Below are 57,490 nucleotides of genomic sequence, written 5' to 3'. Positions count from 1 at the left end.
GCTTCCGCAGCGACAGTCCCAGGGCGTCCACCAGTGCCTTGGTCTGGCGGTAGTCGCCCGTCCAGTGCTGTGCCGACTCCGCCAGCCGGTAGGTGTCGGGGTCCATGCCGATCAGCTGCGCCAGCCGGTCGGCGCTCAGCTGGCGGGCCATCCGGTGTTCGGCCAGGGTCCGGGGCTCGACGCCCATCAGGGCCGTGGGCGCGCACCACAGGACATCGGCCAGCGCGAAGAGCTGCGCCTCCGACGGCAGGTGGGAGCCGTACTCCCAGGCCTCGATCAGCTCGGGGCGGGCCGGGGCGCCGCACGCCGCCATGGACTGGGCGACCTGGGCGGTGGTCAGGCCGACCCGGGCCCGCGCGGAGCGGGCTTCTGACGGAGAGAACGGAGTGCTGTACACGTGCGGGACACCTCGCTGCACCCGGCGAGCGGAGGGGTGCTTGGGGGGCGGGAGATGGAGGAACATCCAGGGGCGGGCAGATTAACAGATGGTTGAGACGTACGAACCTCCAGTTCTCCTTGCATCCGAAGGTGCCGCGGGCGGTTGCGTGGGGTGGGGGAGGAGTTGTGCGTTATCGTCCGATATCGCTCATCAACTTCCTTACCGTGTATAGCCGATGCACTGGTGCGTACCGGGCGGTAGCGCTCATCGAGACCGGTAAGACGACGGGACGTGACCAGAGCGTTACGTGATGCGGGGCGTGGTCACGGCGACCGGCACCCGCGGGGTGGCGCCACCGCCAGGGCCCGGCGTGTGGATCAGGTCCTGGGCCCGCCGGGCCGGGCCCTCGCGGCGGCGCCGCGGAACTCCCCGCTCACCCGCGCCCGGCGCCGCGTTCCGGTGCGCGTCCGGGTGCGCCGCGCCCCAACGTGCCCCGCCGCGGCGCCCCGACCTCGTCGTGGTCGAGCGTCACCCCCAGCCGGGCGGCGGCCTCCCGTACCGCGGCCTCGGTGCGGCCGTAGATCTCCAGATCTGCGCATTCCCACACGTCGTGCTCGGAGGTCCACACGACGATCGCGTCCCGCGCGCCGAAGAAGTGGAACGTGTTGCCGGTCTCCGGCCACGGCAGCAGGCCCAGTTCCGGCAGCGCCGCCCGTACGGCACGCCCCTGCACCTCCTCGTCGGTGCCGAACGTCCGCACACCGCCGCGGAACGCGTACTCCGGAAGCACCCGCACCACGGTCATCTGCACCAGCCATTCGGTGACCGAGCGGCTGAGCCGGTCCCAGGGCTCGTCCGGCTCGTCCGGGAAACCGATCCACACGGCGGGGTCCGGCAGCTGTGCGTCGGCGGACCGGTAGCCCCAGACGCAGCATCCCTCGTACTCCGTCATGAACACGCGGTGCCCGCCCGCCGGTTCCGGCGGCCACTGCAGAAAGGTCTCGTACAGCCCGCGCTCGGCGAGATAGGAATTGGTCGGCGAGGCCAGCCAGCCGGCAAGCGCCTGCGGGACGCCCGCGACCGCCGCCACGGCCCGCTCCGGCGCCACCGTGCCGTCATAACCGAACTCCCGCTGCAGCTCCTCGACGAGCTGGCCCCGCCGCGGCCACGGGGCGGTCAGCCGTTCGCCGAACCGCCCATAGTCGATGATCATCAGTCCCGCCCGTCCGGTGCAGTGCGGTCGCCGCCCGTCGCGCCGCTCTGCCGGCCACCGCGTGACGCCGACCGCGTCGGTCACATCCGCGCGCCGGGCCGGGGCCCTCCGGCGGCGGCCCGGTGAAACCCAACCGAGGAGCACGCCGCCACCGCCACCGGCCCCGCCACCGACGCAGTACCGACGATCATCCACCCCACCGCCGGCCTTTCGCAGGCCAAGGCGGTATCCGGTGTGCTCCTGGGCGCGCCGCCGGAGGGACGACGGCACCGTCGAGCGGGCCCGGGCGCCCGGCGGCGGGGGCCGCGTCAGGGCCGCGTCAGGAACCGTCCACCACCCGTATCCGCGACATCAAGGACCCGGCCGCGCACCGCCCGCGGCGGCGCCGGCGCGCGACTCTGACCACAGGGGTCGCATACCAGGGCCACCCACAGGAGGTTTCCCATGACCGCCGTGCACCACCGGATGCCGCTGCTCGCACCGCCCGTCCGCCGTCTCCCCCACGGCCCGGCGCTGCCCCGGCTGCGCGCCCTGCCCCGGACGCCGCCGGTGCCCGGCCTCGCCCGCGACCTCGCCCTGCCGGTCGGCGCCGTCGGCTCGGCGCTGCTGGCGGTGGCCGTGCTGCTCCTCGGCGGCCACGCCCACACCTCCCTCGCCCTGGTCGTCTTCGCCGTGCCGACCGTGGCGGCGGCGGCACTGGCCCGGCCCCGCCCGGTGCCCGTCATCGTCCTCGTCTGCTGGATGTTCTTCGACGGCTTCGTGCTGAACGGCCAGGCCCGGCTGGGCTGGCAGCCGGCCGACCGGACAAGCCTGCTGGTGCTTGCCGCCGCCGGGCTGGCGGGCGCCGGCTGCGCGGCCGCCGTGCGCGGTGCCCGGCGCCACGCCGTGCGCGCCGCCGGGCGGCCGACGGGTGGGGGCCCGTATCCGGGCTGAGACCGGCCGGCGTACCGGGGCGGCCGGGCGCCCCCGCCCGGCCGCGGGGCCGCCCGGCACTCGCGCGGAGTGATCCGGGGCCCTCACAGAGCCGGTTCGTCCCACTGGTCCAGCAGGGTGTCGGTGAGGTCGGGGCCCGCCTCCCGGGGGCCGCCGTCCGGGGACTGTTCGGTCCAGATGATCTTGCCCTCGGCGGTGTAGCGGGTGCCCCAGCGCTGCGCGAACTGGGCGACGAGGAACAGCCCCCGGCCGCCCTCGTCGGTGGTCGCGGCGCGGCGCAGGTGCGGGGAGGCGCTGGTGCCGTCGGAGACCTCGCAGATCAGGGCGCGGTCGTACAGCAACCGGACCCGGATGGGCTGGGTGCCGTAGCGGATGGCGTTGGTGATCAGTTCGCTGAGGATCAGCTCGGTGGTGAAGGCGAGGTCCGACAGCCCCCAGTCCTCCAGCGTGCGCGCGCAGCCGGAGCGTACGGGGGCGACGGCGGCCGGATCGGAGGGGACGTCCCACTCGGCGATCCGGGACGGGTCCAGCAGTTGGGTGCGGGCCACCAACAGCGCGATGTCGTCGCTGGGATGTTCGGGCAGCAGCGCGTCGAGGACGGTCGCGCAGGTCTCCTCCGGCGTGCGGTCTCCGCCGCCGGCCAGGGCGCCGCGCAGCAGCGTCAGCCCGGTGCCGATGTCCCGGTCGCGGTTCTCGACGAGGCCGTCGGTGTACAGCACCAGCCGGGAGCCGGCGGGCAGCAGGAACTCCGCGGTCTCCACGGGCACGGAGGCGCCCAGGCCGAGGGGTGGTGAGACCGGGACGTCGAGGAAGGAGACGGCACCGTCGGGGCCGACGAGCGCGGGCCCGGGGTGCCCGGCCCGCGCCATGGTGACCCGGCCGTCGGTCGGGTCGTAGATGGCGTACAGGCAGGTGGCGCCGGTGATGCCGGCCCCGTTGGCCTCGCGCGCCTCCTCGGTGTCGATATGGGCGACCAGTTCGTCCAGGTGGCCGAGGAGTTCGTCGGGCGGCACGTCGAGGGCGGAGAAGTTGTGGACGGCGGTGCGCAGCCGGCCCATGGTGGCGGCGGCGTGCAGCCCGTGCCCGACGACGTCCCCGACGACGAGGGCGACCCGGGCCCCGGGCAGCGGGATGAGGTCGAACCAGTCCCCGCCGACCCCGGCCTGCGCGGGCAGATAGCGGAACGCCGCGTCCAGGGCGGACTGCTCGGGCAACGTCTGCGGCAGCAGGCGGCGTTGCAGGGCGACGGCGGTGGCGTGCTCGCGGGTGTAGCGGCGGGCGTTGTCGATGGAGACCGCGGCCCGCGCGGCCAGCTCCTCGGCGAAGGAGAGGTCCTCCTCCTCGAACGGGCCGGACGCCTCGCCGCGCCAGAACCGGGCCACGCCGAGGACGACGCCCCGCGCCCGCAGCGGGACGGAGACCAGGGAGCGGATGCCGTGGTCCAGGATCCGCTGGGTGCGCTCGGGATCCTGTGCCCGCCAGCCGTCCGCGGTGCGCAGATCGCGTTCCAGGACCGAGCGGTGCAGGTCGGCGAGCGTGTCGTCGGTGACGGGCGGTGGGCCGCCGGTACCGGGGAGCGCGGCATCGCCCGCCCCGGACTCCGCGGACGCGGCCGGCAGCGAGGTGAGCAGCTCGGTCGCCGGGTGCGGCGGCGTGTCCGCCCTGGCGTGTCCGCTGACGGCCATCCGGCGCAGCGGGGCGGGGCCCCACGGCGGCTCCGCGCCGCGCAGTACCGGCTCCAGCAGCTCGACCGTCACCAGATCGGCGAACCGCGGCACCGCGACGTCGGCCAGTTCCTCGGCGGTACCGGTCACGTCCAGGGTGGCCCCGATCCGCATCCCGGTGTCGTAGAGCAGCTTGAGCCGCTCCTGGGCCACTTCCGCCCTGCCCGCGAGCGCCCGCAGTTCGGTGGAGTCGCGCAGGGTGACGGCGGTTCCGGCCGGTCCGCCGAAGGGGGCGGTCGCGCGGACGTTGATCGCCAGCAGCCGGTCGCCCTCCCGGTGCACCTCGTCGGTGGCGGTGCGCCCGGACCGCAGCAGCGCGAACATCTGCGGCTCCAGGCCCAGATCGGCGATGTGGCGCCCCTCGGCGTCCGCCGGCAGGTCCAGCAGCCGCCGCGCCTCGTCGTTGCACAGCAGCAGCCGGCCGTCGCCCCCGAGGATGAGCACTCCCTCGCGTACCGCGTGCAGCACCGCGTCGTGGTGGTCGTACATCCGCGTCATCTCGGCCGGGTCCAGGCCGTGTGTCTGGCGCCGCAGCCGGCGGCTGACCAGTGCGACCCCGCCCGCCCCCAGCAGCAGTACGCCGGCCGCGGAACCGAGGAGCAGCGGCAGCTGGTGCAGTACCCGCTGGTTGGTCTGCTGGACGGTGATTCCGACGGACACCAGCCCGACGACCCGGCCGCCGGCGTCCTTGACGGGGACGGTGGTGTTCACGGCCGGGCCGAGGGCCGAGGTGAAGGTGCTGGTGTACGTCCGGCCCGCGAGCCCCGGGGCGAAGGAGCCGCCGACGACGGACTTGCCGATCAGGCGCGGGTCGGGGTGTGTCCAGCGGATGCCGCGCCGGTCGAACGCGACGATGTAGTCGACGCCGGACCCTTTGCGGGCCGCCTCCGCCTGCGGTTGCAGCAGCGCGGTGGGGTGGGCGGACGTCATGGCGGGGAGGGTGCCGGGGGCGTGGGCGAAGGTCTCGGCCCCGACGAGCGAGCGCTGCCGTGCCTCCTGCATACCCGTGCCGCGGGCCTGGACGACGAGGGCGGCGACGGCCGCGATGACGAGCAGCACGACCAGTGCGAGCTGCAGCACGAACATCTGGCCCGCGACGGTGTGCACGTTCAGCAGGGACCGCAGGTGCCGGGCGGAGGCGCGGAGCGGCCCGCCCGGGGAGGTGGGTGGCGCGGCCTGGGCCCCGGCGCCGTCCCGCGTGGCGCCCGGTTGCCCAAAATGTCCCCTCATGCCCCATGTCTAGCACTGCCCGCCACTCCGAGGCGACCACCGACGTGGGGGAGGGGGCACGGGGGGCGCCATGGAGCACCCGGGGGGTGGCATAAGTGCCGCTTTAGCAATGTCAAAGCGGCCTTATGAGGGTAAATCAGGTCGCCTGCGGAGTGCGGCGAGACGTCTGCGGGGTGTCCCGCGCCCGAGGTTCGGATGCTTCCCCGCGTGGTCGCGGACGTGCCACGCGCAGCAGTCGCACGCATATGCGGAACGGCATATTCACCGATGCGGGGATTTCCGGCCGCCGGCCCGCCGACGACTGCTTGCGGGCGGCATCGTCCGCCCACACGCTCGGGACTGTTCTCCCGTGCCTGCCCCGCGATCGGCCGTGTGCCGGTCCGTCCGGCATGCCTGTCTCCAAGGAGGTCCCGTGAACGATCGGATGAGTCTCGCCCCGGATGCCGCGCGGCAGCTCGCGACCACCACCAAGACAACTCCCCAGATGCGCGGCATCACCCCGCGCTACCTGCTGCGCGCCCTGCCCTGGGTGGACGTCGCCTCGGGCGTCTTCCGCGTCAACCGACGTCGCACCTACGTCCTGGGCGACGACCGCATCAGCACCCACACCGACAGCGGATCGCCCCGCATCATCCCCGGAGACCTGCGCGAGCTGCCGTATCTGCGCGAGGCCGACGACGACCTGCTCGCCGAACTCGCGGGCGCCTTCACGGAGGTCGGCTTCGAGGCCGGCCAGCTGCTGGCCCAGGACGGCGAGGCGCACGACCGGCTGTGGGTCCTCGTCCAGGGCCGCGCCGAGAAGCGGGTCAACGGCCGGTACGGCGAGGACGCGGTACTCGAAGTCATCGGCGACGGCCAGTTCTTCGACCTCGACGCCTGGACCCGCGAGGAGCCCATGCCCTATCGCGTCCGGGCGCTCACCCCGGGCACGGCGCTGTGCGTCGACCGCAGTGTGCTGTCCGGGCTGTGCGACCGCGACCCGGGCGTCCGGGGCGCGATGGACAACTACCTCGCCACGGACGGCGTGCTGCCCGGAGCCGAGGTCCCGGTGGACCTCAGCGCCGGACACGTCGGCGAACCCGATCTCCCCGGCACCTTCGTGGACTTCGAGGACGCCCCCCGCGAGTACCACATGACCCTCGCCCAGACCGTGCTGCGGGTGCACACCAGGGTCTCCGACCTCTACAACGGACCCATCGACCAGACCCGGGCCCAGTCCCAGCTCACCGTCCAGGCCCTGCGCGAGCGGCAGGAGTCCTCGCTGCTCAACCACCCGGAATGCGGCCTCTTCCACAACGTCTCCCCGGGGCAGCGGGTGCAGTCGCGCACCGGCTCGCCGACCCCCGACGACCTCGACGAGCTGTTGACGCGCGTCTGGAAGCAGCCCGGCTACTTCGTCGCCCATCCCCGGACCATCGCCGCGTTCGGCCGGGAATGTACCCGCCGGGGCGTGCCCCCGGTGATCGACACCCGGTTCGGCAGTCCGCTGCTGAGCTGGCGCGGTGTCCCGCTGCTCCCCTCCGACAAGGTGCGCTTCTCCGGCGGTGCGGGCATCGGCACGACCGAGATCCTGCTGATGCGCGTCGGTGAGGCGGAACAGGGCGTGGTGGGGCTGCGCCCGGAGAAGATCGCGGACGAGGTCGAACCGGGCCTGGCGATGCGGAACATGGGCGTCGACCAGAAGGGCATCACCTCGTACCTGATGACGGCGTACTTCAATACCGCGGTGCTGGTGGAGGACGCGCTGGCGGTGCTCAAGAACGTCGAGGTGTCCAACTACCATGACTATTCCTGACGTTGACCGCGCGCTGCGGCCGGTGACGGCCGGGTACCCGTCACCGGCGGGCACGGCCGTCCCGAACGGCACGGCTCTTCCGGCGGGCACGGCCCTCCCGGGAAGCGCGGCGGACCCGGCGGGCGGCGGCACCACGGCCCCGCCCCACCCGCAGTCCGCCCCACAGTCCGCCCCGCAGTCCCCCTCGGATCCTGCCGCTCCGCCCGGCGGCTTCTCGCCCGAACTGGCGCGGCGGGACGTCCCGATCCTGCACCGCACCGTGAACGGACACCCCCTGGTCTGGCTGGACAACGGGGCCACCACACAAAAGCCCCGCCAGGTCATCGAGGCACTCTCCGGCTTCTACGGCGCGGCCAACTCCAACATCCACCGCGGCGCGCACACCATGGCCCGCGAGGCCACCGAGATGTACGAGGCGGGCCGGGCGGCGGTCGCGCGGTTCCTGGGCGCCGCGTCCCCCGACGACATCGTCTTCGTCCGCGGCACCACCGAGGCGATCAACCTCGTCGCCCAGAGCTGGGGACGCAGCCACCTCGGCCCCGGGGACGACATCCTGGTGCCGGTCCTCGAACACCACTCCAACATCGTCCCCTGGCAGCTGCTCGCCAAGGAGACTCGGGCCCGGGTGGTACCCGTACCGCTCGGCCCGGACGGCGGGATCGACCTCGACGCCTACGCCGACCTGCTCTCCGTGCGCACCCGGCTCGTGGCCGTCAGCCAGGCGTCCAACGTGCTCGGCACCGTCCCACCGGTGCGGGAGATGACCGCGCTCGCGCACCGCTACGGAGCGAAGGTACTGGTCGACGGGGCACAGGCGGTGGCGCACTTCCCCGTCGACGTGCAGGCCCTGGACGCCGACTTCTACGTGTTCTCCGGCCACAAGCTGTTCGCCCCCACGGGCATCGGCGCCCTGTACGCCAAGCCGGAGATCCTCGGGGACATGGCGCCGTGGCAGGGCGGCGGCAACATGATCGAGTCGGTGGACTTCTCCCACACCACCTACGCCCCCGTCCCCCACCGACTGGAGGCCGGCACCGGGCACATCGCCGGCGTGGTCGGCCTGTTGGCCGCGCTCAACTGGCTGACCTCCTTCGACCGGCAGGCCGTCGCCGCGTACGAGACCTCCCTGATGGCCTACGCACAGCACACCCTCGCCGCAGTACCGGGACTTGAGCTCCTGGGCTCCGCACCCGACCGGATCGCCGTCCTCACCTTCACCCTCGCGGGCCACGATCCGGCGGCGATCGCGGAGTGGCTGGACCGCGACGGCATCGCCGTCCGTGCCGGCCACCACTGCGCCCAGCCGGCCCTCGCCCACTACGGCCTGACGAGCGCGGCCCGTGCCTCGCTCGCCCTGTACAACACCCCGGAGGAGGTGGACCAACTGGCCGCGTCCCTGCTGAGGTTGCAGCAGGACACCTGATCCCACCCGGCGCGCGTCCCTCCGGGAGGGACGCGCGACCGAAGCCTCCCGGGGGACGCGGTCGGGCTATCCTGGTCGGCGCCGAGGAATGTGCCGAGAAACCGGGGGAAATCTTGCTGTCCGACGTGCGTGTGGTCCTGTTCGACACTTTCGGAACGGTCGTCGACTGGCGGTCCGGCCTGCTGGAGACGGCGCACCGCCTCGAGCGGCACCGCGGCGTCCACGCCGACTGGGCCGCACTGGCGGACGCCTGGCGCGCCGAGTACATGCCGTCCATGGACCGGGTGCGCCGAGGGGAACTGCCCTGGACCGCCCTGGACGACCTGCACCGCGCGAGCCTGCCCGGGGTGGTCGACAAGCTGGCGATCGAGGGCCTGACCGACGAGGACCTGGCGGAACTGACCCTGGGGTGGCATCACTTGCCGCCCTGGCCCGATGCCGTGGCGGGCCTGGAGTCCCTCAAGCGCCGCTACATCATCGGCCCGCTCTCCAACGGCGACGTGGCCATGCTGACCGACATCGCCAAACACGCCGGGCTGCCCTGGGACCTCGTCATCGGCGCGGACCTGTTCCGCCACTACAAGCCGGACCCGGAGATCTACCTGGGTGCGTGCTCCCTCCTGCGGCGCGCCCCCGAGGAGGTCCTGCTCTGCGCCGCGCACAACGAGGACCTCGTGCACGCCCGCGCCGCCGGCCTGCGGACCGCCTTCGTGCGGCGGCCCACCGAACACGGCCCGGACCAGCGCATCGATCTCCACCCCGAGCAGGACTGGGACCTGACCGCCGACAGCATCACGGAGCTCGCCGCCCTGCTGGGCTGCTGAGGGTGGACGCGCACCCGGGCAGCGCTACCGGGGCTGGTGCGTTCCCGGGGTGTGGCCGAAGGCGCGACGGAAGACGTCGATGAACGCACTGGCCGACGACCAGCCGCACAGGTGCGCCACCGCGGTCACCGGGGTGCCCTCGGCCAGGAGGAACAGGGCGTGGTAGAGCCGTAGTTGGGTGCGCCACTGCGGGAAGGTCATGCCGAGGTCGGCCTTGAAGAGCCGGGACAGGGTGCGGTCACTGGCGCCGACCTGCCGGCCCAGTGCGGCCAGGGTGCGGTTGTCGGCCGGATCGGCGCGCAGGATCTCGCACACCGCCTGCAGTCGGGGGGCGGTGGGAGCGGGCAGGTGCACGGGCTGCTGGGGGGAGGCCCGCAACTGGTCGCACAGCACGGCCCTCAGCCGCCCGTGTTCGGGCCCCTCGTCGAGCGGGGTGCGGGTGTGGGCGAGGATCAGCTCCCGCAGCAGGGGGCCGACGGCGAGCACCGTCGGCTCGTCCAGTCGGAGCGGGTTCTCGGTGGCGGGCAGGCCGACCAGATGCAGTTCGAGTTCGCCGTGCGCCTGGTGGGCGTGCACGGTCCCGGCCGGTACCCAGATGGCCCGGGTGGCCGGAGCGATCCACGAGCCCGCGTCGGTGGTGATGGCCAGCACCCCGCGGGCGGCGTAGACGATCTGGTGGTCGTCGTGCCGGTGGGCATCGATGGCCGCTCCGGGCGCCAGCCACTGCGTCCGGGTCGGTGCGACCGGCTCGTGGCGGATCTTCGTCATTGATTGGCAGTTTATCGGAAGCGCGACACGGTGCCGAACGATGACCATGGCGAGGTGCCAAGAAACAAGACGATCGTCCTGCTGTCGGTCGGACACGCCTGCGTGGATGTCTACCAGGGCGCGGTGGCGTCGCTCGTGCCGTTCTTCGTCGCCGAGCGCGCCTACACCTACGCCGCCGTGTCGGGCGTCGTGCTGGCCGCCTCGCTCCTGTCCTCGGTGGCGCAGCCGCTCTTCGGCGTGCTCACCGACCGGTGGACGATGCCCTGGCTGCTGCCGCTGAGCACGGTCCTCGGCGGACTGGGGATCGCCCTGAGCGGCCTGAGTGGTGCGTACGCACCGACGCTGGCGTTCGTGGCCGTGTCCGGCGTCGGGGTCGCCGCCTATCACCCCGAATCGGCCCGTCTCGCGCGCATCGCGAGCAAGGGGAGCCACGCCGCGATGGGCTGGTTCTCCCTCGGCGGCAACCTCGGCTTCGCCCTCGCGCCCGTCATGGTCACCGCCGTGATCGCCGGCGGTGGTCTGCGGCTCACGCCGCTGCTCGTGGTGCCGGCCCTCGCCGGCAGCGTCCTGTGCCTGCCCGTCCTGCGCGCACTGAGCGGCGCCACGCGCGCCGGCTCCGGCGCCGCGGCCCGCACGGGGACCGACGACAGGGTCTCGTTCGTGAAGCTGTCACTGGCCGTGGTCTGCCGGTCGATCGCCTTCGTCGGCCTGAGCACCTTCCTCCCGTTCCACGTCCAGCAGCGGACGGGCGGCGGTACGGCGGCGGGCACCGCGGCGCTGCTCGTGCTCTACCTCGGCGGTGCGGTCGGCACCGTGGTGGGCGGCGATCTGGCCGGCCGCTGGGACCGGGTCACCGTCGTGCGCGGCTCCTACCTGGTCTCCGTAGCCGCCGTCGCCGGGGTCGTGTTCGTCCCCGGCCCGGCCGTCCATCTGTTCGTGGCGCTGACCTCCGCGGGCCTCTACATCCCGTTCTCGCTCCAGGTCACCCTGGGCCAGGACTACCTCCCCACGCGCGTCGGCACCGCCGGCGGCATCACCCTCGGCCTGACGGTCAGCATCGGCGGCCTGGTCAGCCCGCTCATCGGAAAGGTCGCCGACGCCACCTCCCTGCAAACGGCCCTGGCCCCGCTGATCCTGATGCCCGCCCTGAGCTGGCTGCTGTTCCGGACGCTGCCCGAGCCCCCCGCGCCCGAGCCCCCCGCGCCCGGGCCCGCGGAGCCGGACCGGCAGGCCGGGGACGACTCGACGAACGCCCTCTCCGCCGCCCCGCAGCAGCACCGCTGACGCCCGACAACACGGAGCCGGGCGGCGGCGGAAGTCCGCCGCCGCCCGGCCGCCCGCCGTCGCACAGGCGGCCGTCCCTACGCCTGACGGAGTCGGGCGACGATGCCGTCGAGGTCGCGGATGGCCAACTCGGGGCGGACGAAGTGCCCCCCGGGCTCCTCGTGCCACTCGTGCCGGATGCCTGCGTCGTCCAGGCGGGCTCGGAACTCCCGCTGACCGGCGAGCACCTCGGTCTCGTTGAGCAGGTCGAAGGGATCGACCGGGTTGGGACTGGTACCGGCGCCCAGGAAGATCCGCTTGTTGCGGTAGGTCTCGACGTGCTCGATCGGGTTGTCGGCGCTGACCTTGGCCTCGTCCCACGGCTCGCCGTAGATCGTGCCGCCGGCCAGGTCGAGGGCCGCGGAGGACACGTTGGCCCAATGGGCGACCGCGCCGAGGTCGCGGCGCAGGCTGGGCGGGCCGGAGTGGGCGCTCACCGAGGCGAAGCGGTCGGGATACTTGACCGCGTACTTCAGCGCGCCGAAGCCGCCCATCGAGAACCCGGCCACGGCGCGGCCGTCGTACTCGGCGTACGTCCGGAAGTTCGCCTCGACCCACGGCAGCAGCTGGGCCATGTGGAAGGTCTCCCAGTTCCGGGGGCCGGAGAGGGAGTTGACCGGGTTGGAGTACCAGCCCGCGTGGCCGCCGTCGGGCATCACGACGATGACCGGCTTTCCGGCGGTCCAGGCGCGGATGCCTCCGTTCGGCAGCCGGTCCCAGGTCATGAAGTCCTGGTCGGTACCGCCGCCGTGGAACAGGTAGAGGACCGGGTAGGTGCGCCCGCTGGTGTGGTAGTCGTCCGGCAGCAGGACGTTGACGGCGGGGTCCCAGCCGATCGCGTCGGTCCGGAACCGGTAGTAGCGCATGCGGGGGTCGTCCTCGCGTCGGTCCACGATGCGCAGCCCGGAGCCGTCGTCGGCCGCGCTGGCCGTCGACGCCGACGCAAGGACGCCTGCGCCGCCGAGGGCCATCGCCGCGGAGACTCCGCCGACGGCTTTCAGGACACTCCTGCGGGTGGAGCGGTGCTCGCTCAACATGACCTCCTGGTCGGGACGTGGCACGAACGGTTCGGTTGCCGCAGAACTCTCGGGTGGGTCATCGGCGCCCGCTCGCGTCCCGGCATCTCCGCAGGGGACATGCCGCGACGGTCGGGAAGGCTCCCCGGAGCGCCGGAGCGCCGGAGCGCCGGAGCGGTACCGGCGGCGGGGATTCCCCGTCGCCGACGGCTGCCGCCCCGTGTGGCGAGTCCTCCTGGGGATCCGCCGCGGAACCGGCCGCGACGGACCGCGCGGTGCCGGACGTGTCGGCCTCCGCCGGCGGAACCGGGCGAGGCCACGGTGCGCCATGGGGCGTCTGCCGCGCGCTGCGCCCGGTGCCTGCCATCTCTCGCCGTCCCCCTGCTTCCCCGCGTTCTCGGTGGTCTTGCCAACCGTTGCGTGAGGCGCTGAAATGCGAGTGAAATCTCGATGATGCCGACAGCGGTGCGGGGCGGGAGCGGATGCTTCGGGGTGGACGGGGGATTTCCGGGCGGCTTCGGATCGCTGTGCTGGGGCCGGTGCGGGCCTGGTGCGAGGGCCGCCGCTGGACGTGGGGCCGGTGCGACGGCAGGCGGTGCCGGCCGCGCTGGCGCTGCGTCCGGGCACACTGGTCAGCCATGAGCAGCTGCTCGACGACGTGTGGGGCGCACAGCCGCCGGGCTCGGGTCGCCGGGTACTGCCGAGCTACGTCTACCCGCTGCGGAAGGCGCCGGACGCGGAAGGCGCCGGACCGGCGGGGTCGCTGATCCGTAGCGGCCGGGGCGGGTATCCGATCGACGGGTCACCCTGGAGGTTTGGAGACCGGCGATGCCTGGGCATCACCGACATCCACCAGGGCCGCTACCGCACAGCGCGCGCCTGGTTCTCCGAGGCGCTGCACCTCAGCCGTCACCGCGCGGACCGGCACGAGGAGGCCCGGGCCCGGTGCGGGCTGGGAGCCGCCGAACTGAATCTGGGCCGGGGAGAACAGGCGATTCCCTCGGTCACCACGGCGATCGAGCAGGCGCAGCGGCTCGACGCCCACTGGCTCGCCGCGCTGGGGCTCGGCCTCGTCGGCATGGTCCACCACCTCCGGGGGCGGTACGACCAGGCGCCGGCCTGCTACACCCCCGCCCTCGCCCACGCCGAGACGAACGGCCGGCCCCGGCTGATCAGCAAGGCCCTGACCTGCATCGCCGACGTCCACCTCGCCCTCGGACGGTACGGTCGGGCCAAGACCCTCTACTGCCACGCGGCCGACCTGGCCCAGCGGGTCGGGGACGTCCTCCTGCACGCGATCATCCTGACCCGGCTGGGCACGGCGGAACACGGCGCGGGAAACCTGAGCGTCGCCGCGGACCTCCACCACGAGGCCCTCTCCCGACACCGGACGCTGTGCCCGCTGACCGAACCCCACCGCGACCGGCTCGAGATGGACATCCGGTACCGGCTGGGCCGCACCTACTCCGCGGCAGGCCGCGTCGCCGAGGCACGCGAGCAGTTCCACACCGCGCTCGCCCTGCCCGGAGCCGACGAGCACCCCGAGGAGCGTGCGCAGGCGCTCGCGGGACTCGAAGAGTGCACGGACTGCCGGACGGGGGCCGCCGAGCGCTCGTCGTGATCGGCGCCCCATCGGCGCCCCTTCACCAGTCGGACGGGTTCGACGAATCGACTCGCAGGAGGACCTGGGTCGCTCCGCACGGCAGGGCGCGAGCGGTCCCGGACGGCTCCAGAACCCCTCCCCGCCGGAGTGCCCTGGCCACCGACATCGAGAGTGCGCGGCGCCTTCGAGCCGAGGGGAACCGATCAGGAAAAGGGTTGGCGCTGTCGATCGGGGCCGGTCTAAGGTCGGCAGCGTCCGGACGGTGGCCTGAGGTTGTCGCCGTCGTTGGCTGTTGACGACCCGGGAGGTACGTACTGATGACTGTCATCGCGACGGGTGCTGCCCGCATCCACAAGATCATCAATCTCTCCTCCGCGGTCTCCGGCTGACTCGACTTCTCACCTCTTCTCGCGCGTGGTGCGCGGAGCCGGGACCGCTCCTTTCCGAAGGGTCATCCCGTTGTTCGACCTCGATCTTTCTGCTGCGCATCCGCTGACCGCCTATGGCTGGGACGACGGGTTCGCGGAGAGCTTCACCCCCTTTGCCGGGCAGGGGTTCGTGCCCGGCCGCATCGTCCGCGTGGACCGTGGACGGGTGGACGTGGTCGTGCCGGACGGCACGGGCATCCGGACGGTGCTCGCGGACACCGCCCTGGTGGCGACCGGCGACCCGATGCGGGTGCCGTGCACCGGCGACTGGGCCGCGATCGATCTCGAGAACGGTCGCACCGGCGACCATCTCGACGGTGTCGTGCGGGCGTTGCTGCCGCGCCGTACGACGTTCTTGCGCTCCGCCTCGTCCAAGAGGTCGGAGGGGCAGGTGCTGGCGGCGAACGTCGATCACGCGGTGATCGCCATCTCGCTGGCGGAGGAGCTCGATCTGAGCCGGATCGAGCGGTTCGTCTCCCTCGCCTGGGAGAGCGGCGCCCAGCCGCTGGTGGTGCTCACCAAGGCCGACCTGGCCGGAGACCCGGCAGGGCTGGCGCATCTCGTCGCGGACGCGCAGAGCGCCGCCCCCGGTGTGCAGGTGCTGGCGGTCAGTTCGGAGACCGGCGAGGGCGTCGAGACGCTCTCGGCGGTGCTCGCGGGCGGCACGTCCGTGCTGCTGGGCCGGTCCGGCGCGGGAAAGTCCACGCTGGCCAACGCCGTGGTCGGGGAGCACGTCCAGGAGGTGCAGGCGATCCGGGACCGTGACGGCAAGGGACGGCACACCACCACGACCCGGGACCTGCTGGCGCTGCCCCACGGCGGGGTGCTGATCGACACCCCCGGGCTGCGCGGCGTCGGGATGTGGGACGCGGAGTCCGGGCTGGCGCGGACGTTCTCGGACGTCGAGGCGTTGGCCGGGGACTGCCGGTTCCACGACTGCGGGCACGGCGCGGAACCGGGCTGCGCGGTGCTGGCGGCCGTCGAGAGCGGAACACTGTCCGAGCGCCGGCTGACGAGTTACCGGAAGCTGCAGCGCGAGAACCTGCACCTCGTCGCGAAGACCGACGCCCGGCTGCGGGCGGAGATCCGGCGGGACTGGAAGCAGAAGCAGGCGCTGGGCCGGCACATGGGTGAACGCAAGCGGGGGCAGCGCAGGTAGCGCGTACCCGGCTGCCGGGCCCGCCACGAACGGGCCCGGCAGCACCACCGGCGCCGGGGTGCGCCCCGGCGCGGGGACAGGGGCCGTACGCCGTTCACTTCGCAAGGACGGCCCCCACCCAGGCACCGAACACCAGCAGGCAGGCGAACAGCTCGATCAGCACGCTCAGGCCGACGGCGCGCATGGTCGTACGGGTGGAGGCCCAGGCGTCGCCGTGGCTGCCGAGCCGGACGCGCTCGAGAACGTAGAGACCGCCGACGGCACCGAGCGGGCCGCCGATCACCGGGAGCACGAAGAACCCCACGATCCCGGCCACTCCTGCCAGATACAGGGTGCGGTACGGCGCCGCGACGGAGCGCAGGTCGCGGGCCGGGAGCAGCCAGACGAGGGCCTGGGCGAGGAGCAGCACGACGGTGGCGGAGATCAGGATCGTCCAGGCGGCGCCGGTCTGCTCGGTCATCGCCCACCACAGCACGCCGGCCCAGACGATCGGCGGCCCGGGGACGCCGGGCAGCAGCACGCCGCACACCCCGAGCAGCATCACCAGGCCGACCGCGACCGGCTGCCACACACTCATGTGACGGCTCTCCCCCAGCCTTCCGCCGGGCGGAGCCCCACGCTGTGCTCTCTCATGGCCCAAGCCTGCCGGAGACGGCCCCGGCCCGCTCCCCGGGAGAGCAGGCCGCCCGGTGCCTCTTCGCGCCCTGTTTCCGCCGCGCGCATCCGGGGACAATGCGGGCCATGACGGAGCAGGGGGCACGGCGCGGCCATGAGGACCAGTGGTGGCGGCAGTTGTACGGCGAGGGAGAGCGCACGGACGGACCGGCATACGGCGGACCGCGCGACACCGGGCCCTCGGACGCGCCGGACACCCTCGACGAGCGGGTGCATTCGGCGCTGCGGGCGCTGGGCCCGCCGCGGGCGGGCCGGCCGGACCAGGCGGCCGGCCGGGCGCCGCGGACGCCGTACCCGCCCCCGCCCGCCCGGTCCGTACCCCCGGCGCGGCTGCCCGCCCCCGGCCCGCCCACGGACGCCCCCGGTCACTGCCCGGAGCCGGTGGCGCTCCCCGCCGCCGACCCGGACACGCTCGACGCCCTGGTGCCCGACACCGAACTGGACGGCGCCGCGTACGGCACGCTGACCCTGCGCGCCGCCTCGCTCCGCGGCGCCGCCGCCCGCTACCAGGGCGAACCCCGCCGCGACGCCCTGCTCACCGCGCGGTTCGGCACCGGCCGGGACACCCTGATCCTGGTTGCCGTGGCGAGCTGCCCGCCGGGCACCGAGGGCTCCCGGCGCGCCGCCCGGGAGGCGTGCGGCCGGATCGGCGCCGCCGTCGGCCGCAGCTGCACCCGATTGGCCGACGACATCCGCACGGATCGCCGCGACGCGCTCAGATCCGGCCTGCAGCGCCTGACCGGCCGTGGCTACGGCACGCTGCGCGGCCGGGCGACGGAGCCCGGCGCCGCGCCCGAGGACGACACGGCTGCGCTGCGCTGCCTGCTGCTGCCCGCCGACCCCGAATGCCGCACCCGGGTGTTCTTCGGCGCGGGTGCGGGGGGTCTCTTCCGGCTGCGCGACGGCGGCTGGCAGGACCTGGAGCCGAGCACGACGGCCGCCGCCCCGTTCCTCTTCCGGCCGGCCACCGCCCGCGCCGGGGACACCCTGCTGCTGTGCAGCGCGGGCCTGGCGGAGCCGCTGCGCGAGGACGCCGGATACGCCGCCCGACTGGCCGAGTGCTGGGGTGCCGGGCCGCCCGGCCTCGACGGATTCCTGACCGCCGCCCGGCTGCGCGTCCAGGGACATGCCAAGGACCGCACGGCCGTAGGGGTGTGGGAGTCGTAGCGCAGGCGGGCCGCCGCGCCGCGTGGGTTGATGGCAAGGACGCCGCCCGCACCGGAGGAGCCCCGCACCATGGCCAAGCAGACCGTCGCCGAGCAGTTCGTGGACATCCTGGTGCGGGCGGGGGTGCAGCGCCTCTACGGGGTCGTGGGCGACAGCCTGAACCCGGTGGTGGACGCGATCCGCCGGAACTCCGCGATCGACTGGATCCAGGTCCGGCACGAGGAGGTGGCGGCCTTCGCCGCCGGGGCGGAGGCGCAACTCACCGGTCGGCTCGCCGCATGCGCCGGCTCCTGCGGCCCCGGCAATCTGCATCTGATCAACGGCCTCTACGACGCCCACCGCTCGATGGCCCCGGTCCTCGCTCTCGCCTCCCACATCCCCTCCAGCGAGATCGGCACCAGCTTCTTCCAGGAGACCCACCCCGACCGGCTGTTCGCGGAGTGCAGCCACTACAGCGAACTGATCTCCAGCACCCGTCAGATGCCCCGAGTCCTGCAGACCGCCATCCAGCACGCCATCGGGCGAAGCGGCGTCGCCGTCGTCTCGCTCCCCGGTGACATCGCCGCCGAGCCCGCGCCCGAGCGCGCGATCGAGCACGCCCTGGTGACCGCGCGCCCGTCCGTACGGCCGGGCGACGAAGAGATCGGCAAGCTGGCCCGGATGATCGACGACGCCGGCAGGGTCACGTTGTTCTGCGGCAGCGGCACCGCGGGCGCGCACGCCGAGGTGATGGAGTTCGCGGAGCGGGTGAAGTCCCCGGTCGGGCATGCGCTGCGCGGCAAGGAGTGGATCCAGTACGACAACCCCTACGACGTCGGGATGAGCGGTCTGCTCGGCTACGGCGCGGCCTACGAGGCCACCCACGAATGCGATCTGCTGATCCTGCTCGGCACGGACTTCCCGTACAACGCGTTTCTGCCCGATGACGTCAGGATCGTCCAGGTGGACGTCCGCCCCGAGCACCTCGGCCGCCGCTCCCAGCTCTCCCTCGCGGTGTGGGGCGACGTCCGCGAGACGCTGCGCGGTCTGATCCCCAAGGTGCGGCCGAAGACCGACCGCAGGTTCCTGGACCGGATGCTGAAGAAGCACGCCGACGCGCTGGAGGGCGTGGTCAGCGCCTACACCCGCAAGGTGGAGAAGCACACCCCGATCCACCCCGAGTACGTCGCGTCCGTCCTGGACGACGAGGCCGCCGACGACGCGGTCTTCACCGTCGACACCGGCATGAACAACGTCTGGGCGGCCCGCTACCTCACCCCCAACGGCCGCCGCCGGGTGATCGGTTCGTTCAGCCACGGCTCGATGGCCAACGCCCTGCCGCAGGCGATCGGCGCACAGTTCATCGACCGCCGGCGACAGGTGGTCGCGATGTCGGGCGACGGCGGGTTCTCCATGCTGATGGGCGACTTCCTCACCCTGGTCCAGTACGACCTGCCGGTGAAGGTGGTCCTCTTCAACAACTCCTCCCTGGGCATGGTGGAGCTGGAGATGCTGGTCTCCGGTCTGCCGTCCTACGGCACCACCAACCACAACCCGGACTTCGCGGCCATCGCCCGCGCGGCCGGCGCGCACGGCGTGCGGGTGGAGAAGCCCAAACACCTGCGCGGCGCCCTGCGCGACGCCTTCCGGCACGACGGCCCGGCCCTGGTGGACATCGTCACCGACCCCAACGCCCTGTCCATCCCGCCCAAGATCAGCGCCGAGATGGTGTCCGGCTTCGCGCTGTCGGCCGGGAAGATCGTGCTGGACGGCGGGGTCGGCCGGATGCTGCAGATGGCCCGCTCCAACCTGCGGAACATCCCCCGGAGATAGGGCCTGCCGGGTGGCTCAGGCCGGGCTCCGCCGCTGGGGCCGCAGCCGCAGGGTCAGGATCTGGAACGGGCGCAGCTCGATCGTGACATCGGATGTCGGCCCCTCCTCCTCGTCCCGCAGCGGCCGCTCCAGCAGGTCGGTCACGGTGACCCGTTCGACCGCGAAGCCGGGGGAGAGCGTGGCGGTGGCGCGGCCGCCCCGGGACTCGTAGAGCCGCACCACCACGTCGCCGCTGCGGTCCTCGGCGAGCTTGACCGACTCGACGGTGACGGCCGGGTGGTCGACGCGCACCAGGGGCGGGACGGGCGGCGCGGCGGCGGTCCGGAGGGGAAGGTTGAGGGCCAGGCCCTCGGCGACCGCATCGCCCACCCCGGCACCCGGGAGCAGGGCGTAGGTGAAGCGGTGGGTGCCCTGGTCGGTCTCCGGATCCGGGCTGTGCGGGGCGCGCAGCAGGGTCAGCCGGACGGTCGTGCCCAGGCCCTCCGGATGCGGGTCACGGGTGACGTCGTGGCCGTACGTCGAGTCGTTGAGCAGCGCGACGCCGTAGCCCGACTCGGCGACCCGCAGCCAACGGTGTGCGCAGATCTCGAAACGCGCCGCGTCCCAGCTGGTGTTGGTGTGCGTAGCGCGGTGCACATGGCCGAACTGGACCTCGGCGGTGGACCGTTCGGCGTGGACGTCCAGCGGAAAGGCGGCCTTGAGCACCTTCTCCGACTCGTGCCAGTCGATGTCGGTGGTGATGTCGAGGCGGCGGGAGCCCGCACGCAGGGTGAGGTCCTGGGTGACCCGCGAGGCCCCGAAGGCCCGGGTCACCCGGACGGTCGCGACCAGCGGGTCCGCAGCCAGCAGCTCGACGGACTCGGCGGCGGTCAGGTCGGTGTGCCGGTTGCGGTAGTGCCGGTCGAGGTCCCAGGCGTCGTACCGGTTGGGGTGATCGGGGTGGAGCTGGAGGAGGTTGCCGCGCGCCCCGGGTGTCAGCACCTCGCGCCCGGCGTGCAGATCGCGTACCGAGACCAGGAGGCCGTCGGCGTCGATCCGCACGCGCAGGAGACCGTTGTCGAGGGTGCGGACGCCCCCGGCCTCGGCGGTCGGCCGGACGGGCGCTGGGGACGGCGTGGGGGAGTGCGGGCCGGGCGGCCGCACGGTCGCCGAACCCAGTGCGGGCACATGCACGGGGACGGGCGAGGGGGCCCGCCCGTCGGCCCCCGGCAGTTCCACGACCTCGTCCCGGTCGTACGGCGAGGAGTTGAACACGGTCGGCGTCCCCGCCGACCGGCCCAGCGCCCCGATCGCCCCCTCGATGATCTCCGTCAGCTCCCGCGCCACCGCCGCGTACGTCGCCCGTGCCTCCCGGTGCACCCAGGCGATGGACGAGCCCGGCAGGATGTCGTGGAACTGGTGCAGCAGGACGGTCTTCCACAGCCGGTCGAGGGCGTCGTACGGGTAGGCGTACGCCACCCGGCCGCCGCCGCGCACCGCCGCCGTGGCCGCCCACAACTCCGCCTCCCGCAGCAGGTGTTCGCTGCGTCGGTTGCCCTGCTTGGTCTTCGCCTGGGAGGTGTACGTACCCCGGTGGAACTGCAGATACAGCTCCCCCGACCAGACCGGCGCGGCCGCACCGTACTCCGCGTACGCCGCCTCGAAGAACCGGGTCGGCGGCTCGATCTCGACGCGTGGCGAGCCTTCCAGGGAACGCAGGCGGCGGGCCCTTTCGAGCATCTCGCGGGTCGGCCCGCCGCCGCCGTCCCCCCAGCCGAACGGGACCAGGGAGCGGGTGGCCCGGCCCTTCTCGGCGAAGTTGCTCTCGGCGTGCGCGAGTTCGCGGGCGTGGAACTGGGAGTTGTAGGTGTCGACGGGCGGGAAGTGGGTGAAGACACGGGTGCCGTCGATGCCCTCCCACCAGAAGGTGTGGTGCGGCATCCGGTCGGTCTGGTTCCACGACAGCTTCTGGGTCAGGAACCACTTCGCCCCGGCCAGCCGCGCCAACTGCGGGAAGGCGGCGGTGTAGCCGAAGGAGTCGGGCAGCCAGATCTCCTCGGTCTCCACCCCCAGCTCCTCCAGGAAGAAGCGCTTGCCGTGCACGATCTGCCGGGCCAGCGCCTCGCCGCCGGGCATATTGGCGTCGGACTCCACCCACATGGACCCCACCGGAGCCCAGTTTCCCTCCCGTACGGCCTTCTTGATGCGCTCCCAGATGTGCGGCTGGTGTTCCTTGACCCAGGCGTACTGCTGCGCCTGGGAGCAGGCGAAGACCAACTCCGGGTACTCCGTGGCGAGCTGGGTGACGTTGGCGAAGGTGCGGGCGGCCTTGCGCACCGTCTCGCGCAGCGGCCACAGCCAGGCCGAGTCGATATGGGCGTGCCCGGTGGCCGAGACGCGGTGGGCGCTGGCGGCGGCCGGACGGCTCAGTACGTCGGCCAGCTCGGCCCGGCCCGCCGCCGCCGTGCCCGCCACGTCGTGCAGATCCAGCGCGTCGAGCATGTCCTCCAGGGCCCGCAGGATCTCGTGCCGACGGGGACGGTCGGCGGGCAGCTCGTACATCAGCTCCGACAGCACCTCGATGTCCAGGACGAGCTGCCAGACCGTCTCGTCCAGGACGGCGAGGTCGGCGGCGGCGAAGCGGTACAGGGGGCGGTCCGGCGCGGTACGGACGTCGCCGAGGTCCGTCGGCCTGAAGTCCCGCAGCACCGCCGGGTTCGCGGCCGCTTCCAGGAGCAGCCCCACCCGCTCGCCGCCGCGCGCCGGAGCGGCCACGGGGACGTGCCGGTTGCGCGGGTGGATGCCCTTGAGCGGCACCCCGTCGGTGTCGTGGACCAGCCCCTCCGCCTGGAACCCGGGCCCGTCGCCGCTGAACCCGGGATCGATGACCGCCTCCACCCGGCGCCCGGCCCACTCCCCGGGCACCTCACCGGTCAGCCGGAACCAGCTGGTCGACCACGGCGGGCCCCAGACGTCCCCTGCCGCGAAGGGCTCGTACGTGGCCCGCAGTGCCTGAGCCACCGGTACGGGCTCCCCCGGGGTGTGCCAGACGGCCAGTTCCAGCGGCACCCGCGCGGCATACTGCGCGGGCCGGATGAACTGCCCCAGCGCCCGCTCCAGACGCCCCTCCACCAGCGGTCGGTCGTCGTGCACAGCGGCTCCTCTCGAGCGGGGGACACGTACGGGACACGTCCGGCACCTCTCCGGCCGGTTACCACAGGCATACCCACCGGAGAACGGCCCTCCGCACGCCGGGGCGAGGCGTGCGGCCAAGCATGGTGCCTGCCCCGGTGGGCATGCATGAGCGTGAGGCTGTTCGAGGGAGAGCGCCGATCGTTGGTTCGGGGCGGGGGAGAACATGCGTCAGCCTGTGCGGCGCGAGGAACGCGACGGAGGACAGGGAAGCATCGAGGGGCGCCGGGGCGGGGGGATCGCCGCGCGGGCGCCGGGGACACTGCGGCGGCGGGTGGGGCATGCCGATCTGCGGGCGGTCGGCGAGGTGCGCCGCGAGCTTCGGCAGCTGCTGAGCCGCTGGACGGAGCCGGGCACCGGCGAGGTCACGGAGGTCGCGACGCTGCTGACCAGCGAGCTGGTCACCAACGCCCTGCTGCATGCGGAAGGCGGCGCCGTCGTCACGGCCACGGTCGGCGACCGGTTACGGGTGGAGGTACGGGACTTCGTCTCCGGCCGCCCCGAGCCGCGGGCACCCACCACGGACGGGACGTCCGGCCGGGGGCTGATGCTCGTCCGCTCGCTGGCGGACGCATGGGGCATACGCTCCCACGGGGTCGGCAAGAGCGTGTGGTTCGAGCTGGGCGGCGGACCGGCCTGAGCCGGCATCGGGGGTGTGGGCCGGCGTGGTCCGCCGCCGGTCAGGCGAAGCGCTGCTCGATCGCGGCGAGTTTCTCCTCCAGCGAGTCCAGCCGCGGAAGCGACTGGGTGTCGTCCTCGGCGGTCAGGTCCACGGTCCGCCCGGGTTCGGCAGATGCGCCGGGATCAGCGCCGGTCACGGCCTTGAGAGCTGGGCGGGAGCGCACCGGCACATCGGATGAGGGCAGCGGCTCCGGTGTCTCGCCGGGTATGGCGGAGTCCCGGTCGGCCACATCCGCGGGCGCCGCGGTGGCCTGGGTGACGGTCAGCCGGCCGCCTCCCCGGCCGATGCCCCACGAGCGGTGCTGCCGGTTGATGGCCTTGATCCGGGCCCGGTCGAGCCTGCCCTGATCGCGGCGGTTCCGGCGGCGCTGTTCCTTCGCCCGGCGGTCCTCCCGGACCTCCTCGACCGCCTCGTCCAGCGACCGGACACCCTCGAGCAGCATCAGCGACCACGCCGCGAAGGTCTCACGGGGCGCCCGCAGCCAGCGGACGATACGGATCTGCGGCAGCGGACGGGGCACCAGACCCTGTTCGCGCAGCGCCGCCCGGCGGGTCTGCTTCAGCGCCCGGTCGAAGAGGACGGCCGCCGACAGCGACATCCCGGCGAAGAACTGCGGCGCGCCCGCGTGGTCCAGGCCGCGCGGTGCGTGCACCCAGTTGAACCAGGCCGCCGCACCCGCGAACGTCCACACCAGCATCCGGGAGCCGAGCGCCGCGTCGCCGTGGCTGGCCTCGCGCACCGCCAGTACCGAGCAGAACATCGCGGCACCGTCCAGCCCGAAGGGCACCAGATACTCCCAGCCCCCCGAGAGGCTGAGATTCTGGACCCCGAAGCCGACCAGACCGTGGAAGGACAGTGCGGCCGCGACCGCCGCACAGCAGAACAGCAGCAGATACGACGCCGAGGCGAACAGCGCCTCCTTGCGGCGGCGGCGCTCCTCACTCCGTTCCCACGAGTCGTCGGCCGCCCCGCCGGCCACGCGTTTGCCACGCAGGACCAGTGTCACGGCCGCTGTGATGCCCCCGAGCAGCAGAGCCGCCGGAATCAGCCAGCCCAGCGGTATGTCGGTCATTCTCATTCCGGGATTCCTTGCCTCGGCGTACGCGGTTTCGCGCGACATCCTGACGGAAGCCGCTCCCGTAACCGAGGCATTCGGAACAAGACGACGCCAAGGGGTGCGAGGAAGCGACCTTGATGTCGAACTGTCGTTCCGTGGGCGGTAATTGAGTTCGATCAAGATCGCCCCAATGGGTGGCGTTGGGGGCGGGATGCGAGGCCGAGCATCGTTTCGTGTCTGCCCACCGCGCCGCGGGACGGTCTCGTGGAGAGTGGCCGAGCGTCCCCTCCGTGACCACCTCCGGGCGTCTTCAGCAGCCCTGATCCGACCTCATGCTGCTGACGCACCTGACGGGGCATCATCAAGTACCCCGCTACCCCGCTACCCCGCTACCCCGCTACCCCGCTACCGCGGCTTCGGCGGCTTCGGCGACGACCGCAAGTACCTGCCCTACCAGCGGCTGCGGAACGTCGCCCGTGTCTGCCCGTCGCAGCAGACCGAGCTCCTCGTCTGTTCCGCCTCGGCTTCGCTGCGCCGTAGCAGCTCTCGGCCGAGCGGAGCCTTGGCGGGTTTGCGCAGTGCGGACCGGGGTCGTGGTGCTGCCTTTCGACGAGCGGTCAGGGGATGGCGGTGGACATCTACTCAATTGTTGGAAGAGGACAATCTCTCGCTTTCGAATCGGTCGGCTCCTCCTCTGATTTCCCTTCTGGGTGCTGGAATGATCCCCATGAGGGCAAGTCAGGCTCTATGTAGCATCCACACAATGCAAGGAGGCTCGTGTGACCCGTAACGGTCGTGTGCTGGTGACGGGCGTCGGTGCGATGACGACGCTGGGAGCCGATGCGCCGTCGTCGTGGTCGGGGCTCCTGGACGGTCAGTCGGGGGTGCGTTTCCTGGAGGAGGAGTGGGCCGCGGACCTGCCCGTGCACGTTGCCGCCGGGCTCGCGGTGGACCCTGCCTCCCTGCTCCGAGGGCCGAGGCCAGGAAGCTGGACCGCGGTGAGCAGGTCGCCGTCCTCAGTGCGCGCGAAGCCTGGCAGGACGCCGGCGCTCCGCAGGTCGAACCGGAACGATGCGCCGTCGTCATCGGTACGGGGACCGGTGGTGTCCTCAGCACGCTGGGGCAGGACGACGTCTTCGAACGCGCCGGCATTCGCCGGCTGTCGCCGTTCGCGGTCCCCATGCTGATGCCCAACGGGCCGGCTGCTTGGGTGAGCATGGACCTGGGCGCGAAGGGAGGCGCCAGGACTCCGGTGAGTGCCTGTGCGTCCGGGGTGGAGGCCCTCGCCCTGGGGCAGGATCTGTTCCGCAGCGGGCGGGCGGACGTGGTCGTCGCAGGTGGGGTGGAGGCATGCCTGCACCCCTTCACCATCGCGGCATTCGCCCAGATGAAGGCCCTGTCGACGCGGTCCGTGGACCCGGAGACCGTGTCCCGCCCGTTCGACGTCGGGCGGTCCGGGTTCGTCATGGGCGAGGGCGCGGGGGTGATGGTGCTCGAACGCGCCGAGTTCGGCCGGGCCCGTGGAGCACGTGCCTACGGCGCGCCGGCCGGCAGTGCCGTGAGTTCGAGCGCGAACCACATCACGGCCTCCGACGCGGAAGGCCAGGCGTTCGCCATGGAACTGGCGCTGCGCGACGCCGGCCTGGCGCCGGCGGACATCGGGATCGTGCACGCCCACGCCACCTCGACGGAGTCCGGTGACCTGGCGGAGGCCGAGGCGATCGGCCGGGTGATCGGCGGCCACGCCGCGGTGACGGTGACGAAGTCGATGACAGGTCACATGATGGGCGCGTCCGGAACGGTTGGCGCCATGGCCGCTCTGTTCGCGCTCAAGGACGGCACGGTGCCGGCCACGCGCAACCTCGACGCACTCGACCCGCGCGTGGAGCTGGATGTGGTGCGCGGTGAGCGGCGTACCGGTCGATGGTCTGCCGCGCTGGCCAACTCGTTCGGGTTCGGCGGACACAACGTCAGCCTCGTCTTCACCACGTGACGACGAGACCTTGACCGCCACGCTGGCGGCATGGGCCCCTCAGGCCCGTTGGCGGGCTCGATCAGCCCTTGCTGAATCTATCGAATTTCGATAGATTCCCATCGTGACTCGATGGAAGGGTGGACCGTGGGAAAGCTGACAGTGGGTGCGCTGCGCGCCGTGCTCGTGGTGGTGCTGTCCGGCACTGTGTGCGTACAGGCAGGGATGGTGTGGGCGTTGGCCAGCGGGAGCGACCCGGAGGACGGGTCGCTCCCGCTGACCCCGCTGCGCGTGATCACGATCCTGGGCATGGTGTCGGCCCAGGTCGCCCTGGTCTGCGTATGGCGGCTGGTGACGATGGTGCGACGCGGAACCGTGTTCTCCCACGCCGCCTTCCGGCACGTGGACGTCATGATCGGCGCGATCGTGGCGGCTGCTCTCGTATGGTTCGCCGTCACGATCATCAATGCGCCGGGCCAGCGGGCCGACCCGGGCGTCACCGTCATCATGGGCGGGATCGGCCTGGCCATCCTGGGGGTCGCGCTCATCGTGCTCGTGCTGCGGATGCTGCTCGCCCAGGCCGTCGCGCGCGACGTCGAAGCGGCGCAGATGCAGGCCGAGTTGGACGAGGTGATCTGATGCCGATCGCCGTCGACATCGACGTGATGCTGGCCAGACGGAAGATGTCCGTGGGCGAGCTCGCGGACCGCGTGGGGATCACTCCCGCCAACCTGGCGGTACTCAAGAACGGCCGCGCCAAGGCCGTGCGCTTCGCGACGCTCGCCGCGCTCTGCGAGGTGCTCAAGTGCCAGCCGGGCGACCTGCTGCGCTGGGAGGTCGAGGACGCCGCGGATGGATGACGTGCCCCGGGGCGGGCGTGAAAAAATCTGACACCATCCGCCCGTGACACGGCACGTGGACCGCATGGACGCGGTCGCCGATCACCCGCAGCGCCCTTCCCCACCCCGTTGGGTGCGCGTCGCGTCGCGCTCTGGTGGCAGGCGAAATGCCGTGGGGGTCATTCTTCCGGCGGCTCGCTGAGAGGCGCCGACAGGAAAGGCCGGTGGGGGTGCGGCATGAGGGTGCGACAGCGTCGGCGTCCTCGACTGCGGCCACGGTCGGTGGCGTTGAGTGTCGGCGTTGCGCCGGACGCCATGTCGTCATCAGGTCGTCTCCGCAAGTGACGGCGGCGCGCTGCGTGTTCCGCTCCCACGTCCGACGATCGCGGTCATCGCGCGCAAACGGGCGCCGGGGTCGGTGCCCCGGCGCCCGTTGCGTGCGGTGTGACTCAGTCCGATGACATCTGTCGGTAGCGGACCCACGACACGACCGTCAGGGACGCGGTGGTCAACATCACGACGCTGGCAGTGGCCACGGACTCGACGTACTGCTCGTAGCCGTCTGTGCGCAACTGGACCGCGAGGAAGCCCAGCGCCGTTCCGAGCGCCGCAAGCGCGGTGGACAGGGAAGCGAACGGAGGCTGTCTCATTCCATCTCCTTTGAACTGTGAGCCGGCACGGTGATCGTCGAGTCTAAAGGCGATCTCGTCACGCTGCGAGCAGACTTGGCCAAGGGTGAGGCATGGCGAGCGACGCCGTTGGTCGTCCGGAAGACACGGCACCGTCGTTCGGACGGCAGTTCCGCGGAGCCTCGTTCCGAGGGAGGTCGGGTGAGGCGTCTCTCGCACGGGTGAGGGGCGTACGGAGATCGTCAGGAACCCTTGGATGAGGGCGAGTTCTCGGGTGGTGGTGCGGGCACATGCGGGGGCTCAGCGCGGGAGTCGGCTCACGGTCCCGGTGCCGGCGGCGCGACCGTGGTGACGGAAGGGGAAGGACTGGCCCTCTTCCAGGGCGACGGGCCGTTCCAGAGTGACCGTCACCGCTGCCCGGTGAAGCGGCCGAAGCGCGTCGGTGCCCTGGGCCAACGCCACGGCACCCCACACGGCGGCAGCGCGGAGGGAGAAGTGAAGACGCTCACCGGTGAGCACTTCGGCGCCGCCCTGGTCCTCCGGCAGCACCGTGATGTCTGCCGTGAAGACGCCGTGCGCCTCGATCGAACCCGCTGTCGCGAGCACCTGCCCCCGCTCGGCCGCTCCCACATCCGTACCCCGCAGCAGCAGGCCCACGTTCATGCTCGCCCTCGCCTCCTCGACGGGCAGCCTGTTCACGTCGATGCCAGTGACGCGAGCGACCAGGTTGCTGCCGAAGCCGATGAGTTCCACCTCGTCGCCTCGGCGCACCCGCCCACGTTCGATCCGTCCCGTCGGCATGACCGGCCTGCCCGGGTGGAGAGGGAAGACATCCTCGACCGACATCAGGAACGGCTTCTCCACGACACCCACCCACCCATCGCTCCCCGATGCCTGGTACGCCGGTGACGAAACCGGCGTTCGAGCCCAGCAACGATCACCGCCGGCCGGTCCACGCCGGGTGGGTGCCCATGCCGTGATCCACGGGTTGTGCTCTCGAACTCCCCGGACGTGACGGCGAGTCGGGGGGCGGTTGTCCGGTCCGTGCGGTCGGTGTGCGGGTCAGAGGGTTGCGGTGAGGCGGGTGATGCGGTCCGCGTCGCAGGTGCGGGGGCAGGTGATGCAGGTGTCCTCGGGGCGCAGGGTGTAGAACATGCAGCAGCTGGCCCGGTCGCGGGTGGGCAGCGCCTGGCCGTCCGGAGCGGTCAGGGTGCGGAACGCCGCGCTGCCGACATACGGGGCGGTGGCCCCCGGCAGCAGCCGCCCGAGCTCGGCCATCGCGCGCGGCTCCTCGCCCAGCAGATGCCCGAGGTACCAGAGGCCCTCGACGACCTCGTCGGACACCATGCCCCACAGTGCCCGCGGGCCGCGCCGCATCCGCCCGCGGAAGCCGTGCAGGACGGGCTCCAGGTGCTCGGCCACCGCCTGCCGCACCTCGGCGCGCAGTGCCTCCTCGTCCGGGACGACCCGGGCTCCGGGCAGGGCCGCGGCCGGGTCGCCCGGAAGGCACGCGAACGAGCGGACCCGCACCGCCATTCGGCCCAGCTCCCGCTGGAAGGCGACGTCCGCCACGGGCAGCCGCGGCACCCGGCGGTGCAGGAACCAGGGGATGGTGATCAGCAGGCAGGCGGGCCAGGCGTAGCGGTGCAGGGCGAAGGAGGCGACGACGTCGGGCCGGGCGCGCCGGTCGTGGTCCCGCCGGATCTGTGCGTCGTCCCAGGCGAGGAACGTGTCCAGCGTCTCACCGCCGGCCGCGAGGCCGGCGGCTCCCACCCAGCCGTCGCCGCTCGGCGGGGCCGTTTCCCACTCGGACACCCGCAGTCCGGGGAACACCTCGGAAAGCCGGGTGTACGCGGCGGTGACCGGCCTGTTGGCGGGTGCGCCGAGCGGTGGGGCGGCGGGGGCAGAAGTCATGCGGGAGACCACCGAATCACGATCGTCAACAGGTAAGCCTTACCTTACCGAAGGTCTCTACCCTGTCCCGCTGAGGTGGGAACCGGCGCCGCGGGCGCCTATGGTGCTGGAAACGTCAGGAGGAAGCGTCATGGAGCAGGGCACAGCGGAACAGGAGCCGCACGCACGCACGCGTACGCCCGCGCGCGCCGGTTCCGCCGTGCCGCCGCCGACCGTGCCGCGGCAGCCGGTCCGCCCGCAGCGGCACTCCGTCCGCGGCCAGGTGCTGACCGCGCTGCGCGAGGCGCTGGCCGGCGGCGCGCTGGCACAGGGCGAGGTGTACTCCGCACCCGCCCTCGCCGAGCGCTACGGCGTCTCCGCGACCCCGGTCCGCGAGGCCATGCAGCAGCTCGCGGCCGAGGGCGCCGTGGAGGTGGTGCCCAACCGCGGCTTCCGGGTCTGCGAACGCAGCTCCCGCGACCTGGCCGAGCTGGCCGAGGTGCGCGCCATGCTGGAGGTCCCCGCGATCCTCCGGCTGGCCGGAGCGCTGCCGCCGGAGCGCTGGGAGGAGCTGCGTCCGCTCGCCGACGCGGGGGTGAGCGCCGCCGCACACGGCGACCGGGCCGGTTACGCCGAGGCGGACCGCGCCTTCCACCACGCGTTGATCTCCCTCACCGGAAACCGCCGGCTGACCCGGACCGCCGACGACCTGCTGCGCGGCACCCAGTGGCCGGGCGTCGGTTCACGGCTGCGCACCGCCGAGCTGCTGGCGGACGCCTCCGAGCACACGGCGCTGCTGGACGCGCTGATCGCCGGGGAGCATGCCGTGGCCGAGCGCATCGCCCGTGAGCACCTCTCGGCCGCGCGGCACCCGCACTGAGGCGCCTCAGCCGGGCAGCAGCTCCGCCAGCGGCAGCGCCGCGGCGTCGGCTGCGGGCCGGGAGAGATACAGGTCGGCGTGGTAGAAGCCGTCGGCCTCCTTGCCGGCGGTGGACAGTCCACGGGCGGCCAGCGCGGCGAATGCCGCCCGCCGCTCGTTGCCGTCGGCGAACCGGCGCTGGTGGAAGGTCCGGGTGGTGAGCTTCTCGGTCACCAGCCCGGCCCCGGCCAGGAGCGCGGAGACCGGCTCGTAGGACACCGTACGCAGCACGAACGCCGCCACCCAGGGCGGCGTGGTGACGCAGTCGAGGAGACGGCCGAAGGTGCGCTCGGAGATGTAGCCGACGCCGCCGGTGACGGTGATCAGGTCGGTGCCGGCGAGCGCCTCCCGCAACTGCGGGCTCGGGTCGGCCAGTTCGAGGTTCTCGGGGAAGCCGCGGTCGAGCAGGCCGACCGACTGGGCGTAGCCGACCGCGTGTTCCGCCGCGTCCAGGCCGATCACCCGCGCCGCTTCGGGGCGGCGCCGGGTGGCGAAGAACGTCCGGTCCTCCTCGGCGAGCCGGGGCGTCGCGGCGGCGCCCTGGCCCTGCCCGGTGTAGCGGGCGTAGAGGTCGGTGAGGGACAGCCGGTGGTTGAGCAGCGCGGCGTTGACGCCGTATGAGCAGCACAGGTCGACGACGTTCAGCGGCGGGCGGTCGCTGCGCCGCCGTTGGAGGACTTCGGTCACGGCGCGGAACGCCGCCTGGCCGTGGTGCGGTATTTGGTACTCCAGGGGTTGCAGTGTGGTGAAGTACCCACGCGGATCCGGGCAGTTGTAGATCGCCTCGAAATCCGCCTTGCCCCAGTCGGTTGAGGCGGTGTTGGTCGTTCCTGCTGCCACGTTCGGCCTCCTGAAAGGTTCTGCCAAAGGGAGCTGGTCCCGGAACAGCATTCAGGCCCGGCCGCCCCGTCGCAGTGCGACTTGCGGCCATTCTCGGGGCGCATGGGGCCGGGGCCCGGCACCGGTGTCCGCGCCCCGCACGCAGTGCCAGCCACCACACCCCGGCCGATCCACCGCGGTGACCGCTCAGTTTCAGCCAATCGGCACGGCGGGCGGCATGGCTGACGACGGGGGGTTGACGGGGCGGGTGTTCCTGCCCACGACGCCGGGTGCCGCCCGGCTCCGGAGCCGGGCGGCACCCGGCGTCGTGGTGGGGGAGCCCGAAGTCCCGTCGGCCGCCCGGAGCGGGGGCAGGCGGGACCTCGGGCCCGCTCCTCTAGGTGGCGGCCGGACGGGGCGCGAGCTGCTCCGCGAGCCACGTCGGCACGCCGCCCATGAGGCGGAGCAGCCGGGCGGCCTCGGCGCGCAGCCGGGGCGCCTCCTCCTCCGGCGCGGCGTCGGCCAACGCGGCCAGCGCGGGCGCCGTACCGACCAGGAAGCCCAACTCCTCCCGGATCCGCAGCGACTCGCCGAAACCGTGCCGGGCCTCGGCCAACTCGCCGTCGCGCAGGGCGAGTCCGGCCAGGTGGCGCCAGGTGAAGGAGAGCAGCAGGGTTTCGCCCCGGGCGGTGGCGCCGGCGTGTGCGCGGCGATAGGCCGCCCGTGCCGCGTCCGGACTGTCGGCGACATGCTCGGCCATCAGCCCCCGGCGGAAGTCCAGCAGCGGCCGGCCGGCCGCGGTCGGGGCCAGCAGCGCGGCGGCCCGGCCCAACGCCGAACGCGCCTCGTCGGCCCGGTCGCGAACCCCCAACACCGTTGCGGCGTAGGCGAGGTGGCCGCGTTCGCAGGCCGCACCGCCGCGCTCGTCGTCATCCGACGCCAGCGCCTCGGCGCTGCGCAGCGCGTCCTCCGCCGCTGCCCACCCCGTTGCGGTGAACATGCAGCCCTCCACGAGGAGCGCCGCGCGGCGCAGCGCGGTGGGGGCGTGGTCCAGGGCCCGCGCCTCCAGCAGCGCGGCCGCGTCGTCCCAGCAGCCGCGGGAGCGCAGCCGCCACACGGCGCGGTCGAGCGGATCGTCCTCCGCGCCCGTTCTGGCCGCCGGCACCACCGGTGCCCCGGCCGCTGCCGATGAGGTTTCCGGTACCGGTCCCACGGACCTGACGGAATCCGCTGAATCCGCGGATCCTGACATGGCGGTATCCGCCACATTGCCCTCCCCGAGCACGCCGTTGAGCTGGAAACTGGATGCAGTGGGCGAATCTCAGCACGAATTCCGTCGTGCGGCCAAGAGGACGGGTGAATGATTTCACAATCGCCGGGAGGGCGGCCCGGCGCCGGGTGGAGGCCCTGATCGGCTCCGCCGTGGCGTTGTCACGGCCCCCGGCGGCGGAACGCCGTTGAGGGCATGCCGCCCGTTCGGGGTACCCCGAACGGGCTACCGCCGCACGATCACCCGAAGGGGTGCCGAGGCGTCCGGGCCGGGGCACAAGAGAGCGGACCCCGTCGCCGGGCGACGGGATCCGCAGGTCGGTGCGGCAGCTCAGCTCATCCGCAGGGCCAGGAAGAAGTCGAGCTTGTCCTCCAGCCGGGACAGGTCGCGGCCGGTGAGCTGCTCGATCCGGCCGACCCGGTAGCGGAGGGTGTTCACGTGCAGATGCAGGCGGGTGGCGCACCGGGTCCAGGACCCGTCGGAGTCCAAGAACGCCTCCAGGGTCGGAATCAGCTCCGCGCGGTGCCGGCGGTCGTAGTCGCGCAGCGGGTCCAGGAGGCGGGCGGTGAAGGCGCGGCGCACGTCGTCGGGGACGAACGGCAGCAGCAGGACGTGCGAGGCCAGCTCCTCGTGTCCGGCGGCGCAGACGCGGCCGGGCCGAGCGGCGGCCACCCGGCGGGCGTGGCGGGCCTCCTCCAGGGCGCCGCGCAGGCCCTCGGCGGAATGCACGGAGGCGCTGACGCCGAGCGTCAGCCGGCCGTCCTCGGCGAGTCCGCGGCCGAGTGGCTCCTGGACGACGGTGAGCAGGGCGTCGGCATGCAGACCGTGGACGGTGTCGTCCCCGGGCTCGTCGGCGGCGGCGGGCAGCGGCACCAGCGCCACCGCCTCGTCACCGGTGTGCGCCACGGCGATCCGGTCGGAGGGCTCGGGCCCGAACGTGCCCGGGTCGACCAGCACCTCCTCCAGCAGCGTCTGGGCCACCGGGCCGCCGGGGACCTCGCCGTTCTCCCACTCGACCCGGGCCACCACGATCTGCCAGTGCGGCGCGGTCCCCAGGCCCGGCAGCAGCACCGGGGCGGCCACCCGCAGCCTGGCCGCGATCTCGGCGGGCGGAGCGCCGGTCTGGACGAGCTCCAGCACCTCCTGGGCGAGGCGGCGGCGCACGGTGCGGGCCGCGTCACGCCGGTCGCGCTCCACGGCGATCAGCTGGGTGACGCCGTTGAGCAGGTCCAGGCGCTCCTCCGACCAGTCTCCGGCGTCCGCCTCGACGGCCAGCAACCAGTCCGAGAGCACCGTCTCGCGCAGGTCGCGGCCGTCCGTACGGATCGGGAACAGCGAGTAGGTGGCGCCGCCGAGGGCGATGCGGTGCGGGCCGCGGCGCCCGCTGCGGGAGGCTGCCAGATGCTCGCCGGCGAGCCGGGCGCCGAGCTCGGCGGGCAGCTCGGGGCCGGAGTCCGCCAGCGACGAGCCGGCGATCTGGCGGCCGGTGGGGGACAGCACCCAGGCCCGCAGGTCCAGGTCCGAGCCCAGCAGGTCCAGGACCACCTCGGGGCCGCCGCCCGTGGGGCCGGAGGTCATCAGACGCCGGTGGCGGTCCACCACGGCGGCCAGATCGCCGGCCCGCTCGCTGGAGACCTGCCGTACGACGTACTCGGTGATGGACGCGAACGACACGCTCTCGACCACCGAGAACAGCGGCAGCCGGTGCCGCCGGCAGGCCTGTACGAGATCGTCGGGGACGGCGCCGAGCTCCGCCTCGCCGGCCGCGAGCCCGGCGACCCCGGCGGAGGCCAGGATCCGTACGAACCGCTCGGAGTCCGCCTGCTCCCGGCGCCAGGCCAGGCCGGTCAGGACCAGCTCGCCGCCGGAGAGGTAGCGGCTGGGGTCGCGGAGATCGGTGGTCATCACGCCCCGTACCGTCCGGTCCAGCTCGTCCTCGCCTCCGAGTAGCCGTAGGCCCAGAGTGTCGGTGTCCAGGAGTGCGCGGAGCCGCATGACCTCGCCCGCCGTTCTTTGCTGTCTTGTGTGGCCGGTGGAATGCCGCGAGGTTTCAGAGCCTCGTCTTTCGTTCGAATCTACAAGACGGGTGGCTTGGCCAGCCAACCGCTTCATGGTTTCGGTGACTGCACCGGGCGGGTCCAAGGCGCGTTCACTTGGCCCATCCCCGTTAACAAGACGTGAACAAGCTCCGTGGCGCAGAGGGCCGAAGGTCCTCACCATGAGCACCGAACGACCCGATTTCGTAGAAGAGGCCACCCATGGACTTCCTTCGCCCCGCCAGCTGGGAGGAGGCGCTCGCCGCTAAGGCCGAGCACCCCACCGCTGTGCCCATCGCGGGCGGCACGGACGTGATGGTTGAGATCAATTTCGACCACCGCCGCCCCGAGTACCTGCTCGACCTGAACCGTATCGGTGACCTGAGCGAGTGGGAGGTCGGAGAGAAGACCGTACGCCTGGGCGCCTCCGTTCCCTACACGAAGATCATGGAAAACCTCCGGACCGAACTCCCGGGTCTGGCCCTGGCCTCGCACACGGTGGCCTCCCCGCAGATCCGCAACCGGGGCGGTGTCGGCGGCAACCTCGGCACCGCCTCCCCGGCCGGTGACGCGCACCCCGCGCTGCTCGCCGCCGACTGCGAGGTCGAGGTCGAGTCCGTCCGCGGCCGCCGCATGATCCCCATCGACGACTTCTACACCGGCGTCAAGCGCAACGCCATGGAGCCCGACGAGCTGATCCGCTCGGTGCATCTGCCCAAGGCCGACGGCCCGCAGCAGTTCTCCAAGGTCGGCACCCGCAACGCCATGGTCATCGCGGTCTGCGCGTTCGGCATCGCGCTGCACCCCGAGACCCGTACGGTCCGCACCGGCATCGGCTCGGCCGCGCCCACCCCCGTCCGCGCCAAGGAGGCCGAGGACTTCCTCGCCGCGGCGCTGGAGGAGGGCGGCTTCTGGGAGTCCGGAGCGACCATCCCGCCGTCCGTGGCCAAGCAGTTCGCGCAGCTCGCCAGCGGCGCCTGCAATCCGATCGACGATGTGCGCGGAAGCGCCAAGTACCGCCGGCACGCGGTGGGAATCATGGCGCGCCGCACCCTCGGCTGGACCTGGGAGTCCTACCGCGGAAACGCCCAAGGCACCAAGGGAGGCGCACAGTGCGCGTGAACTTCACCGTCAACGGCCGTCAGCAGGAGGCCGACGACGTCTGGGAAGGCGAGAGCCTGCTGTACGTCCTCCGGGAGCGGATGGGCCTGCCGGGTTCCAAGAACGCCTGTGAGCAGGGCGAGTGCGGCTCCTGCACGGTCCGCCTGGACGGCGTGCCGGTCTGTTCCTGTCTCGTCGCCGCCGGTCAGGTCGAGGGCCGCGAGGTCGTGACCGTCGAGGGCCTGGCGGACTTCGCCAAGCAGCGCGCCGAGCACGGCGGCTGTGCCTCCGGCGCCTGCGGCACGGGCCTGGACGACGCGAAGAGGTGGGCCGCCAAGCCGGCCGACTCGCAGACCGGCGGGACCACCGAACTCTCCCCGATCCAGCAGGCGTTCATCGACGCGGGCGCGGTCCAGTGCGGATTCTGCACGCCGGGCCTGCTGGTCGCCGCCGACGAACTGCTGGAGCACAACGACTCACCGTCGGACGCCGACATCCGTGAGGCGCTGTCGGGCAACCTGTGCCGCTGCACGGGCTACGAGAAGATCCTCGACGCGGTACGGCTGGCGGCCGCCCGCGACGAATCCCGGACCGCCGGACAGGGGGCCTGATCGCCATGGCTGGTGTCACCCGCACACCCACCGACCTCACCCAGGGCGGCAAGACCAAGGCCGGCATCGGTGAGTCCACGCTGCGGCCCGACGGCACCCTCAAGGTGACCGGCGAGTTCGCCTACTCCTCGGACATGTGGCACGAGGACATGCTGTGGGGGTTCACCCTCCGCTCGACCGTGGCGCACGCCGAGATCGTCTCCATCGACATCTCCGAGGCGCTCGCGACCTCCGGTGTCTACTCCGTCCTCACCTACGACGACCTGCCCACCGAGGTGAAGAACTACGGCCTGGAGATCCAGGACACGCCGGTTCTCGCGCACGGCAAGGTGCGCCACCACGGCGAGCCGGTCGCGCTGGTCGCCGCCGACCACCCGGAGACGGCGCGCCGCGCCGCCGCCAAGATCAAGATCGAGTACGCCGAGCTGCCGATCGTCACCGACGAGGCCTCCGCCACCGCCGCGGACGCGCCCCTGATCCACGAGGGCCGCGACGACCACCACGCCGGTCACGTACCGCACCCCAACATCGTCCACCGCCAGCCGATCGTCCGCGGCAACGCCGACGAGGCCGCCAAGAAGGCCGATGTCATCGTCTCCGGCGAGTACGTCTTCGGCATGCAGGACCAGGCGTTCCTCGGCCCGGAGTCCGGCCTCGCGGTGCCCGGCGAGGACGGCGGCGTCGACCTGTACGTCGCCACCCAGTGGCTGCACTCCGACCTGCGCCAGATCGCGCCGGTCCTCGGCCTGCCCGAGGAGAAGGTCCGGATGACGCTCTCCGGCGTCGGCGGCGCCTTCGGCGGCCGCGAGGACCTGTCGATGCAGATCCACGCCTGCCTCCTGGCGCTGCGCACCGGGAAGCCCGTCAAGATCGTCTACAACCGGTTCGAGTCCTTCTTCGGGCACGTCCACCGGCACCCGGCCAAGCTCTGGTACGAGCACGGCGCCACCAAGGACGGCAAGCTCACGCACATGAAGTGCCGCATCGTGCTGGACGGCGGCGCCTACGCGTCCGCCTCCCCGGCCGTCGTCGGCAACGCCTCCTCCCTCTCGGTCGGCCCGTACGTCGTCGAGGACGTCGACGTCGAGGCGATCGCGCTCTACTCCAACAACCCTCCGTGCGGCGCGATGCGCGGTTTCGGTGCGGTCCAGGCGTGCTTCGCCTACGAGGCGCAGATGGACAAGCTCGCGGCGAAGCTGGACCTCGACCCGGTGGAGTTCCGGCAGCTCAACGCCATGGAACAGGGCACGCTGCTGCCGACCGGCCAGCCCGTGGACTCGCCGGCCCCGGTCGCCGAGCTGCTGCGCCGCATCAAGGCGATGCCGCTCCCCCCGGAGCAGCAGTGGCTGGCGGCGGGCGAGGAAGCGGACGTCCGCGCGCTGCCCGGCGGCCTGTCCAACACCACGCACGGTGAGGACGTGGTCCGCGGCATCGGCTACGCCGTCGGCATCAAGAACGTCGGCTTCTCCGAGGGCTTCGACGACTACTCCACCGCGCGGGTGCGCATGGAGGTCGTCGCCGGCGAGGCGGTCGCGACCGTGCACACCGCGATGGCGGAGGTCGGCCAGGGCGGTATCACCGTCCACGCGCAGATCGCCCGCACCGAGTTGGGCGTCGAGCAGGTCACCATCCACCCGGCCGACACCCAGGTCGGCTCGGCCGGCTCCACCTCGGCCTCCCGGCAGACGTACATGACCGGCGGCGCGGTGAAGAACACCTGCGAGGCGGTGCGCGAGAAGGTCCTGGAGATCGGCCGCCGCAAGTTCGGCACCTACCACCCGGCGTGGGCCACCGCCGAACTCCTGCTGGAGGGCGGCAAGGTCGTCACCGACGGCGGCGAGGTCCTCGCGACCCTCGCGGACGTCCTGGAGGGCGAGGCCGTCGACCTGGAGCTTGAGTTCCGGCACCGGCCCACCGAGGCGTTCGACCTGCACACCGGCCAGGGCAACGGCCACGTCCAGTACTCGTTCGCGGCCCACCGCGCGGTCGTGGAGGTGGACACCGCGCTCGGCCTGGTCAAGGTGATCGAGCTGGCCTGCGCCCAGGACGTCGGCAAGGCCCTCAACCCGCTGTCCGTCGTCGGCCAGATCCAGGGCGGCACCACCCAGGGCCTGGGTGTGGCGGTCATGGAAGAGATCATCGTCGACCCCAAGACCGCGAAGGTGCGCAACCCCTCCTTCACGGACTACCTCATCCCCACGATCCTCGACACCCCGACCATCCCGGTCGATGTGCTCGAACTCGCCGACGACGCGGCCCCGTACGGGCTGCGCGGCATCGGCGAGGCCCCCACCCTGTCATCCACCCCGGCCGTCCTCGCGGCGATCCGGAACGCGACGGGGCTGGAGCTCAACAAGACGCCGGTGCGCCCCGAGCACCTCACCGGCACCTGATCCGTCCGGGGGCCACCCCCGGACCCCGGTTCCGGGCGGTGCGCGACCAAGGGGTGTCCCTGTCCGTCCTCCTCCGCGCACCGTCCGGATCCCGTACCACCCGCATCACGCAGTCGCTGTCCCGGCCTCCCCGCCGGCCAGTACCCACAGCGTTCGTCTCGGGCCGTCCCCCGGGTCGTGCAGCCGAAGTTGTCCCAAATCTCGCACCTGTTGCGAGGGCCCCTGTGAACCTTGGGAGTCAGGCACCATGACCCAGCAGTCCACTGAGCCGAAGACGGTGGCGGAAGACGCGGGCACCGGCTCGCGCCAGCCCGCCGGCCGCTCTTGGCTCGACCGCTACTTCCACATATCGGACCGAGGCTCGACGGTCGCGCGAGAGCTGCGCGGCGGCATCACCACCTTCATGGCGATGTGCTACATCCTCCTGCTCAACCCGCTGATCCTGTCGACACCGGACGTCGAGAAGAACACCCTCGCGCACGCGGGCGTGGTCACCGCCACCGCCTTCGGCGCGGCCGTCTGCACACTGTTGATGGGCTTCATCGGCAAGGTGCCGCTGGCCCTGGCGGCCGGGCTCAACGTCTCGGCGGCCCTGACCACCCAGGTGGTCCCGAACATGACGTGGCCGCAGGCCATGGGCATGTGTGTGATGTACGGCGTCGTCATCATGCTCCTGGTGGTCACCGGCCTCCGCGAGATGATCATGAACGCCATCCCGCTGGCCCTCAAGCACGCGATCACCATGGGCATCGGCATGTTCGTCGCCCTGCTCGGACTGGTGAAGGCCGGCTTCGTGGGCAAGGGTCAGGGGGGCCCGGTCACTCTCGGCCCTACCGGTGAACTGGCCGGCTGGCCCGTCCTGTTCTTCTGCGTCACGCTGCTGCTGATCTTCGCGCTGCAGGCCCGCAAGGTCCCCGGTGCCATCCTCATCGGCATCGTCGCCGGCTCCGTCCTGTCCATCGCCGCCACCAAGCTCGGCGGACTCACGGACAAGGACTGGGGCGGGGCGTCGCCCGAGCTGCACGGCAGCGCCGTCTCGATGCCCGACTTCGGACTCTTCGGCCATGTCGAGTTCGGTGGCTGGGGCCAGATAGGCGCGCTCAGCGTCGGCATGATCGTCTTCACCCTGGTGCTGGCCGGCTTCTTCGACGCCATGGCCACCATCATCGGCGTCGGCACGGAGGCCCAGCTGGCCGACGAGAAGGGCCGGATGCCGGGCCTGTCCAAGGCGCTGTTCGTGGACGGCGCGGGTGGCGCGATCGGCGGTATCACCGGCGGCTCCGGGCAGACCGTGTTCATCGAGTCGGCGAGCGGCGTCGGAGAGGGCGCCCGGACGGGCCTGTCGTCCGTCATCACCGGCCTGTTCTTCGCGGCCTGCCTGTTCTTCACCCCGCTCACCCAGCTCGTGCCGGCCCAGGTGGCCTCGGCCGCCCTGGTCGTCATCGGTTCGATGATGATGAGCGCCGCCGCACATGTGGACTGGAGCGACCGCTCCGTGTCCATCCCGGTCTTCCTGACCGTGGTCCTGATGCCGTTCACCTACAGCATCACCGCGGGTGTCGGAGCCGGCGTCATCGCCTACGTCGTCATCAAGACGGCACAGGGCAAGTGGCGCGAGATCGGCCCCTTCATGTGGGTGCTGACCGGCATCTTCCTCGTCTACTTCTCGCTGCATCCGATCGAGCAGTGGCTGGGCGTCAAGTAAGCGCCCGCCCTCTCCCCGTCCGTTAGGAGACCGACATGCTGGACATCGCCGAAGAGCTGCACCGGTGGGTCGAGCAGGGACGCGATTTCGCGGTGGCCACCGTGGTGGCCACCAACGGAAGCGCACCCCGCCAGCCCGGGGCCGCACTCGCCGTCGACACGGACGGCACGGCGATCGGGTCGGTCTCCGGCGGATGCGTGGAGGGGGCGGTGTACGAGCTGTGCCAGGAGGCGCTCAAGACCGGCGAACCCGTTCTCGAACGCTTCGGCTACAGCGATGAGGATGCCTTCGCGGTGGGTCTGACCTGCGGCGGAATCATCGACATCCTCGTCACCCCGGTACGGGTGAGCGGCCGTGGACCCGCCGCCGACAGCGGGTCCGCCGGCACTTCGGTGGACAGCACTGCCGCGACGCTCGCCGCCGCGCTGGCCGCCGCCGCCCAAGGGGAGTCGGCGGCGGTCGCGCGGGTCATCCAGGGCCCGGCCGAACTGGTCGGCCGCGCCCTGCTGGTGCGTCCCGACGGCAGCCGCACCGGCACCCTGGGCGGCCACCCCGCCCTCGACCGTACGGCCGCCGAGGAGACCCGCGCCCTCCTGGACGCCGGGCGCACCGCGACCCTGGAGATCGGTGCGGACGGCTCGCAGTGCGGCCGGCCCGTCGTCCTCCTCGTGGAATCCTCCGTCCCCGCGCCCCGGATGATCGTCTTCGGCGCCATCGACTTCGCCTCCGCGCTGGTCAAGGTCGGCAAGTTCCTCAACTACCACGTCACCGTCTGCGACGCCCGCCCGGTCTTCGCGACCAGGACCCGCTTCCCGGACGCCGACGAGATCGTCGTCGACTGGCCGCACCGCTACCTCGACTCCCAGGAACTGGACGCCCGTTCGGTGCTGTGTGTGCTGACCCACGACGCCAAGTTCGACGTCCCGCTGCTGGAGCGGGCGCTCCGGCTGCCGGTCGCCTACGTCGGCGCCATGGGGTCGCGCCGCACGCACCTGGACCGCCAGCAGCGACTGCGCGAGGTCGGCCTGACCGAACTCGAACTCAACCGGCTGCGCTCGCCCATCGGCCTGGACCTCGGGGCCCGTACCCCCGAGGAGACCGCGCTCTCCATCGCCGCCGAGATCGTCGCCAACCGCCGTGGCGGCACCGGAAACCCGCTGACCGGCGCCCATACGCCCATCCACCACGACGCGGCCCGGCCGGTGGGCCGGATCGGGTCGGTGGCCTGAGGGCAGCCGGCCGCCCAGGACCGGCGGTCCCTTCGTCCCCCGGTCCTGGCGGCGGGTGGATCCCGGGACCGTCACGGCGCGGGCGCGGCACACCCCACCGGGTGCCGCGCCCGCGTGCGCCCTTCCGGGCGACGGCGGCAAGGGCGGTCGGCTCGACCGGCGTTGGGTCTCGGCCTCGGCCGTCGACCCGCCTCGGCCGTCGGCCGTCCCAGGCGTTGGTCCGCCTCGGGCCCTTGCGGACGGGAGCTGTCCGCAGTGCCTTCTACCCTCGGCTCCCATGACGCAGCGATCCACCGCTCCCCTCCTCACCGCCGGTGCCCTCGGCCGCGCCACCCTGGAACGTCAACTGCTGCTGAAGCGCAGCGGGTTGAGTGCCCTGGAGGCGGTGGAGCGACTGCTCGGCCTGCAGGCCCAGTCGCCGCGCCCGCCCTACTACGCGCTCGCCGCGCGCCTCGCCGCCTTCCGTCCGCAGGAGCTGTCCGGCCTTCTCGAAGACCGCCGGGCCGTACGGATCTCCGCACTGCGCTCCACCCTCCACCTGCTCAGCGCCCGCGACGCGCGCCTGCTGCGGCCGCTCACCCGGCCGGTGCACGACCGCGTGCTGCGGGGCAGTTTCGGCGCAGCGCTGTCCGGCGTCGATCGGCACCGGCTGGCCGCGGTGGCCCGAAGGCTCGTCGAGGAACGCCCGATGACGTTCCAGGAGCTGGGCGAGCGGCTGCGGGAGGAGTGGCCCGGACACGACCGCCGGCCGCTGGCCATGGCTGCCCGTCAGCTGCTGCCGCTGGTGCAGATCACCCCGCGCGGGCTGTGGGGCCGCGGCGGAGCGGCGGCGCACACCACCCTCGACGCCTGGCTCGGCGAGAGCGCCCCGGAACCGGAGGCGGAGGCGGAACCGGTGTCGGAAGCGGCGTCGGAGCCGCGGGCCGCGCTGCCCGCCGTGCTGCTGCGCTGCCTCGCGGCCTTCGGGCCGGCCTCCGTCAAGGACATGCAGACCTGGTGCGGCCTGACCCGGCTGCGCGAGGTGGTCGACCCGCTGCGCCCGCGCCTGCGCACCTTCCGCGACGAGCACGGCGTCGAGCTCATCGACCTGCCCGATGCGCCGCGCCCCGACCCCGGCACCGAGGCGCCGGTCCGCTTCCTCCCCGCATACGACAACCTCGTTCTCTCGCACGCCGACCGCACCCGGATCATCACCCCCGAACACCGGCGCCGCACCTGGCAGGGCAACGTCGCCCACCGCACCCTGCTCCTCGACGGCACCGTCCGCGGCCGGTGGCAGATCGAACAGGCCGGTGACACGGCCCGGCTGACGGTGGAGCCGTTCACCGAGCTCACCCGCGCCGAGCGCGCCGCGGTCGAGGACGAGGCGCCCTCGGTGTTGCGGATGGCGGCCCCGGGCGCCCCGCACGACGTCCGCTTCGGGCCTCTCGCCCCGGCGGGCGGCGGGGGATGATGTCCGGACGGCGGCAGTCGCCGCGGCGGACGGGAAGCGAGCGGGGACCGAGTGGTAACCGGCGGGAGCGAGGGCGGGCGTGGAGCTCAGACAGGTGCGGTATTTCGTCATGGTGGCGCAGGAGCTGCACTTCGGGCGGGCGGCGGACCGGCTGCACATCGTGCAGTCGGCGGTGAGCCAGCAGATCCGGCGGCTGGAGCGGGAGTTGCAGACCGACCTGTTCGATCGGTCGGCACGCCGGGTCCGGCTGACGCCGACGGGTGAGCGGTTCCTGCCCGAGGCGCGGGCGCTGCTCGCCGCCGAGGAACGGGCCCGCGCCGTCGTCGCCGACCTGACCACCACCCGGGCGGGCATCCTGCGTGTGGGGACGAGCACGGGCCTGGGGTCGCACCTGGACCGCGTACTGGATGCCCTCGCCGGGCTCGCCCCGGAGCTCGGCGTGGAACTGGTCGCCGCTCCGGCCCGTGAGCGCCTGGAGCGGGTCGCGGCCGGTGAGCTGGACGCGGCGTTCGTCCGCGGCGACGCGAACGACGCGGGCGCCTCGGCCGCCCTGAGCTTCGTACCGCTGTGGCAGGACCCGCTGGTCGCCGCCGTCCCGGCGCGGCACCCGCTCGCCTCCTCGCCCGGCACCGTCGCGCTGGCCGACCTGGCGGACATCCCCCTGGTCCTGACCGAACGCCGTGCCAACCGTCGCCTGGTCGACCTGGTCGTCACCGCCTGCCACCACGCCGGCTTCACCCCCGTGCCCGGTCCGCGGCCCGGCTCCCTGGACAACACCCTGACGGCCATCGGCGCCGGCGGCCCCGCCGACGCCCTCTGGACCGTCGTCTACGCCGCGCACGCCCGCCGGCTGAGCACTCCGCGGGTGGCCTACCTCCCGTTCCGCAACCCGGGGATGGAGCTGACCACCTACCTGGCGGTGCAGCGGGCGGAGCCGTCGGAAGGGGTCGCGATGCTGCTGCGGGCCTGCGCGGCCCAGAACGAGAGCGATGCTCTCGTCGTCGATCCCTGATCCCGACCGGGACCGCCGCTCACACGGCTGAGCACCGCTCAGGGAACAGCGCGCCGTTCACCGTCGCCTGCCGCGGCCCGCCGGGCCCCTCCAGGTGTCACCGCCCACCTGTGATCGCCCACCTGTGATCACCCACCCGTGAACGTCGACCCGTGATCGCCCACCCGTGACCGATCTCGATCAGCGATCGCTGTGTGCGCGATCCGCTTCTTGGTCGCGCGCCCCGCAGGCGATGGACTGTTCCCACGCCGGTGAGCCGCCCGGAAATCCCGGAAGGCCGCCGCTGACAAGGGAGTTCCGCCATGCCGATCGTCACCGTCCAGCAGGGCCCGCGCAGCGTCGAGCTCAAGCGGGAGCTGGTCAAGCAGATCACCGACGCCTTCGTGGACGCGTACAAGATCCCCGCCGAGGCCGTACAGGTGTGGATCCAGGAGGTCCCCGCCGACAGCTGGGGGGCGGCGGGCAGGCTGACCGCCGACAAGTAGCGGACCGCGGGCGGGGCCTCCTACGGCAGCGCCCCCGCCCGCCGCGCCGCGACCACCGCCTGGAGGCGGGTGTGGGCGCCCAGCTTCCGCATCGCGGACCGGAGATAGCCCTTCACCGTCTCCGGCCGCAGCCCCAGCCGCTCCGCCACCGACGCGTTGGTCGCACCCGAGGCCACGCACGCCAGCACATCCACCTCGCGCGGCGACAGCACCGGCCCCGCCCCGCCCCCGGCGCCCGCCCGGCCCGCCGGCGAGGCCGTCGCGAGCCGGCCGCACGCCGCCAGCAGCTCCTGCCGCAACAGCGGATCCTCGACCCGCTGGGCCAGCGCCCGCAGCTCGCCGTGGGCCTCGCGCACCTCTTCCCACATCGCCGGGTCGGCGGCCGTCGGCTGCCGCGCCACCGACAGCAGCCGCGCCGCCTCGTCCTGCACCAGCAGCGCCTGCTCGAGCTCCCGGGCCGCCGCCATCGCCGCCGACAGCGGCCGGTCACCGAGGTGCACCGGCCGCCGCAGCGCCCCGTAGAGCACCCCGCGCACCCGCCGCCGGACGACCACCGGTACCGCCAGCACCGACCGCAGCCCCTCGGCGGCCACCGCGGCGTCGTATTCGTGGCTGATGACCGCCGAGTTGCGGTAGTCGGTCACGGCGAAGGGCCGGGACAGCGCCACCGCCTTGCCGCCCAGTCCGTTGCCCCGCAGGATGTCCAGCCCGCTCAGCACCGCGGTCTGCGTCCCGGCGAGTTCGTTGATCCGGTAGCGCGCGGAACCGGCCAGCAGTCCGCCGAAGGCCACCGGCAGCCCGCTGCCCCGCCGTAGCCGCGTCAGTGCCGCCCGTACCTCCACGGCCTCGTTAGCCCCCGACTCGCGCTGCACGCCGAAACCTCCGCTTCCCCCCATCAGGGGGTGGTGGGACCTGCGCTTTGATTACACGATGGCTGACAGCGGTGCGGCAATGAGGAGGACACAGGACTTATGACGGAGACGGAAATCGGTGCGGCGGGCCGCTCACCGGCTGCGACCAAGGAGTTCCGGGCGGCGCGCGACCTGCTGCTGAGGCACCGGGAGGACTACGGCGCGGCCCGCGCGGACTTCGCCTGGCCCCGGCCCGCCCGGTTCAACTGGGCGCTCGACTGGTTCGATGTGATCGCCCGGGACAACGACCGCACCGCGCTGCACATCGTCGAGGAGGACGGCAGCGAACTGCGCCGCAGCTTCGACGAGATGCGCCGTCGCTCCGACCGGGCCGCCAACTGGCTGGCAGCTCAGGGAGTGCGGGCCGGTGACCGGATCGTGGTGATGCTCGGCAACCAGTGCGAGCTGTGGGAGACCGCGCTGGCCGCGATGAAGCTGCGCGCCGTCGTCATTCCCGCCACGCCGCTGCTGGGTCCGGCCGACCTCGCCGATCGCGTCGGCCGGGGCGGGGCCCGGCATGTGATCGTGCGCGCTCAGGACCGGGAGAAGTTCGCCGCCGTGCCGGGCGACTACACCCGGATCGCGGTCGGCGCCGCGGACACGGACACCGGCACGGGCACGGATGCGGCCGGCGGCGCGGACGGCGGCTGGCTCACGTACGAGGATGCCTACGCGGCCCCCGAGACGTTCGAGCCGACCGGGCCCACCCCGGCCGATGCCTCCCTGATGCTCTACTTCACCTCCGGTACCACCGCCCGCCCCAAACTCGTCGAGCACACCCACGCCTCGTATCCCATCGGTCACCTCGCGACGATGTACTGGATCGGCCTGCGCCCCGGGGACGTCCACCTCAACATCTCCTCGCCGGGATGGGCCAAGCACGCCTGGTCCAACCTCTTCGCGCCGTGGAACGCCGAGGCCACCGTCTTCATCCACAACTACAGCCGCTTCGACGCGGCCCGCCTGATGGCCGAGATGGACCGGGCCCGCGTCACCAGCTTCTGCGCCCCGCCCACCGTCTGGCGGATGCTCATCCAGGCCGATCTGTCGGCGCTCGCCGCCCCACCGCGGGAGATCGTCGCGGCCGGTGAACCGCTCAACCCGGAAATCATCGAGCAGGTACGGCAGTCCTGGGGCGTCACGATCCGGGACGGCTTCGGGCAGACCGAAACCGCCGTCCAGGTGGCCAACACCCCCGGCCAGCCGGTCAAGGCGGGCTCCATGGGCCGCCCCACCCCCGGCTACGACGTCGTCCTGCTCGACCCGGTCAGCGGCGAACCGGCCGACGAGGGGGAGATCGCCCTCGACCTCTCCGCCCGGCCGGTGGGTCTGATGACCGGCTACCGCGGCGATGCGGCCCGCACCGCCGAGGCGATGGCCGGCGGCTACTACCGCACCGGCGACATCGGCTCCCGCGACGGCGACGGCTGGATCACCTACGTCGGGCGCGCCGACGACGTCTTCAAGGCGTCCGACTACAAGATCTCGCCGTTCGAGCTGGAGAGCGCCCTCCTGGAACACGAGGCGGTCGCCGAGGCCGCCGTGGTACCCGCCCCCGACCCGCTGCGGCTGGCCGTGCCCAAGGCGTACGTCGTCCTCGCGGCCGGCTGGGAGCCCGGCCCGGAGACCGCGAAGCTGCTCTTCGAGCACTCCCGCGAGGTCCTGGCCCCCTACAAGCGCATCCGGCGGCTGGAGTTCGCCGATCTGCCCAAGACCGTCTCCGGCAAGATCCGCCGCATCGAGCTGCGGGAGCGCACCGCGCAGGGCGACGGCGGAGCCGAGTACCGAGAGGAGAACCACCGATGAGCGGCCGGCAGCCGGCGCCCGGGCTCCCCGACGCGAGCACCGGGCTCTCCTACGCGAGCGGGGTCGCCGAACGGCCCCTGCTCGGCTCCACCATCGGCGCCGACCTCGCCCGCACCATCGCCCGGTGCGGCGACCGCGAGGCGCTGGTCGAGGTGGCGAGCGGCCGCCGGTGGACGTACACCGAACTGGGCCGCACGGTCGACGAAGTGGCCCTCGGCCTGCTCGCCAAGGGCGTCGGCAAGGGCGACCGGGTCGGGATCTGGTCCCCCAACTGCGCCGAGTGGGTTCTCGTCCAGTACGCCACCGCCCGGATCGGCGCCGTCCTCGTCAACGTCAACCCCGCCTACCGTGTCCATGAGCTGGCCTACGTCCTGCAACAGGCCGGCATCACCGTCCTGGTCTCCGCGGACCGCCACCGGTCCAGCGACTACCGCCGGATGATCGAGCAGGTGCGCGCGGACTGCCCGGCGCTGCGTGACGTCGTGCTGATCGGCGATCCCACCTGGGACGGCATGCTGGCCGCCGGGGGCGCCGTCCCGCACGCCCGGCTCGCCGAGTGCGAAGCGGCCCTGTCCACCGACGACCCGGTGAACATCCAGTACACGTCCGGGACCACGGGCTTCCCCAAGGGCGCCACCCTCTCCCACCACAACATCCTCAACAACGGCTTCTGGGTGGGCGAGACGGTCGGCTACACCGAACACGACCGGGTCTGTCTCCCCGTGCCCTTCTACCACTGCTTCGGCATGGTCATGGGCAATCTGGGCGCCACCTCGCACGGCGCCTGCATCGTGATCCCCTCTCCCGCCTTCGACGCCGCCGCCACCCTCCGCGCCGTCCAGGACGAACGCTGCACCTCCCTCTACGGCGTCCCGACCATGTTCATCGCCGAGCTCAACCACCCCGACTTCGCCTCGTACGACCTCTCCTCGCTGCGTACCGGGATCATGGCGGGCTCCCCGTGCCCGGAGGAGGTCATGAAGCGGGTGGTCGCCGAGATGCACATGGCCGAGGTCTCCATCTGCTACGGCATGACCGAGACCTCCCCGGTGTCCACGCAGACCCGCCGCGACGACGACCTCGAGCACCGCACGGCCACCGTCGGCCGGGTGCTGCCGCACATCGAGGTCAAGGTCGCCGACCCGGCGACGGGCGTGACCGTGCCGCGCGGCGCCCCGGGCGAACTGTGCACCCGCGGCTACAGCGTGATGCTCGGTTACTGGGCGGAGCCGGAGCGCACCGCCGAGGTCATCGACGCCGCCCGCTGGATGCACACCGGCGACCTCGCGGTGATGAACGACGACGGCTACGTCCGGATCGTCGGCCGCATCAAGGACATGATCATCCGTGGTGGTGAGAACGTCTACCCGCGCGAGATCGAGGAGTTCCTCTACACCCATCCCAAGATCGCCGACGTGCAGGTCGTCGGCGTCCCGGACGAGAAGTACGGCGAGGAGATCGCCGCGTGTGTCATCCTCCGGGACGCCGAAGACCCGCTGACCCTCGACGAGTTGGCCGGCTTCTGCCGCTCGCGTCTCGCGCACTTCAAGGTGCCGCGCCACCTGGAGATCGTCGACGCCTTCCCGATGACGGTCAGCGGCAAGGTCCGCAAGGTCGAACTGCGCGAGCGGCTGGCGAAGGGGCGGGGGGCGGTGCGGTAGGGCCCGCCCCCCGGCGGCTCAGGGCCGGGCCCCGGGCGGCCGGCACAGTTCGGCGGGCGCACCGTCGCGGAGCATGTCCTCCGCCAGGAGTCGGGCCCAGGCCGGTCGCCAGCGGGGCGCGCGGGACGCCATCTCGGTTGCCAGAGTGCCCGGCAGGGCGGCGGTGTGACCGAGGTGCGCGCGCCACCAGTCGGGCAGATGGTCATGGGCACGGTCGACGGTGACGGCGTCGGCCGTGACCTGCACCCGGACGTACAGCCAGCGGCCGGACGCGGCGTCGGCGTCGGCCCGCCGCACGTCGTCCAGCAGCTGCGACACGTCCGCGTCGAGCCGTTTGCCCTGCTCGTCGCGGTAGCAGTCGGCGCGGTAGGGGTTCTGGCCGTCGGCGCCGTCGCAGAACGCGGCGCTGAGCACCCAACGGCCGTCCTCCCCGGGACGGTTGTCCCGCAGCCAGGCTGCCAGCAGCTCCAGCGCGGGGCTCCCGGAGGGTGCCGGGCGCGGCAGCTCGGCAGCCGCGCGCATGGCGACGGCGATCGCCCCCGCGTACTGTTCCGGCAGGTCACACGGCACGCGCCGGCCGGCCGGCGCGCCGCTTCCGGCAGGCAGCCACGGCCGGGCGACGGTGCGCGCGGCCGCCGCCCGGGCCTCCGGCGTCCCCTTGCGGTGCACCTCGTCCGCATCGGCGCCGTCGTCCACCAGCGCGTCGAGGACCGCCCGCACCTCGCTGTCGTCGGCGGGGACCATGACGCTCAGCCCGTCTTCCCGGACGCCGTCCGGATACGGGGCGCGACCCCATGCCCCGTCCGCCCACCAGTAGACGAACCCGATGGTCTCCTCGCCGCCGATCACGGCGATCAGCCACTCCCACGGCAGCCAGTCGGGACCGCCCGCCAGCAGATCGGCGGGCGGGGACAGGCAGACGGTGTCGCTGTAGTCGTTGTCGATCCCGAAGAGCACCGCGCGGCCGCCTTCGATCCAGGTCAGTGACCACCACCCGTTGCCGATGTCGTCGGAGTGCAGGCCGGCGTCGTCCACGTGGTAGTTGTGCACCGGGAGCGGCCCCTCCGCGGCCCAGGCGGCAAGTGTGGCGCCGTGGGACCACAGCACCTCGGGGGGCGGCGGCGCCGCGTTCGGCACGTACCCCAGATCGACCGGCGCGGCGCCGTCGGGGTCGCCCGCCGCCGCGAGCAGGGCGGGGAGCTGCGGCGGCCAGAGCGGGTCGGGACAGGCGGCGAGTTCGGCCGGGGTCCACCAGCGGCCGTGCAGGATCCCGTCCGCGGCGTGCGCCGCCGCCACCCCCTCGGCCGGCTCCCGGCGCTCCCCGCGGGTGAGGTAGATGTGCTCGTACTGGCGTACGGGTATCGCCGCCCGGGTGAAGTCGTGCTCCCAGGTGCACAGCAGCGGACCCGGCTCCAGGCCGGTCCAGCCGGTCTCCTCCTGCAACTCCCGCAGCGCGCCCTCGCGTGGGCTCTCGCCGGGATCGAGCCCGCCGCCGGGGAGCGCCCAGTGGACGCCGACCTCTTCGTTGTCGTAACGGAGGAGGAAGACCGCTCCGTCGGGATCGAGCACGGCAACGCGTGCCGCCAGGCGGGATGTTCGCATCGGGTCAGCCTAACGGCGTCGCGGAGCCGCCCTGTTCTCTTCGCGTCCTCTTCGTACGGAGTTTCGACGAGGAGCCCCCACGCGCGGCGGTCGGCCCGATCGTGACAGGATTTCCGCACGGGCCGGGCGCATCGCGCCGCGAGGGCCCGCCCCCCACCCACCCTGCCGAAGAACGGAAATCCATGACACGTATTGCTCGTTGGGCGACCGTGGCCGCCGCCGCAGTCGCTTCCCTGGGGGCCTTCGTCGCTCCCGCCCAGGCCGCCGGTTCCGGCCACCTTCCCCCCACCGAGGTCCGCACCGCGGGCTGCCTCGGCAGCACCGGCCACGACGCCGCGGACCGGATGGTGATCGACGCCGACAGTGCCGCCGCCTTCTACCGCTGCCACCCGTCCAACGGCGGGACGGCGGACCGCCAGGAGCGCACGACCTGCGCCCCCGGCACCCTCTTCGACTGGTCGGCCGGCGCCTGCCGGTCGGCCCGCGCGGTGCCCGAGATGGGCACCCGGCTGACCGCCGGGGACGCCGAGCTGTCCGCAAAGCCCCCGGCCGAGGTCACGGTCCGCGATCTGCACGCGACCCTGCGCCGGGCCGACGCCCGCGGCCCGCAGGGCGCCATCGGCAACGCGACCGTCACCTTCACGGACGGCGCCGGCAAGGTCCTGTGCGTGGCCAGGACCGACACCGCCGGCCGAGCTTCCTGTGACGCCGAGCGGCCGCTGTCCGCCGTCGGCACGGTGCTCGGCGGCTACACCGCCGAGTACGCCGGCAACGGCAGCGTGAACGGGAAGTTCGCCACCGTCGCCCCCGCCACCGCACGGGGCGGCGTGCGCTGAGCCGCGCCCCCGGCGCGCCCGTGCCGGGCACCGCCCACCGCACGGCGCGCCGGGGGCCGGACGGTCAGCGTCCTTCCCCCGGCCAGTCCAGCAGGAGGCGCCGGGCGCGCGGCAGGGCGGCGACGATCAGGTCGTAGGAGTCCTCGATCATGTCGAGGACCAGCCGGTCGGGCAGCCCGCCGGTGAGGGAAACGGTGTTCCAGTGCCGCTTGTTGAGGTGATAGCCGGGCACCACCTCCGGATGCGCCGCGCGCAGCCGCTCGGCGAGCTCCGGCTCGCACTTGAGGCTCACGGTCAGCGGCGCGGCCCCCAGCGACGTCAGCGCGAAGATCTTGCCGTCGACCTTGAAGGTCGACACCTCCGGATTCCGGGGGAACGGGAATTCCTCGGACGTGCCGTTGAAGCCCAGGCAGACGGCTCGGAGGGCGTTCGCGTCGATCATCCCGGCATTGTCCCGCACTCCCCCGCCCGCCCCCCGCCCCCCGCCCCCCCGCCCTCTCGGCCCGCGACCGGTCGCCGTCACCGCGTCGGCGCGGCGCGGCGCATGCACACCCGCGGCCGGCGGTCCAGGCCCCGCCGCGCCTCCTCGGCGCGGATCTCCCGCAGACCGGGGGTGAGTTCGTCGTCGGCGAGCACCCGGAACCCGATCCGCTCGTAGTACGGCGCGTTCCACGGCACCTCGGCGAAGGTGGTCAGGGTCAGGGCAGCGGCTTCCGGCCACTCCGTCTCCGCCCGGTCGATCAGGGCGCGCCCGACGCCGCGGCGGGCGTGGTCGGGATGCACCGAGACCTGCTCGACGTGCAGACAGCCGTCGACCGGCTCCCAGACCAGATAGCCGACCGGCCCGCCGCCGGGCGCCGCCTCCGCGTACGCGGCGAGCAGCCGTCCCGCCTCCCGGTGGCGCATCAGCTCTGCCACCGAGGCCGGTTCGTCGTCGGCGACCCAGTCCATGCCGAGCGGGCGGAAGGCTTCTCCCGCGGCCCGTTCGACGGCGCGCAGTACGGGCAGTTCGGCGAGGTCCGGCTGATGGAGGATCACCCGTGCAGTGTCGCCGAGGGAACCGGCCCGGGCGACGGGATTTCCGTGGCGTCGCCCCCGCGGCAGCCGCCCGCGGCGCCCGTCGGCAGGTGCTCACGGCCGTGCTCCGCGGGGGTGCGCGTCGAGGGCGGCCACATAGCGCCGGGCCACCTCGGCGGCCGGGGTGCCGTCGGCCGGGTCCCGCCCCATGGCGGCGAGGGTCTCGGCGACCCAGCCGGGGCGGACGGCGGTCAGCCGCAGTCCGCGGGGCAGTTCGACGGCGGCGGCCTCGACGAACGCATCCAGCCCGGCGTTCACCAGTGCGCCGAACGCCCCACCCGGGGTGGGCTGTTCGAAGACGCCACTGGTCAGGACGATGGTCCCGCCGTCCCGCAGGGCGCGCAGGGCACGCCGGGCCAGGTGCACCTGGCCGAGCAGCTTGCCCTGCAGTCCGGCGGTGAAGTCCTCGTCGGAGGGCGAGTCCAGCGGCGTCAGCCGGCCGCTCGCCGCACAGCAGACGACGGCGTCCGCGTCCGGCACGGCGGCGAACAGCGCGTCCACCGAGGCCATGTCCGCCAGGTCCACCTGCACCGGGCCGCGCCGTGCGGCCCGTACGACCTGGTCGCCGCGGTCCGTCAGGTGCCGGGCGACGGCGCTGCCGATGGTGCCCGTCGCGCCGATCACAATGATCTTCATGCGGACGATCCTGCCGGACGCCGGGTGCGCTACCCAGCCCCCTGATGGGGGGAGGACCGCGGTGCCTACCCCCGCGAGGTGCAGGCCGGCACCGGGTACGGTCCGAAGCGGGCCGGTGCCGGGTGCCGTCAGACTGGCCTCATGGAGCGGACATCCGAACTGGGGGAGTTCCTGCGGACCCGGCGGGCGCGGCTGTCACCGGGCGATGCGGGGGCGGTCGGCCACGGCGGCCGGCGGCGCGTACCGGGGCTGCGGCGGGAGGAGCTGGCGCAGCTGGCCGGGATCAGCGTGGGGTACTACACCCGCCTGGAACAGGGGATCAGCGCGAACGCCTCGGATGCGGTGCTGGATGCGCTCGCCCGGGTACTGCGGCTGACCGACACCGAGCGGACGCATCTGTACGGGCTCGCGCACCCCGGCCGTGGGGCGGAGCCCGGCCCGGAGCGCACCGAACGCCTGCGGCCGTCCGTCCGGCGCATGATCGGGGCGCTGGGGGAGGCGCCGGCGGTGGTGCTCGGACGGTTCCTGGACGTACTGGCCTGGAACCGCGCCGGGCATGCGCTGCTCGCGAGCCATCTGCCGTTCACCGCCCCGGACGGTGAGGACGGTGAGGGCGGTGACGGCGGCGACGGCCGGCCCAATGTTGTACGGATGGTGTTCCTCGACCCCCGCTACCGTGCGTTGTACGCGGACCTGGACGACAAGCTGCGCGACACCGTCGGCGGGCTGCGGCTGATCGCCGGCCGGTGGCCGGACGCACCGCGGCTGCGCGCACTGATCGCCGAGCTGACGGCGCACAGCGCACAGTTCGCGGAACTGTGGGCCGGGCATCCGGTCCGTACCTGTGCGACGCACACCCGGGAGTACCGCCATCCGGCCGTCGGCGCGCTCACCCTCACCGACGAGGGGCTGATGCTGCCGGACGACGCCGGGCAGCGGGTGGTGATCTTCCACGCGGCGCCCGGATCGCCGTCGGCCGGCGCCCTGCGGCTGCTGACGGCGGCCGCTCCGGCGCCGACGGTCAACGTCCCGTCGCCCCGTACTTGATCAGCTCGTCGGCCGGGTCGTTGACCGGCTGCGGGGTACCGGTGAGGTCCATGACGAACAGCGGGAGGCGCAGGTCGTCGGCGCGGCCGCGGGCGTCGTGGGTGTAGCCGGCCAGGGAGAAGAAGACGGCTATGGCCGAGTCGTTGAGGCCGTTGAGCCAGACGCACTCGATCTCGCGGAGTTCGGTGGACCGGGTCGTCGGGTCCACCTGTGCCACCACCCCCTTGCCGCGCAGGTCCACGCCGGCGGCGGTGCGTTCGCGGGTGCGGGCGACGTCCGTGAAGCCGAGCCACTTCAGATACTGCGCGGCGGCGGTCACACAGTCGCGGGCCGTACGGATGGTCACCGGACGGAACGCGGCCCGCTGGCCGTGCTGGCCGTGCTGGGCGGAGGGGCGGACGGCGGGGGTGACGGAGGTCCCCGGGCCGGGCGGGCCGGGCACCGAGGGCGGGGGAGCGGGGGCCACGGGGATGCGGACGACGGTGCCGCAGGCGCAGCCCGACTCCGGTGCCGGCCACTCGTCCTGCCGCCCGCAGACCTCGCACCGGACCTCCACCCAGGAGGCCTGCCAGGTGCGGTGGAGTATCTCGACGGGGACTCCACCGCGCAGCACGGGCATCGTCAGGGGCGCGCCGCAGGCGCAGGGGAAGGTGGGCGGGGTGAAGGCGTTCTCGCGGCGGCACGTAGGGCACCGCACCGGCACGCTGTCGGCCATATGTGCTCCTGGCAGGTAGGTCGGCAGCCGGGACGGCGCTGCCGCTGCTGCCATGGTCTCTCCAAAACCGGGCGCGGGGGGCGGAAATACGAGGAGAGTCGCAGGCCGGGCGGGGCACGGCGCAGGCGCGTGGGAGCGCACGAGGGGCCCGGAATCCGTGACCGTACGGATTCCGGGCCCCTCGTGGGTGGTTCCCGTCCGGTGACGCGAGAGTTGGGCGCGACAGGACATCGCACCACCGGACGGAGTCTGTGGTGTCCCCGGGACGGAGACCGGGGGACGGAGGCAGGAGGCGGGCTCCGCGGCGGGGGAGTGGCTCGCCCATCCCTATCGGGCGAGCACTGCCACCGCACTGGTAACTCCCCGGGTGCCGCGGAGCACCGCGCTACCTCTCCGTACCGGCCGACCACCCCTCAACGGGCCGGCCGGTACGGATGCGCAAGGTGCCGACCTCCCGTCAGTCCTCGCGCAGCTCGCGGACCCTGGCCTCCACGCGCTTGCCGTAGTCCTGGTCGGCGGCGTGGAAGTGGGCGAGGTTCTTCTCGATCACGTCGTCGCGGCCGACCTGGGAGAGGCCGCCGGCGATGTTGTTCACCAGACGGGTCTTCTCGTCCGCCGACATCAGGCGGTAGAGCTCACCGGCCTGGAAGAAGTCGTCGTCCTTGGTGTGCGCGGGGGCCTCGTGCGTGCCGACGTGACCGGTGACGGCGAGCGGCGCGGAGAGCGGCTCGTTCGTCTGCACGGGGCCGCTGTACGAGTTGGGCTCGTAGTTCTTCGCGCGCCGGTCGTAGGCGTTGGCGGCCATCAGGCCGTCCCGGCCGTAGTTGTTGGCCTGGGTCGCCTTCGGGGCGTTCACCGGCAGCTGGGTGTGGTTGACGCCCAGGCGGTAGCGGTGCGCGTCGGCGTAGGCGAACAGCCGACCCTGGAGCATCTTGTCCGGGGACGGGCCGATGCCGGGCACGAAGTTGTTCGGGGAGAAGGCCGACTGCTCGACCTCGGCGAACACGTTGTCCGGGTTGCGGTCCAGGACCAGACGGCCCACGCGCTGCAGCGGGTAGTCGCGGTGCGGCCACACCTTGGTCAGGTCGAACGGGTTGAAGCGGTAGTCGGCCGCCTCGGCCGCCGGCATGACCTGCACATACAGCGTCCAGGAGGGGTACACGCCCCGCTCGATGGACTGCAGCAGGTCGGTCTGGTGGCTGTTGGGGTCCTTGCCGGCGAGCTCGGCGCCCTGGTCGGCGTCCAGGCAGCGGATGCCCTGGTTCGTCTTGAAGTGGTACTTGACGAAGAACGACTCACCCTCGGCGTTCGTCCACTGGTAGGTGTGCGAGCCGTAGCCGTTCATGTGGCGGTAGGAGGCCGGGATGCCGCGGTCGCCCATGAGCCAGGTGATCTGGTGGGTGGCCTCGGGGGCGTGTGCCCAGAAGTCCCAGACGTTGTCCGGCTCCTGCTTGCCCGTGAAGGGGTCGCGCTTCTGCGAGTGGATGAAGTCCGGGAACTTGATCGGGTCCTTGATGAAGAACACCGGGGTGTTGTTGCCGACGAGGTCGTAGTTGCCCTCTTCGGTGTAGAACTTCAGCGCGAAGCCCCGCGGGTCACGGGCCGCGTCCGGGCCGCCGAGGTTGTCGGCCACGGTCGAGAAGCGGATGAACGTCTCGGTGCGCTTGCCCACGGTGTTGAGGAAGTCGGCGCGGGTGAACCCGGTGACGTCGTCGGTCACCTCGAAGTAGCCGTAGGCGCCGGAGCCACGGGCGTGGACGACGCGCTCCGGGATGCGCTCGCGGTTGAACCGGGCGAGCTTCTCCAGCAGGTGCTGGTCCTGGAGGATGATCGGGCCGCCGACGCCGGCGGTTGAGGAGTTCTGGTTGTCGGCGACCGGGGCGCCGGACTCGGTCGTCAGCGTGGGCTTCGACATGGTGACCTTCCGTACGAGAGCGCGGAATCGGCTTCCGCATGTCGGAGCGTAAGAACAGCTCCGACCAAACGTCAACAGTTTGTTGAAATGCTGCGTGGATTGAAACGCGGTGCGCGATGTTCCGGGCGACGGCCGCGCCTGGGCGCGACAGGACAGGTGTCGGCGTGGCCGCCGCCCGGAAACTCAAGGGTGCGGGACCTGGACAGCCGGGTCCCGACAGGCGTCAGCCTTCGACGGTGTGGCCGGAGAGGCGTTCGACGCCGCGGAGGAGGGCGGAGTGGTCGAGGTTGCCGTCGCCCTGGGCGCGGAGGGAGGCGACGAGGGAGGCGACGACGGCTCCGACGGGGAGGGCGGCGCCGACGGTGCGGGCGGCGTCGGTGACGATGCCCATGTCCTTGTGGTGGAGGTCGATGCGGAAGCCGGGTGCGAAGTCGCGGTTTTTGAAGTTGTCCTTCTTGCGGGACAGGACGGTGGAGCCGGCCAGTCCGCCGCCCAGGACCTCGAGGGCGGCGGGCAGGTCGACGCCGGACTTCTCC

Annotated in this window: 47 protein-coding genes and 1 pseudogene (1 of these 48 cut by a window edge); 26 read left to right on the top strand and 22 right to left on the bottom strand. The window is 72.8% G+C overall.

The window, feature by feature from the left end; genetic code table 11:
* Positions 1-397: the 5' portion of a transcriptional regulator gene (locus ACGFML_RS23115; RefSeq protein WP_393546523.1), read on the bottom strand. 326 nt of this gene lie to the left of the window's left edge; the window shows 397 of its 723 coding nt (coding positions 1-397); the start codon lies at positions 395-397; the stop codon falls past the left edge of the window.
* Between the two features lie 415 nt (positions 398-812).
* On the bottom strand, positions 813-1,592 hold the full coding sequence (locus ACGFML_RS23110; RefSeq protein ID WP_393546521.1) for a hypothetical protein: 780 nt from the start codon (positions 1,590-1,592) through the stop codon (positions 813-815).
* A 444-nt stretch (positions 1,593-2,036) separates the two neighbouring features.
* Here ACGFML_RS23110 and ACGFML_RS23105 point away from each other — a divergent pair, with 444 nt between their 5' ends.
* Positions 2,037-2,525 carry a hypothetical protein gene (locus ACGFML_RS23105; RefSeq protein WP_393546519.1) on the top strand — a complete coding sequence of 163 codons (489 nt, stop codon included), beginning with the start codon at positions 2,037-2,039 and terminating at the stop codon, positions 2,523-2,525.
* Between the two features lie 83 nt (positions 2,526-2,608).
* Here the strand turns inward: ACGFML_RS23105 and ACGFML_RS23100 are convergent, their stop codons facing one another.
* Positions 2,609-5,479, bottom strand: coding sequence for a SpoIIE family protein phosphatase (locus tag ACGFML_RS23100; RefSeq protein ID WP_393546517.1), 2,871 nt, complete (start codon positions 5,477-5,479; stop codon positions 2,609-2,611).
* Between the two features lie 412 nt (positions 5,480-5,891).
* Between ACGFML_RS23100 and ACGFML_RS23095 the strand changes: the two genes are divergently transcribed.
* The 3 genes from ACGFML_RS23095 (at position 5,892) to ACGFML_RS23085 (ending at position 9,521) form a co-directional block, all read left to right on the top strand.
* A complete protein-coding gene (locus tag ACGFML_RS23095) occupies positions 5,892-7,274 on the top strand; it encodes a family 2B encapsulin nanocompartment shell protein (protein WP_393546515.1) in 1,383 nt (460 codons plus the stop codon).
* A complete protein-coding gene (locus tag ACGFML_RS23090; RefSeq protein ID WP_393546513.1) occupies positions 7,261-8,697 on the top strand; it encodes a SufS family cysteine desulfurase in 1,437 nt (478 codons plus the stop codon). The genes ACGFML_RS23095 and ACGFML_RS23090 overlap by 14 nt, the downstream gene beginning before the upstream one ends.
* 125 nt (positions 8,698-8,822) lie before the next feature.
* Positions 8,823-9,521 carry a haloacid dehalogenase type II gene (locus tag ACGFML_RS23085; protein WP_393546511.1) on the top strand — a complete coding sequence of 233 codons (699 nt, stop codon included), beginning with the start codon at positions 8,823-8,825 and terminating at the stop codon, positions 9,519-9,521.
* Positions 9,522-9,545: 24 nt separating this feature from the next.
* Here ACGFML_RS23085 and ACGFML_RS23080 read toward each other — a convergent pair whose 3' ends face one another.
* The gene (locus ACGFML_RS23080) at positions 9,546-10,289 is read right to left on the bottom strand and encodes an AraC family transcriptional regulator (RefSeq protein ID WP_393546510.1); all 744 of its coding nucleotides are present in this window, start codon (positions 10,287-10,289) and stop codon (positions 9,546-9,548) included.
* 54 nt (positions 10,290-10,343) lie between these two features.
* Between ACGFML_RS23080 and ACGFML_RS23075 the strand changes: the two genes are divergently transcribed.
* Entirely contained in the window at positions 10,344-11,573 is a 1,230-nt protein-coding gene (locus ACGFML_RS23075; protein WP_393546508.1) for an MFS transporter, read from the top strand.
* A gap of 77 nt (positions 11,574-11,650) precedes the next feature.
* Here ACGFML_RS23075 and ACGFML_RS23070 read toward each other — a convergent pair whose 3' ends face one another.
* Positions 11,651-12,649, bottom strand: a complete 999-nt coding sequence (locus ACGFML_RS23070) for an alpha/beta hydrolase (protein WP_393546506.1) — start codon at positions 12,647-12,649, stop codon at positions 11,651-11,653.
* 529 nt (positions 12,650-13,178) lie between these two features.
* Here ACGFML_RS23070 and ACGFML_RS23065 point away from each other — a divergent pair.
* Positions 13,179-14,249 carry a tetratricopeptide repeat protein gene (locus tag ACGFML_RS23065; protein WP_393546504.1) on the top strand — a complete coding sequence of 357 codons (1,071 nt, stop codon included), beginning with the start codon at positions 13,179-13,181 and terminating at the stop codon, positions 14,247-14,249.
* A 441-nt stretch (positions 14,250-14,690) separates the two neighbouring features.
* Positions 14,691-15,818 (top strand): ribosome small subunit-dependent GTPase A, encoded by a 1,128-nt coding sequence (rsgA, locus tag ACGFML_RS23060; protein ID WP_393546502.1) that lies wholly within the window; start codon positions 14,691-14,693, stop codon positions 15,816-15,818.
* Between the two features lie 94 nt (positions 15,819-15,912).
* On the opposite strand, the gene ACGFML_RS23055 is transcribed toward rsgA, so the two are convergent.
* Entirely contained in the window at positions 15,913-16,395 is a 483-nt protein-coding gene (locus ACGFML_RS23055) for a DUF456 domain-containing protein (RefSeq protein ID WP_393546500.1), read from the bottom strand.
* Between the two features lie 164 nt (positions 16,396-16,559).
* On the opposite strand from ACGFML_RS23055, the gene ACGFML_RS23050 reads away from it, so the two are divergent.
* Complete coding sequence (locus ACGFML_RS23050) at positions 16,560-17,660, top strand: protein phosphatase 2C domain-containing protein (protein ID WP_393546498.1); 1,101 nt, start codon at positions 16,560-16,562, stop codon at positions 17,658-17,660.
* A 69-nt stretch (positions 17,661-17,729) separates the two neighbouring features.
* Positions 17,730-19,472 carry a pyruvate dehydrogenase gene (locus ACGFML_RS23045; protein ID WP_393546497.1) on the top strand — a complete coding sequence of 581 codons (1,743 nt, stop codon included), beginning with the start codon at positions 17,730-17,732 and terminating at the stop codon, positions 19,470-19,472.
* 15 nt (positions 19,473-19,487) lie between these two features.
* Here the strand turns inward: ACGFML_RS23045 and ACGFML_RS23040 are convergent, their stop codons facing one another.
* A complete protein-coding gene (locus ACGFML_RS23040; RefSeq protein ID WP_393546496.1) occupies positions 19,488-22,604 on the bottom strand; it encodes an alpha-mannosidase in 3,117 nt (1,038 codons plus the stop codon).
* 301 nt (positions 22,605-22,905) lie between these two features.
* On the opposite strand from ACGFML_RS23040, the gene ACGFML_RS23035 reads away from it, so the two are divergent.
* Entirely contained in the window at positions 22,906-23,283 is a 378-nt protein-coding gene (locus tag ACGFML_RS23035) for an ATP-binding protein (protein ID WP_393547000.1), read from the top strand.
* A 40-nt stretch (positions 23,284-23,323) separates the two neighbouring features.
* On the opposite strand, the gene ACGFML_RS23030 is transcribed toward ACGFML_RS23035, so the two are convergent.
* Positions 23,324-24,403 carry a DUF2637 domain-containing protein gene (locus ACGFML_RS23030; protein WP_393546495.1) on the bottom strand — a complete coding sequence of 360 codons (1,080 nt, stop codon included), beginning with the start codon at positions 24,401-24,403 and terminating at the stop codon, positions 23,324-23,326.
* A gap of 800 nt (positions 24,404-25,203) precedes the next feature.
* Here ACGFML_RS23030 and ACGFML_RS23025 point away from each other — a divergent pair.
* From ACGFML_RS23025 to ACGFML_RS23015, 3 genes and pseudogenes are all read left to right on the top strand, one after another.
* Positions 25,204-26,375 (top strand): annotated as a pseudogene (locus ACGFML_RS23025) (beta-ketoacyl-[acyl-carrier-protein] synthase family protein).
* 126 nt (positions 26,376-26,501) lie between these two features.
* Positions 26,502-26,993: a DUF2975 domain-containing protein gene (locus ACGFML_RS23020; protein ID WP_393546999.1), complete on the top strand. Its 492-nt coding sequence runs from the start codon at positions 26,502-26,504 to the stop codon at positions 26,991-26,993.
* Positions 26,993-27,214 carry a helix-turn-helix domain-containing protein gene (locus ACGFML_RS23015; protein WP_393546493.1) on the top strand — a complete coding sequence of 74 codons (222 nt, stop codon included), beginning with the start codon at positions 26,993-26,995 and terminating at the stop codon, positions 27,212-27,214. Before ACGFML_RS23020 ends, ACGFML_RS23015 begins: the two co-directional genes overlap by 1 nt.
* A 428-nt stretch (positions 27,215-27,642) precedes the next feature.
* Here the strand turns inward: ACGFML_RS23015 and ACGFML_RS23010 are convergent, their stop codons facing one another.
* From ACGFML_RS23010 to ACGFML_RS23000, 3 genes are all read right to left on the bottom strand, one after another.
* Entirely contained in the window at positions 27,643-27,843 is a 201-nt protein-coding gene (locus ACGFML_RS23010) for an SCO3870 family protein (protein ID WP_393546491.1), read from the bottom strand.
* A 279-nt stretch (positions 27,844-28,122) separates the two neighbouring features.
* Positions 28,123-28,686 (bottom strand): EF-Tu/IF-2/RF-3 family GTPase, encoded by a 564-nt coding sequence (locus ACGFML_RS23005; protein WP_393546489.1) that lies wholly within the window; start codon positions 28,684-28,686, stop codon positions 28,123-28,125.
* Positions 28,687-28,884: 198 nt separating this feature from the next.
* Complete coding sequence (locus ACGFML_RS23000; protein ID WP_393546487.1) at positions 28,885-29,736, bottom strand: (2Fe-2S)-binding protein; 852 nt, start codon at positions 29,734-29,736, stop codon at positions 28,885-28,887.
* Between the two features lie 130 nt (positions 29,737-29,866).
* Between ACGFML_RS23000 and ACGFML_RS22995 the strand changes: the two genes are divergently transcribed.
* Positions 29,867-30,595 carry a GntR family transcriptional regulator gene (locus tag ACGFML_RS22995; protein ID WP_393546485.1) on the top strand — a complete coding sequence of 243 codons (729 nt, stop codon included), beginning with the start codon at positions 29,867-29,869 and terminating at the stop codon, positions 30,593-30,595.
* Between the two features lie 6 nt (positions 30,596-30,601).
* On the opposite strand, the gene ACGFML_RS22990 is transcribed toward ACGFML_RS22995, so the two are convergent.
* The 3 genes from ACGFML_RS22990 to ACGFML_RS22980 form a co-directional block, all read right to left on the bottom strand.
* Positions 30,602-31,474, bottom strand: coding sequence for a hypothetical protein (locus tag ACGFML_RS22990; RefSeq protein WP_393546483.1), 873 nt, complete (start codon positions 31,472-31,474; stop codon positions 30,602-30,604).
* A 376-nt stretch (positions 31,475-31,850) separates the two neighbouring features.
* Entirely contained in the window at positions 31,851-32,705 is an 855-nt protein-coding gene (locus tag ACGFML_RS22985; protein ID WP_393546481.1) for a hypothetical protein, read from the bottom strand.
* A 348-nt stretch (positions 32,706-33,053) separates the two neighbouring features.
* Positions 33,054-34,718, bottom strand: coding sequence for a PucR family transcriptional regulator (locus tag ACGFML_RS22980; protein ID WP_393546479.1), 1,665 nt, complete (start codon positions 34,716-34,718; stop codon positions 33,054-33,056).
* A 263-nt stretch (positions 34,719-34,981) separates the two neighbouring features.
* Here ACGFML_RS22980 and ACGFML_RS22975 point away from each other — a divergent pair, with 263 nt between their 5' ends.
* The 8 genes from ACGFML_RS22975 (at position 34,982) to dmpI (ending at position 44,748) form a co-directional block, all read left to right on the top strand.
* Positions 34,982-35,881: an FAD binding domain-containing protein gene (locus ACGFML_RS22975; protein ID WP_393546477.1), complete on the top strand. Its 900-nt coding sequence runs from the start codon at positions 34,982-34,984 to the stop codon at positions 35,879-35,881.
* Positions 35,872-36,471, top strand: coding sequence for a (2Fe-2S)-binding protein (locus ACGFML_RS22970; protein ID WP_393546476.1), 600 nt, complete (start codon positions 35,872-35,874; stop codon positions 36,469-36,471). Before ACGFML_RS22975 ends, ACGFML_RS22970 begins: the two co-directional genes overlap by 10 nt.
* A gap of 5 nt (positions 36,472-36,476) precedes the next feature.
* Positions 36,477-38,864 (top strand): xanthine dehydrogenase family protein molybdopterin-binding subunit, encoded by a 2,388-nt coding sequence (locus tag ACGFML_RS22965; RefSeq protein WP_393546474.1) that lies wholly within the window; start codon positions 36,477-36,479, stop codon positions 38,862-38,864.
* A gap of 247 nt (positions 38,865-39,111) precedes the next feature.
* Positions 39,112-40,569 (top strand): NCS2 family permease, encoded by a 1,458-nt coding sequence (locus ACGFML_RS22960; protein WP_393546472.1) that lies wholly within the window; start codon positions 39,112-39,114, stop codon positions 40,567-40,569.
* Between the two features lie 35 nt (positions 40,570-40,604).
* Positions 40,605-41,798, top strand: a complete 1,194-nt coding sequence (locus ACGFML_RS22955) for an XdhC family protein (RefSeq protein WP_393546470.1) — start codon at positions 40,605-40,607, stop codon at positions 41,796-41,798.
* 277 nt (positions 41,799-42,075) lie between these two features.
* Positions 42,076-43,251, top strand: a complete 1,176-nt coding sequence (locus ACGFML_RS22950) for a winged helix DNA-binding domain-containing protein (RefSeq protein WP_393546468.1) — start codon at positions 42,076-42,078, stop codon at positions 43,249-43,251.
* A gap of 79 nt (positions 43,252-43,330) precedes the next feature.
* A complete protein-coding gene (locus ACGFML_RS22945) occupies positions 43,331-44,263 on the top strand; it encodes a LysR substrate-binding domain-containing protein (protein WP_393546466.1) in 933 nt (310 codons plus the stop codon).
* Positions 44,264-44,565: 302 nt separating this feature from the next.
* Positions 44,566-44,748 carry a 4-oxalocrotonate tautomerase DmpI gene (gene dmpI / locus ACGFML_RS22940; protein WP_393546464.1) on the top strand — a complete coding sequence of 61 codons (183 nt, stop codon included), beginning with the start codon at positions 44,566-44,568 and terminating at the stop codon, positions 44,746-44,748.
* A 20-nt stretch (positions 44,749-44,768) separates the two neighbouring features.
* Here dmpI and ACGFML_RS22935 read toward each other — a convergent pair whose 3' ends face one another.
* Positions 44,769-45,644 carry a LuxR C-terminal-related transcriptional regulator gene (locus tag ACGFML_RS22935; RefSeq protein WP_393546462.1) on the bottom strand — a complete coding sequence of 292 codons (876 nt, stop codon included), beginning with the start codon at positions 45,642-45,644 and terminating at the stop codon, positions 44,769-44,771.
* Positions 45,645-45,719: 75 nt separating this feature from the next.
* Here ACGFML_RS22935 and ACGFML_RS22930 point away from each other — a divergent pair, with 75 nt between their 5' ends.
* Positions 45,720-47,465 (top strand): AMP-binding protein, encoded by a 1,746-nt coding sequence (locus ACGFML_RS22930; RefSeq protein WP_393546460.1) that lies wholly within the window; start codon positions 45,720-45,722, stop codon positions 47,463-47,465.
* Positions 47,462-49,126: an AMP-binding protein gene (locus ACGFML_RS22925; RefSeq protein ID WP_393546458.1), complete on the top strand. Its 1,665-nt coding sequence runs from the start codon at positions 47,462-47,464 to the stop codon at positions 49,124-49,126. Before ACGFML_RS22930 ends, ACGFML_RS22925 begins: the two co-directional genes overlap by 4 nt.
* 18 nt (positions 49,127-49,144) lie before the next feature.
* Here ACGFML_RS22925 and ACGFML_RS22920 read toward each other — a convergent pair whose 3' ends face one another.
* The gene (locus tag ACGFML_RS22920; RefSeq protein WP_393546456.1) at positions 49,145-50,728 is read right to left on the bottom strand and encodes an NUDIX hydrolase; all 1,584 of its coding nucleotides are present in this window, start codon (positions 50,726-50,728) and stop codon (positions 49,145-49,147) included.
* 182 nt (positions 50,729-50,910) lie between these two features.
* On the opposite strand from ACGFML_RS22920, the gene ACGFML_RS22915 reads away from it, so the two are divergent.
* On the top strand, positions 50,911-51,564 hold the full coding sequence (locus tag ACGFML_RS22915) for a hypothetical protein (RefSeq protein ID WP_393546454.1): 654 nt from the start codon (positions 50,911-50,913) through the stop codon (positions 51,562-51,564).
* 64 nt (positions 51,565-51,628) lie between these two features.
* On the opposite strand, the gene ACGFML_RS22910 is transcribed toward ACGFML_RS22915, so the two are convergent.
* The 3 genes from ACGFML_RS22910 to ACGFML_RS22900 form a co-directional block, all read right to left on the bottom strand.
* The gene (locus ACGFML_RS22910) at positions 51,629-52,006 is read right to left on the bottom strand and encodes an MmcQ/YjbR family DNA-binding protein (RefSeq protein ID WP_393546452.1); all 378 of its coding nucleotides are present in this window, start codon (positions 52,004-52,006) and stop codon (positions 51,629-51,631) included.
* Positions 52,007-52,083: 77 nt separating this feature from the next.
* A complete protein-coding gene (locus ACGFML_RS22905; RefSeq protein ID WP_393546450.1) occupies positions 52,084-52,602 on the bottom strand; it encodes a GNAT family N-acetyltransferase in 519 nt (172 codons plus the stop codon).
* Between the two features lie 93 nt (positions 52,603-52,695).
* Positions 52,696-53,277, bottom strand: coding sequence for a short chain dehydrogenase (locus ACGFML_RS22900; protein ID WP_393546448.1), 582 nt, complete (start codon positions 53,275-53,277; stop codon positions 52,696-52,698).
* A gap of 141 nt (positions 53,278-53,418) precedes the next feature.
* Here ACGFML_RS22900 and ACGFML_RS22895 point away from each other — a divergent pair, with 141 nt between their 5' ends.
* Complete coding sequence (locus tag ACGFML_RS22895) at positions 53,419-54,324, top strand: helix-turn-helix domain-containing protein (protein ID WP_393546446.1); 906 nt, start codon at positions 53,419-53,421, stop codon at positions 54,322-54,324.
* Here ACGFML_RS22895 and ACGFML_RS22890 read toward each other — a convergent pair.
* From ACGFML_RS22890 to ACGFML_RS22880, 3 genes are all read right to left on the bottom strand, one after another.
* A complete protein-coding gene (locus ACGFML_RS22890; RefSeq protein ID WP_393546997.1) occupies positions 54,299-55,039 on the bottom strand; it encodes a hypothetical protein in 741 nt (246 codons plus the stop codon). The genes ACGFML_RS22895 and ACGFML_RS22890 overlap by 26 nt on opposite strands.
* A 457-nt stretch (positions 55,040-55,496) precedes the next feature.
* The gene (locus tag ACGFML_RS22885) at positions 55,497-56,954 is read right to left on the bottom strand and encodes a catalase (protein WP_393546444.1); all 1,458 of its coding nucleotides are present in this window, start codon (positions 56,952-56,954) and stop codon (positions 55,497-55,499) included.
* A gap of 223 nt (positions 56,955-57,177) precedes the next feature.
* On the bottom strand, positions 57,178-57,490 hold a 313-nt coding region (locus ACGFML_RS22880; protein WP_393546442.1), incomplete at its 5' end, for an NAD-binding protein.

It is taken from the genome of Streptomyces sp. NPDC048650, assembly GCF_043199095.1.
GTDB lineage: Bacteria > Actinomycetota > Actinomycetes > Streptomycetales > Streptomycetaceae > Streptomyces.
Note: the sequence above shows the minus strand (reverse complement) of the source record. Positions and strands in the feature narration are given on the sequence as shown.

Bases quoted from the DNA above. Each gene is read 5' to 3' on its own strand.
- ACGFML_RS22890 (WP_393546997.1), bottom strand. From the start codon at position 55,039: ATGGCCGACAGCGTGCCGGTGCGGTGCCCTACGTGCCGCCGCGAGAAC.
- ACGFML_RS23080 (WP_393546510.1), bottom strand. From the start codon at position 10,289: ATGACGAAGATCCGCCACGAGCCGGTCGCACCGACCCGGACGCAGTGG.
- ACGFML_RS23000 (WP_393546487.1), bottom strand. From the start codon at position 29,736: ATGACTTCTGCCCCCGCCGCCCCACCGCTCGGCGCACCCGCCAACAGG.
- ACGFML_RS22910 (WP_393546452.1), bottom strand. From the start codon at position 52,006: ATGATCGACGCGAACGCCCTCCGAGCCGTCTGCCTGGGCTTCAACGGC.
- ACGFML_RS22920 (WP_393546456.1), bottom strand. From the start codon at position 50,728: ATGCGAACATCCCGCCTGGCGGCACGCGTTGCCGTGCTCGATCCCGAC.
- ACGFML_RS22950 (WP_393546468.1), top strand. From the start codon at position 42,076: ATGACGCAGCGATCCACCGCTCCCCTCCTCACCGCCGGTGCCCTCGGC.
- ACGFML_RS22930 (WP_393546460.1), top strand. From the start codon at position 45,720: ATGACGGAGACGGAAATCGGTGCGGCGGGCCGCTCACCGGCTGCGACC.
- ACGFML_RS23045 (WP_393546497.1), top strand. From the start codon at position 17,730: ATGGCCAAGCAGACCGTCGCCGAGCAGTTCGTGGACATCCTGGTGCGG.
- ACGFML_RS23100 (WP_393546517.1), bottom strand. From the start codon at position 5,479: ATGAGGGGACATTTTGGGCAACCGGGCGCCACGCGGGACGGCGCCGGG.
- ACGFML_RS22975 (WP_393546477.1), top strand. From the start codon at position 34,982: ATGGACTTCCTTCGCCCCGCCAGCTGGGAGGAGGCGCTCGCCGCTAAG.
- ACGFML_RS22925 (WP_393546458.1), top strand. From the start codon at position 47,462: ATGAGCGGCCGGCAGCCGGCGCCCGGGCTCCCCGACGCGAGCACCGGG.
- ACGFML_RS23105 (WP_393546519.1), top strand. From the start codon at position 2,037: ATGACCGCCGTGCACCACCGGATGCCGCTGCTCGCACCGCCCGTCCGC.
- ACGFML_RS22900 (WP_393546448.1), bottom strand. From the start codon at position 53,277: ATGAAGATCATTGTGATCGGCGCGACGGGCACCATCGGCAGCGCCGTC.
- ACGFML_RS22985 (WP_393546481.1), bottom strand. From the start codon at position 32,705: ATGTCAGGATCCGCGGATTCAGCGGATTCCGTCAGGTCCGTGGGACCG.
- ACGFML_RS22980 (WP_393546479.1), bottom strand. From the start codon at position 34,718: ATGCGGCTCCGCGCACTCCTGGACACCGACACTCTGGGCCTACGGCTA.
- ACGFML_RS23010 (WP_393546491.1), bottom strand. From the start codon at position 27,843: ATGAGACAGCCTCCGTTCGCTTCCCTGTCCACCGCGCTTGCGGCGCTC.
- ACGFML_RS23090 (WP_393546513.1), top strand. From the start codon at position 7,261: ATGACTATTCCTGACGTTGACCGCGCGCTGCGGCCGGTGACGGCCGGG.
- ACGFML_RS23015 (WP_393546493.1), top strand. From the start codon at position 26,993: ATGCCGATCGCCGTCGACATCGACGTGATGCTGGCCAGACGGAAGATG.
- ACGFML_RS23070 (WP_393546506.1), bottom strand. From the start codon at position 12,649: ATGTTGAGCGAGCACCGCTCCACCCGCAGGAGTGTCCTGAAAGCCGTC.
- ACGFML_RS22935 (WP_393546462.1), bottom strand. From the start codon at position 45,644: ATGGGGGGAAGCGGAGGTTTCGGCGTGCAGCGCGAGTCGGGGGCTAAC.
- ACGFML_RS23055 (WP_393546500.1), bottom strand. From the start codon at position 16,395: ATGAGTGTGTGGCAGCCGGTCGCGGTCGGCCTGGTGATGCTGCTCGGG.
- dmpI (WP_393546464.1), top strand. From the start codon at position 44,566: ATGCCGATCGTCACCGTCCAGCAGGGCCCGCGCAGCGTCGAGCTCAAG.
- ACGFML_RS23110 (WP_393546521.1), bottom strand. From the start codon at position 1,592: ATGATCATCGACTATGGGCGGTTCGGCGAACGGCTGACCGCCCCGTGG.
- ACGFML_RS22960 (WP_393546472.1), top strand. From the start codon at position 39,112: ATGACCCAGCAGTCCACTGAGCCGAAGACGGTGGCGGAAGACGCGGGC.
- ACGFML_RS23030 (WP_393546495.1), bottom strand. From the start codon at position 24,403: ATGAGAATGACCGACATACCGCTGGGCTGGCTGATTCCGGCGGCTCTG.
- ACGFML_RS22995 (WP_393546485.1), top strand. From the start codon at position 29,867: ATGGAGCAGGGCACAGCGGAACAGGAGCCGCACGCACGCACGCGTACG.
- ACGFML_RS22885 (WP_393546444.1), bottom strand. From the start codon at position 56,954: ATGTCGAAGCCCACGCTGACGACCGAGTCCGGCGCCCCGGTCGCCGAC.
- ACGFML_RS22965 (WP_393546474.1), top strand. From the start codon at position 36,477: ATGGCTGGTGTCACCCGCACACCCACCGACCTCACCCAGGGCGGCAAG.
- ACGFML_RS22955 (WP_393546470.1), top strand. From the start codon at position 40,605: ATGCTGGACATCGCCGAAGAGCTGCACCGGTGGGTCGAGCAGGGACGC.
- ACGFML_RS22915 (WP_393546454.1), top strand. From the start codon at position 50,911: ATGACACGTATTGCTCGTTGGGCGACCGTGGCCGCCGCCGCAGTCGCT.
- ACGFML_RS22895 (WP_393546446.1), top strand. From the start codon at position 53,419: ATGGAGCGGACATCCGAACTGGGGGAGTTCCTGCGGACCCGGCGGGCG.
- ACGFML_RS23050 (WP_393546498.1), top strand. From the start codon at position 16,560: ATGACGGAGCAGGGGGCACGGCGCGGCCATGAGGACCAGTGGTGGCGG.